Raw genomic sequence first — 56184 nt, 5'->3', positions numbered from 1 at the left:
CGCAGTTGACCGCGAGCCCGGCGCCCGAATGCACCTTTCCCGAGGCGGCGAGGCGGATTTCTTCCTTGAGGCCGCAGCCGACGAGCGCGTTGCGCACGAAGATCAGCCCTTCGCGCAAAGGCATGCCGACGCGGTTAGAAAATTCGACCGGAGCCGCGCCGGTGCCGCCTTCGGCGCCGTCGACGACGATATAGTCGAGCCGGATGCCGGTCTCGATCATCGCCTTCATGATGGCGTAAATCTCGTGCGGCTGGCCGACGCAGAGCTTGATCCCGACGGGCTTGCCGCCCGACATCTCGCGCAATTTCGCCGCCCATTCGATCATCTCGACCGGGGTAGCAAAGGCCGAATGTCCGGCAGGGGAGATGCAGTCCTCGCCTTCGGGAATGCCGCGCGTCGCAGCAATTTCCGCGCTGACCTTGGGGCCGGGGAGCACGCCGCCATGCCCCGGCTTGGCGCCCTGGCTGAGCTTGATCTCGATCATCTTGATCTGCTCGTCCTGCGCGCGATCGCGGAAGCGTTCGGGGTCGAAGCGGCCGCCGGCATCGCGGCAGCCGAAATAGCCGCTGCCCAGTTCCCACACGATGTCGCCGCCGTGGGTGCGATGATAGGGGCTGAAGCCGCCTTCGCCGGTGTCGTGGTAGAAATTGCCCAGCCGCGCACCGAGATTGAGCGCCTCGATCGCCCGCGCGCCGAGCGAGCCGAAGCTCATCGCCGAGATATTGAGCAGCGCGGCCTCATAGGGACGCGCGCATTGCGCGGTGCCGACCTTGACCCGCTGCGTCCGGTCGTGGCCGATCTCCGGCGCGATGCTGTGGCTCATCCATTCATATTCGTCCGAATAGACGTCAAGTTCGGTTCCGAACGGGTGCGCGTCGAGATCGCCCTTGGCGCGGGCATAGACGATATCGCGCTCGGCACGGGTGAAGGGGCGGCCGTCGAACGGGCTTTCGACGACATAGGAATAGAGGAAAGGCCGCAGATCCTCGAACAGCCAGCGGATGCGGGCGATCAGCGGATAGTTGCGGCGAAGCGTGTGGCGCCGCTGGAGCGCGTCATGGAGCGCGATGAGCAGCAACGGCACCCACAGCAGCAGCGTCCAGCGCGCCGGCGTCCACCAGGCCGCGAACGCCGCGAGCAGCAGCAGAACCGGAAAGACGAGCCAGCGGCGCATCAGCCGCGCCTAGCCCGCTTGCGCCGCGAGCATCGCCGCCATCTTCTCCCACACCTTGTTGATCGCTTTGAGCGGGCGGACCATCACCTTGAAATCCTGTATCTTTCCTTCGTTGTTCCAGCGGATGATGTCGACCCCGTTGATCTGGATGCCGTCGAGGCTGCTCTGGAATTCGAGCACCGCCTGATCGCCGTCGACGATTTCGCGCAGATAGCGGAAATCGTCGCCGCCGAGCACGTGGCTCGCGGCGTGGAGGTAAGCGAAGACCTTGTCGGCGCCCTCTTGCGGCGTGTGGACCACTGGCGAGTGGAACACCGCATCCGCGGCGAGCAGGTCTCTGAGCGCCTGCGGGTCGCCGCCGCCCGCCATATAGGCGTGCCAGGCGGCGAGACCGGGGTGCGCGCTCATCCGAGATTCTCGGCGAAGAAAGCGCGGGTGCGGCCGTCGGCGAGCTGCGCGCCTTCCTCGTTGCGACGGTTGCCCATCGTCGCGGCGAAACCATGGTCGAGCCCGGGATAGTCGTGGAGCGTGACCTTCGGATGCGGATCGAGCCCTTCGTGAATCCGCTTTTGCGCATCGTGATCGACGAGATGATCCTCGGTCGGGATGTGGAGCATCAGCGGATGCGCGATCGCATGGCTCTCGTTCAGCATCTGGTCGATCATCACGCCATAATAGCCCACCGACGCGTCGATATCGGTGCGCGCCGCCGTCATATAGGCGAGGCGGCCGCCGAGGCAGAAACCGACTGCGCCGACCTTCGCCGCGCCCTGGCCGCGAAGCCAGCGGATCGCCGCTTCGATATCCTTGACCCCGTCGTCGGCGTCATATTGGCCGAAATATCCGAAGGCTTCCTGCAGTTCGGCCTCGATATCGGGGTTAAGCTCGACACCGGGAGCGAAGCGCCAGAAGATGTCGGGCGCGATCGCCAGATAGCCCTCGGCGGCCCAGTCGTCGCATTTCTTGCGAATGCCCTCGTTGACCCCGAAGATTTCGGGGATGACGATGATCGCGCGCGCGCCGTCGGCGTCGGGACGCGCGACATAGGCGGGGATGTCGCCCTCGCCATCGAGGGCGGGGATCGTGGTGTTCGTTGCGGCCATGCGGGGAGCTCTCCTGTCTCTTGCTTCTTTGCTGTGAAAGCGCGAAGCTAGCCGGGCCGCGGGCACGGCTCAAGCGGCTAACCGGCATTTTCGGGGCGGAGACAGGCGATGAAGTTCAATATCGAGATCGATTGCACCCCCGAGGAGGCGCGCCGCCTGTTCGGCCTTCCCGATCTCGAGCCGCTCCACGACATCTACCTCGATCGCGTCAAGGAATTGATGGCGAAGGGGATCACGCCCGACATGGTGCAGGCGATGGTCAAGACCTGGGTGCCGATGGGCGAGAGCGGGCTGGGGCTGGTCCAATCGTTGCTCGGCCAGTTCGGCGGCGGATTGATGGGCGGGGCGAAATCGGCCGACGCGGGCGACGACGACAAGCCCGCCAAGGGGCGCAAGAGCTGAGCCAAAGTCCGGCAAGCGATACGATCTTCGCGCTGTCGAGTGGGATGCCGCCGGCGGCGATCGGTGTCGTGCGCGTGAGCGGGCCGGCGGCGGGCGCGGCGCCATTGCCGTGGACGGCAAGCTGGTCGTACAGGCCGTGGCCGGCGGCGGGCGCGGCGTTGAAGGCGCTCGCCGGGCACCTGCCGCCGCCGCGAAGGGCGGCGCTGGCGGCGTTGAAAGATGCCGATGGCGCGGCGCTCGATCGCGCGTTGGTCCTGTGGTTTCCAGGACCGGCGACGGCGACGGGCGAAGATCTGGCCGAACTGCATCTGCACGGCGGCCGCGCGGTGGTCGCGGCGGTCGAGGCGGCGCTTGCGGCGATGCCGGGGCTGCGGCGCGCCGAGGCGGGCGAGTTTACGCGGCGCGCGTTCGAGAATGGACGGATCGATCTGGCAGAGGCCGAGGGGCTTGCCGATCTGTTGGCGGCGGAGACCGAAAGCCAGCGGGTGCAGGCGCTCGGCATGGCGAGCGGGCATGTGTCGCGCGCCGTCGCCGCGTGGCAGGAGCGGTTGCTCGGGCTGATGGCGGGGGCGGAGGCCGAGCTCAATTTCGCCGACGAAGATGATGTGGAAGTTGGCGAAGGTGTCGCGCAGCGTCTGATTGCGGGGATGGGCGATCTGGCGGGCGAGCTGGGCGAGTGGCTGGCGCGGCCGGCGGCGGAGGTGATCGCCGAGGGGGTGTCGGTGGTGATCGCCGGGCCGCCAAATGCCGGAAAATCTACTTTAATCAATGCCTTGGCTCAACGCGAGCTGGCGATCGTGTCGCCAATCGAAGGAACGACGCGCGATGTGATCGAAACCCCGCTGGCGCTCGACGGGATCGCGATGCGTTTTTCGGACACCGCGGGGATCCGCGGGGAAGGTGCCGATGCGATCGAGGCGATCGGGATCGACCGCGCGAAGGCGGCGGTCGAGGGCGCCGATATATTGCTGTGGCTCGGGCCGGCGAAGGACGCACCGGGCCATCCGCGCTGCATCACGATCGCGGCGCAGGTCGATCGCTGGCGCGGCGATGCGGCGGCGGAGGCCGAAGCGGCGCACGCGGACCTGACCCTGTCGGCGGCGACCGGTGAGGGGATGGACAGGCTCCACAAATATATCGTCGAGATGGCGCGGACCTTGCTGCCGCGCGAGGGCGAGGCGGCGCTGCGCCAGCGGCAGCGCGTGGCACTCGCGGAGGCGAAGGGCTGGCTGACGATCGAACCGGAGTCGCGCGAGGCGAACGATTTAATCCTGTTGGCAGAACGGCTTAGGCTCGCCGCGACGGCGCTCGATCGCGTCACCGGGCGCGCGGGGGTCGAGGAGATGCTCGACGCCTTGTTCGGGCGCTTCTGCATCGGAAAATGATGTTCCACGTGAAACAGCCCGCCGGCGCGGAGCGGCCGGGGAGCCCATTTTTGACTCACCCAAAGACACAAAGATGGCGTGAACGGTCGCGGCGATGCGCGCCATCTTTGCGTCTTTGGGTGAGGTGGGGGGGCTGACGTTGGCTTGAAGAGATTATCTCACGCAAAGGCGCAAAGGCGCAAAGAAGGGGTTCGGGGTCGATAGGGGTGTTTCTGCTTTCGCTGTCGCCTCAACGGGCCGCCGGGGGGCGGGCGCCTCCTTGTGCCTTTGCGTGAGATTTTCCGTGGCGTACGCGCCGGATGGATTTCGGGGCGGCTTTGGGCTATGCGCCGCCGCAACCATGCAGGATCACGCAACTTTCGATGTCATCGTCGTCGGCGGCGGACACGCGGGGACCGAGGCCGCAGCCGCGGCGGCTCGGCTCGGCGCGCGCGTCGCGCTTGTCAGCTTCGACCCCGCGCTGATCGGGACGATGTCGTGCAATCCCGCGATCGGCGGGCTCGGCAAGGGCCATCTGATGCGCGAGGTCGATGCGCTCGACGGGTGGATGGCGCGTGCCGCCGACCGCGCGGCGATCCATTACCGGATGCTCAATGCGTCGAAGGGCGCGGCGGTGCAGGGGCCGCGCATCCAGGCCGACCGCAAATTATATCGCGACGCGATCCAGAATTTTCTCGCCGCCGAGGATGGCATCGCCGTCGTCGCGGGCGAGGCGGCGGCGCTGCGGCTGTCCGAAGAGGGACGCGTCGAGGGCCTCGAACTCGCCGACGGCGCGGTGCTGACGGCGGGCGCGGTCGTGCTCGCGACAGGGACCTTTCTTGGCGGGCGGCTGTTCCGCGGCGAGGAGCGGATGGAAGGCGGGCGGATCGGCGAGGCCGGGGCGCATCGGCTCGCGCAGCAATTGCGCGCCGCCGACCTGCCGATGGCGCGACTCAAGACGGGGACGCCGCCGCGGCTTGACGGGCGCACGATCGACTGGGCGCGGCTTGCCGAGCAGCCTTCGGACAGCGCCGAGGGGGCAAGCTGGACCTGTTCCACGTGGAACAGTGAGCGAACGGTGCCGCAGATTTTCTGCGCGATTACGCGCACGAATAGCGAAAGCCACGCGATCATCGCGGCGAATCTCGACCGCTCGCCCTTGTTCACCGGGGCGATCGGCGCGGCGGGGCCGCGTTACTGCCCGTCGATCGAGGACAAGATTTACCGCTTCGCCGACCGCGACGGACATCAGGTGTTTCTCGAACCCGAGGGGCTCGATAGTTTCCTCGTCTATCCGAACGGCATTTCGACCTCGCTGCCTTCCGACGTCCAGCTCGCGATGTTGCGCACGATGGAGGGGCTCGAGACGGTCGAGATGGTCGTGCCGGGCTATGCGGTCGAATATGACCATATCGATCCGCGCGCGCTCGATCGGACGTTGCAGGTCCGTGCGATAGCGGGGCTCTGGTGCGCGGGGCAGATCAACGGCACGACGGGATATGAGGAAGCGGCGGCGCAGGGGCTGGTCGCGGGGGCCAACGCGGCGCTCAGCGTTCAGGGGCGCGATCCGCTGATCCTCGAACGGAGTGAATCCTATATCGGGGTGATGGTCGACGATCTGGTGCTGCAGGGGGTGAGCGAACCCTATCGGATGCTCACCGCGCGCGCCGAATATCGGCTGCGGCTGCGCGCCGACAATGCCGCGACGCGGTTGACGCCGAAGGGGATCGCGCTCGACCTGGTGCGTCCGGCGACGGCCGAATTGTTCGCGGCACGGATGGCCGAGCGGGCGAGGGCCGAAGCCTTGCTAGACGTGCCGGTGGCGACCGCCGATTATGCCGCGGTCGGGCTGGCTTTGCCGGGCGACGGGATCGCGCGCAAGCGGATCGACCTGCTGCGCTATCCCGAGATGACGATGGCGCGGCTCGCGCTCCTCGCGCCCGAACTCGACGCGATCGACCCGGTGATTCTGTCGGAGGTCGCTGAGGATGCGCATTATGCGCCTTATATCGCGCGGCAAGATGCCGAACTGCGGTCGCTCGCGGCGAATGAGGCGATCCTGCTCGATCCGGCGCTCGACTATGAGGCGATCGGCGGTCTGTCGCGCGAGATGGTCGAACGGCTGACCAAGGCACGCCCCGAAACGCTGGGGCAGGCGGGCCGGATCGACGGGGTGACACCGGCGGCGCTGACCGCGATCATGGTGCATAGCCGGCGACGGGCGGCTTGAGCTTTCGGGCACGTCCGTATGGGGTGGAGAACTGCCATATCCTATTCCGTCATCCCGGCGAAGGCCGGGTTCTCATCCTATCGGAATGAAGCACCGACGAGATCCCCCGGCCTTCGCCGGGATGACAATGAAGGGAATGTCGGCTCTTTGGTGTCCCCGGCGAGTATCGGCGCGGCAACTGGGCTCCGGCTTCTGCCGGGATGCACAGTTAGCTTTCTTTGTTGTTTCCCTTTGTCATTTCCGGACTCGATCCGGGATCTATTGCAGCACTGAAGTCATGGACCTCGGATCGAGTCCGGGGTGACGATGTGCTAGCGCGAGAATGTCGGTCTTCGTCGCTCGCTGCTTCATTGTGTCCTTGCGTGAGGCTTTTATAATCTCACGCAAAGGCGCAAAGGCGCGAAGAGAAAGCTGGATGCCCGCCTTCGCGGGAATGACGATATTGGGATGGACGGCCGGTGAGTTCTGACAACGGGGTTTTGGCGAGCCAAGATGAGGCGCGTAGCTGGCTTGAACGGACTTTCGCGCCGACCGCCGGTCAATGGGCTCGGTTCGACCGCTTCGCCCAGATGCTTATCGCCGAGAATGATCAGCAGAATCTGATCGCGGCGTCGACGATCCCGACGATCTGGGTGCGGCATATCGCCGACAGCGCGCAGCTTCTGGCGCTCGATAGGGGGGGCGAGGGACTCTGGGTCGATCTGGGGAGCGGGCCGGGGCTGCCGGGGCTGGTCGTCGCGATCCTGTCGGAGCGGCCGATGCTGCTTGTCGAATCGCGGAAAAGGCGGTGCGAGTTCTTGCGTGCGGTCGCGGACGAGTTGGGGCTGGGGCATGTCGAGGTCGCCGAGGCGCCGCTTGAGCGGGTCGAAACGCGTCCCGCGGCGACGATCAGCGCGCGGGCTTTTGCGCCACTCGACCGGCTCATCGACTTATCCGCGCGTTTTTCCACCGAATCGACGCGCTGGCTGCTGCCAAAGGGGCGAAACGCGGTTAAGGAACTGGCATTGCTGCCCGAGGCGTGGCAGAGAATGTTCCACGTGGAACAAAGCCGCACCGATACCGAAAGCCGGATTCTGGTCGGCGAAGGCCGTATCGGCGCAAAGCAGCGAGGAAAGCGATGATTCGCATTGCCGTGGCGAACCAGAAGGGCGGAGTCGGCAAGACGACGACCGCGATCAATCTGGCGACCGCGCTCGCGGCGACCGGCTGGCGCACGCTGATCATCGACCTCGATCCGCAGGGCAATGCCTCGACCGGGCTCGGAATCAAGCAGGCGCAGCGCGAATATTCGAGTTATGAGTTGCTGCGCGGCGACGCGGGCGTCGCCGAATGCGCGATTCCGACCGCAGTGCCGCGGCTCGACATCGTCAGCGCGACGGTCGACCTGTCGGGTGCCGAGATCGAGCTGATCGAATTTCAGGACCGGCTGCACCGGCTGCAACAGGCGCTATCGGGCGCCGAGGCGGGACAGTGGGACATCTGCCTGATCGATTGTCCGCCGTCGCTGGGGATGCTGACGCTGAATGCGCTGATCGCCGCCGAATCGCTGATCGTGCCGCTGCAGTGCGAATTTTTCGCGCTTGAGGGGCTGAGCCAGCTGCTCACCACGGTTGAGCGCGTGCGCGAGCGGTTCAACCAGAAATTGTCGATCCTCGGCGTCGCGCTGACGATGTTCGACCGGCGCAACCGGCTGACCGACCAGGTGTCGGACGATGTGCGCGAAGTGCTGGGGCCGGTGGTGTTCGAGACGGTGATCCCCCGCAACGTCCGCCTGTCCGAAGCGCCGAGCCACGGCCTGCCGGCGCTTATCTACGATCATCGCTGCGCCGGGTCGGCCGCCTATATCGCACTCGCGCGCGAGCTGATCGACCGGCTCCCTGAGATCCGGAAGGCAGCTTAAATGACTGATAAAGATAAGGAAAGTGGAGTAACGCCGATCCGCAAGCGCCCGTCGGGGCTCGGCCGCGGGCTCAACGCGCTGTTCGGCGACGCTGCGGTCGAGACGCCGGTGCTTGCGACGGCGGGGAGCGCGGTGCGCGCGGCGCCGGTGGCGGGCGACGCGGTGCAGCATGTCCCCGTCGGCGCGATTCGCCCGCTGCCCGGGCAGCCGCGCCGCCATTTCGATGAGACGGCGATCGCCGAGCTCGCCGATTCGATCGCGCTGCGCGGGCTTCTGCAGCCGATCATCGTGCGGCGCGCGCCGGACGGAGACGGCTATCAGCTCGTCGCGGGCGAACGGCGCTGGCGCGCGGCGCAGCGCGCGGGGCTGCACCAGATTCCGGCGCTCGTGCGCGAGCTCGACGATGCCGCGACCTACGAGATCGCGCTCGTCGAGAATATCCAGCGCCAGGATCTCAATGCGATCGAAGAAGCGAGCGCCTATCGCCGGCTGATCGAGGATTTCGGCCATAATCAGGAGGCGCTCGCGAAGCTGGTCGGCAAGTCGCGCAGCCATGTCGCGAACCTGATGCGCCTGCTCGACCTGCCCGAAAGCGTGCAGGCGCTGGTCGGCGACGGCGCGCTCGCGATGGGCCATGCGCGCGCGTTGATCGGCGCCGACGATGCCGAGGCGATCGCGCGTAAGGTGGTGAAGGACGGCCTGTCGGTGCGCGCGGTCGAGGCACTGGTGCGCGAGGGGCGCGGCGGCGGGCGCAAGCCGCCGCTCGAATATAAGAGCATGGATGGTGTCGGGCGCGATCCCGACATCGTCGCGGTCGAGCGCCATCTGTCCGAGCTGCTGGGGATTGGCGTCGCGATCCAATATGCGGGCGAGGGCAAGGGCGCGCTGACGCTGAAATTCGCGTCGCTCGACCAGCTCGACATGATCTGCCAGCGTTTGTCGGGCGAAGGGATCTGATTCGCGCCTGAATGTGCCAGTCCGGGCCGCCAAGGCAGAAAAGCGCGTTCCGAGCGCCCTTTAAAAATCGATCTAAATATTTGATTATTAAAGAATATGTCGCCTTGTGTGCGCGAACCCTTGTCGCGCCGTTAACCAAGCTTGCTGGCAAAAGCTGAACAGGTCGCGGCCTAAACGGGTCGGCGAATGGGGTGGGATTTCCATTCGAATATCGACCGAATTCAAGGGACCAAATCATATGCGATACCATGGAATGAAGCGCGCCCTCCTGGGCGCCGCGATTGCTGCCCTCGCCATCAACGCTTCGGCGGCGCAGGCGGCGACGGCCACCGGGACGGCCACGGCCAAGATCCTGCGCCAGATCACGCTCACCAAGACCAGCGACCTGCAATATGCGACGATCATCAGCGGTGCGACCGCATCGACCGTCGCGGTGTCGACCGCGGGCGGCGTCACCTGCGGCGCGGGGCTGACCTGCACCGGGACGACGGCCGCGGGCAGCTTCGACGTCGCGGGCAGCAGCGGCGCGGTCGTCCTCGTCGGCGGCGATTCGAGTGTGACGCTCAACGGCTCACTCGGCGGCACCATGACGTCGACGCTGACCTATTCGGCGCCGAATATCACGCTCGGCGCGACGGGCGGCAGCTTTCAGGTCGGCGGCACGCTAAGCGTCGGCGCCAATCAGGCGTCGGGCGATTATTCGGGGACATTCAACGTCACCGCCAATTATCAGTAAATTTGGGGGGCCTGGCGGGCCGAGACCCGCCAGCCGTGTAAATGGGGTCGCCGGGCGCGCGCCGGGCGGCCCCTTTTTTGCGCCCATGGCAGCGATGGTTAGCGAAATATCAACCATGTAAGCGCAAGCAGGATGCGACCATCGGGACGGTGTGGGGCCGGCTCCCGGACGATTGTGGGGATCGTGACCAATGTTTCGCTTTCTGAAGGCCCTTGGCCTGCTCACCGCGGCCGCGCTCGGCGCCGCGGCCGTTCCCGTCCATGCGGCGGGCGATCTGCTCGTCGCGCCGACGCGCCTCATCCTCGACGGTTCGCGCGGGACCGAGGTGGTGCTCAACAATATCGGCAGCGAACCCGCGACCTACCGCATCAGCCTCGAGATCAAGCGGATGACCACCGCGGGCGGGCTCGACGAAATCGCCGAGGAGAATGTCACGCCCGCCGAGCGGGCGGCGCTCGATATGATCGTCTTCAGCCCGCGCCGCGTCACGCTGCCGCCGAACCAGCCGCAGGTGGTGCGCGTCGGGGTGCGCGTGCCTGCGGGGCTGCCGGCGGGCGAATATCGCGCGCATATGCTGTTTCGCGCGGTGCCCGATGCGGTACCGGTGGCTGAGGCAAAGCCGGCGAGCACTAGCGTGTCGATCGCGTTGACGCCGATCTACGGGATCACGATCCCGGTGATCGTGCGCGTCGGCGATCTGGGCGCGGAAGCGTCGATCGGCGAGGCGTGGGTGAGCGAGGGGGCCGGCGGGCCCGCGTTCAACTTCGACCTCGCGCGCACGGGCAACCGCTCGGTCTATGGCGACATCGAGGTGACGCGGCCGGGCGTCGCCGAGCCTTTGCTCGTCGCGCGCGGCATCGCGGTCTATCCCGAGGTCGCCGCGCGCACGGTGTCGCTGCGCGTGCCCGAGGAGGTGGCGGCGAAGCTGCAGGGGCCGGTGCGCATCCGCTACTCGGAGGATCGCGAGATCGGCGGCGGCACGATCGACGAGGCCGAGCGGGTGGTCAAGTAGACAGCGGAGGGACAGTCCAGGTGCGGCCGTGATGCGGTGGGGGCGCTTCATCATCGCCGCGCTGGCGCTGGCGGGACTCGCGCCCGCCAGCGCCGAAGCCGTCGACCGAGCGCCGGTTTCTCCCTCCGCGGCGGCGTGGGCGCCGAATGCCGACGACAGCTGGCTGTTCGACGTGCGCTCGGGGCCATATCGGCTCGGCGACGGGGTGCGCGGATACCAGACGCCGCAGGGGATTTGCGTCGACCTCGCCGACGTCGTGCTCGCGCTCGACCTTGCGGTGCGCGTCGATAAGAAGTTGCGCCGCGCAACCGGCTGGGTGTTCGACGAGCGGCGCAGCCTGACGATCGACCGCGACGCGGGCGAGGTGCGCGCGGGGAGCCGGAGCTTTCGCCTGACCGCGACGACGATCCGCGACACGGCGGCGGGCTGGTGCGTCGACCTCGATAGCCTCAACCAGTGGCTGGGCGTGCCGCTGGCCGCCGATCTGTCGAACGCGGTGCTGCGCGTCGATGCCAAGGAAAAACTGCCGTTCCAGCTCGCCGCCGAGCGGCGCGCCCGTGCGGCGTCGATCCGCCGTCAAGGCCAGTTCGACTTGGCGAGCCTGCCGCAGGCGGCGCGGCCTTATGCGGCGTGGGCGACGCCCTCGGTCGATGTCGTCGCCTCGGTCGGCGCGGTGTCGGACAAGCGCGGCGGATCCTATGTGCAGGGGCGCTACGAGATTTTCGCGGCGGGCGAGCTGTTGGCGCAGAGCTTCGACGCGCGGCTGTCGTCGGACAACGAGGGGGTGCCCGACAGTTTGCGGATGCGGCTCTATCGCACCGATGCGCAAGGGCAATTGCTCGGACCGCTGAAGGCAACGCATTATGGCGTCGGCGACGTCAGCCTGCTCTCGACCGGCATCGTCGCGGCATCGGCGCCAGGGCGCGGCGCCGTGCTGACCAACCGCCCGGTCGAGCGCCCCGACGCGTTCGACAAGACCGATTTCCGCGGCGACCTGCCCGCCGGCTGGGACGCCGAGCTTTATCGAAACGGCCAGCTGCTCGCCTTCGCGAGTCCGAACGGCGCCGGGCGCTATGAGTTCATCGACGTGCCGCTGCAATATGGCGCGAACCGCTTCGAGATCATATTATACGGCCCGCAGGGGCAAATACGCCGCGAGATCAAGCAGGTGCAGGTGGGGCTCGATTCGATCCCGCCGCAGCAGAGCTGGTATTGGGCGGGCGTCGCGCAGGAAAATGCCGACCTGATCGAGTTCGGCGGCCGGCGCACCGGCGCGTTTCGGCGCGGTTGGCGCGGGACCGCGGGAGTCGAACGCGGGCTCGATACGCGCACCTCCGTAGCGGCCTATCTGCACAGCCTGCTGATCGAGAATGTCCGCTACAATTATGGCGAGGTCGCGCTGCGACGGTCGATCGGGCCGACTTTGCTCGAAGTGGGGGGCAGCTATGCCGACGCTTCAGGAAAAGATGGGGGCGGCCTTGCCGCGCGCGCGAGCTGGCTCGCGGCGTTCGGCGAGACTTATGTGCGCGCCGATGCGTTGCGCGGCTGGGGCGGGTTCGTGTCGGACCGTTTATTGTCTAATATCAATGCCATATATTCGGTGTCGGTCGACCAGTCGGTGAAGATCGGGCGGACGATATTGCCGCTCCATTTCGACGTGCGGCAGGTCGAGCGATGGTCGGGAAGCGACAGGTTCGAGGCGAGCGCGCGCGCGTCGGCGAGTTTCCGCGCGATGACTTTCACCGGCCAGCTCGACTGGAGCCGGACCAAGGCGCCCGCCGGCGGCCCCGGCCCGCCCGACAATCTGATCGCCACGCTGCTTGCCAACGCCCGCGTCGGGCGCGTGCGCGTGCGCGGCGAGGCGCGTTTTGCGCTGTTGGGCGGCAAGAGCGACACGCGGATGGCCTTGATCGGCGAATGGGCCGGGAAGGGTGAAGCCGAATGGCGCGCCGAACTCGGTTATGACCGCGGGCTCGACCGCGCGCGCGGGGGGCTTGGTTATACACGCCGTTTCAACAAGTTGCAGCTCAGCGGCTTCGGCGAGGTCGCGAGCGACGGATCGGTCGCGGCATCGCTTGCGCTCGCGTTCAGTTTCGGGCCGAAATCCGCCGGCGGCTGGCGCGTATCGGCCGAGAAGCTCGCGAGCCGCGGGCAGGTGATCGCCGATGTCTGGATGGACGAGAATGGTGACGGAGTGCGCCAGCCGGGCGAAGCGGCGATGCCCGGGGTGCCGCTGACCGCGGGCAACGCCTTTGTCGATGCGGCGACCGACAAGGCGGGGCGAGGGACGATCGACGGGCTCGAGCCGTTCCGTGCGGTGATGATCGGCATCGATGCGGGGAGCCTGCCCGACCCCTATGTCCAGCCCGCGCTGCCGGGGGTGGTGGTCGCGCCCCGACCGGGCGTCGCGACGCGCGCCCTGCTGCCGATGGTCGCGGCGGGCGAGATCGAAGGGATTTTCCGGCGCGATGGCGGCAATGTGGTCGAGGGGCTGCGCGTCGAACTCGTCGACGCCGAAGGGCGCGTGCGCGCGGCGACGGTCACCGAATTCGACGGCTATTTCCTGTTCGAGGGCGTCGCTTACGGGCGCTACACGGTGCGGCTGGGCAAGGCGTCGTCGGCGGCGCTGCGGCTTGATGGCGATTTTTCGATCGGTGCCGCGCCGGGCAAGACGCTGCCTCGCGTGCGGCTGGGACCGCTGGTGCTGAAGTCGTCGCGGCGCGAGGTTGCTGCGGGTGATGTCATGTCGGAGGCCAGCGGCGCGCCGGGACCGCCGGGCGTAGAGGATGGGGGCGTGTAGAAGCGGCGGCTTTGGAGTGGGGAGCGGGCGTTGCCTATACCCGTCGCCCCCGCGAAGGCGGGAGCCGCCAGCGGCCTTAATCAGCGGTGCCCACGTAAACCGACAGCGGCCCCCGCCTTCGCGGGGGCGACGGCTAGTTTCGGTCGTTTCAGGACACCAGACTCGCCTCAGCTCAGCAAAGGCTCCAGCGCGTCCCATTCGCGGTCGACGGCGCGGCGGCCGGCGTCGATCGCGGCGCGGATTCTGGCGGGGTTGAATTCGAGCGTTTCGGCGACTTCCTCTTCGGGCTCGATGATGCGGATCGGCGCGAAGCGGTAGCGCGCGATCTGGACGTCGAGCGGGCGGAGGATGCGCGCGGCCTGCGCGCCGCCGATGCCCTCGGTCTGAAGCGCGCGGAGCTGCGCTTCGCGCGCGGCGATGAGGTCGTTGATCAGCGCGGCGCCGGCAAGGTCGTTCGCCGAGACTTCGGATTGCAATATGTCGACCGCGCGCAGCCCGATCTTGATGAGATTGGGGAAGGTGCGCACCGCGCCGGGCTGCGGCGCGGGCGAGGCGCGGACCGCGATCACCCCGCGCGGGTTCATTTCGAGCGCCGAGCTCAGCGGCGTCACGTCGCGCACGCCGCCGTCGACCCATTGTTCTTCGGTCCCGTCGCTGGCACGTGTTTTGAGCGGATCGAAGAAGAGCGGCATCGCGCAGCTCGCATAGACCCAATTGTGGATGCCGGGCACGCTTTCGTCGATCGTGCGATAGGTGCCGGTGCCGAGATTGACGACGCCGAGCAGGAGCTTGCGCCCGCTTGCGCGCAGCTTCGCCTCGTTCGCGAAACCCTTGAGCAGGCGCTTCAAAGGTCCGGTGTCATAGAGCGCGTCCTCGCCGAGCAGCCCGCCGACGACGCCGAGCGGGCGCGATTTGTAGATCGAGCTGTTGCCGCGGATGCCGAGCCAGGCGTCGAGCAGCGCGGGCACATCGTCCTGCGCGACGCCCAAGGCCTGGATCGCGCCGGTCGAGACGCCAGCGACGATGTCGAGCCGGACGCCGCGATTGACGACGAGTTCGTGGACGACGCCGACTTGGAAGGCGCCCTTGGCGCCGCCGCCGCTCAATACGATTGCCAGTCCGCCTGCCATATCGTGCGCCTCCTTGGCTGGCGTCAGTTTACAGCAAGATGGCGGGCTTCCCAAGGGTGCGACGCTGCGTTTCCGGGAGAATCCCGGCCTCGTGTTAACCAGTTTTTATCCATGATTAGCCACAGGGGTAGCGAGCAATGAATTTGCCTGTGGGGAATAATCAGCATGTCCGAAGCTTCTGGTTCGAACAATCGTCCGACGAGCGCCGACGTCGCCATCATCGGCGCGGGGCCGGCCGGGCTGACCGCCGCCTATCTGCTGACGCAGCAGGGCTATAAAGTGACGGTGATCGAGAGGGACCCGGTTTACGTCGGCGGGATCAGCCGCACGGTCGAGCATGAGGGCTTTCGCTTTGACATCGGCGGGCACCGCTTCTTTTCGAAGAGCCGCGAAGTCGTCGATCTGTGGAACGAGATTTTGCCCGACGATTTCATCGAGCGCCCGCGGATGAGCCGCATCTATTATGAGGGCAAATATTATTCCTATCCGCTGCGCGCTTTCGAGGCGCTGTGGAACCTCGGTGTCGTGCGGTCGACGCTGTGCATGGTGAGCTATGCCAAGGCAAAGCTGCTGCCGAAGAAGACGGTGCGCAGTTTCGAGGACTGGACGGTCAACCAGTTCGGGCAGAAGCTTTATTCGATCTTTTTCAAGACCTATACCGAGAAGGTGTGGGGCATGCCGTGCGACGAGATGTCGGCCGACTGGGCGGCGCAGCGCATCAAGGGGCTTTCGCTCGGCGGCGCGGTGATCGACGGGCTGAAGCGCAGCCTCGGGCTCAACAGGAAGCCCAATGACGGCATGGCGACCAAGACATTGCTCGAAACCTTCCGCTATCCGCGGCTCGGCCCCGGCATGATGTGGGAAGCGGCGCGCGACAAGGTGGTCGCTGGCGGCAATCATGTGCTGATGGGGCACAGCTTCAAGCAGCTGACGCAGGATCAGAAGACCGGGCGCTGGCGGATGACCGCGAGCGGACCCGACGGAGATGTCGTGATCGACGCCGCTCATGTGATCAGCTCGGCGCCGATGCGCGAGCTTGCGGCGCGCATCCATCCGCTGCCGGCGTGCGCGCTCACCGCGGCGCCCAAGCTCAATTATCGCGACTTTCTGACCGTCGCGCTCAAGATTCGTTCGGAGGATCTGTTCCCCGACAATTGGATCTATATCCACGACGGCAAGGTGCAGGTCGGCCGGGTGCAGAATTTCCGCAGCTGGTCGCCCGAGATGGTGCCAGATCCGGCGATCGCGTGCGTCGGCCTTGAATATTTCTGCTTCGAGGGCGACGGGCTCTGGTCGTCGAGCGACGAGCGTCTGATCGCGCTGGCGACGAAGGAGATGGAAATTCTGGGGCTTTGCGATCCCGAAGACGTCGTCGGCGGCGCGGTGGTGCGGCAGGAAAAAGCCTATCCCGTCTATGACGATGAATATGCCGCGCATGTCGAGACGATGCGGAGCGAGCTCGAGGCGCGTTACCCGACGCTGCACATGGTCGGGCGCAACGGCATGCACCGTTACAACAATCAGGATCATGCGATGATGACCGCGATGCTGACGGTGCGCAACATCGCGGCGGGCGAAAAGCTCTATGACATCTGGGGCGTCAACGAGGACGCCGAATATCATGAGAGCGGCACCGAGGGCGAACAGGCGGCGCTGGCGTCGGTCCGCGAGGTGCCCGCGCGCGTCGCGAAGGCCGCGTAAGGCCCGTCCGGGGGATCGGCGATGCGGCCCATCACCAGATTGATCGCGTCGGTGCGGCGCGGCGAGATCCGCTGGCTGAACTATCTGCTCGCGAGCGCGCTCGCGCTCGGCAGCGATGCTGGGCTGTTCCTGCTGCTGCTCGACGCCGGGCTGGCGCCGGTGCCGGCGTCGGCGACCGGCTATTGCGCCGGGATTCTCGTCCACTGGATGATTTCGAGCCGGCTCGTCTTTGCCGACGGCGCCGCGGCGCGCGGCACGGGCGAGCGGCATCGCCAGAAGCTGCTTTTCGTCGGGTCGGCGCTGGTCGGCCTGGCGGTCACGACGGCGATCGTCGGCGGCGGCAGCGCGCTGGGGCTCGATCCGCGGCTTGCGAAGCTCGCGGCGATCGTCGTGAGTTTCCAGACCACCTATCTGTTGCGCCGCCATATCGTATTCCGGGCCGCCGCGGCGTGAGCGACGCGCCGTCCGATCCGGATTCGGGCGGCATCGCGCTCGGCCCCTGGTTCACCCCGGCGCGCATCGCGCTGATCGTCTGGGGATTGATGAGCCTGATCGCGATCGCCGCCAAATGGCGGGCGATCGGGGCGCTCTACCTCGCCGATACCGACGATGCGATGCGCATGGCCCAGGTGCGCGATTTGCTCGGGGGGCAGGGCTGGTGGGATCTGGCGCAATATCGCGTCAATCCGGCGGGCGGCGGGGTGCTGATGCACTGGTCGCGGATCGTCGATGCGCCGCTTGCGGCGGGAATCCTGCTTCTGAAGCCATTTTTCGGGCAGGCGATGGCCGAGCGGATCGTGATGGCGCTGTGGCCGCCGCTGCTCGGCGCGGCCTTAAGCGTCGCGTGTGCGCTCGGCTATCGTAATCTGTCCGAGCGCCGGATCGCCTATGTCGTGCCGCTGTTCCTGATCATGTCGGGCTATATTCTCGTCCAGTTCCGGCCGCTGCGCGTCGATCATCACGGCTGGCAGATCTTCCTCGCGATGCTGGTGATGGCGCAGGCGCTGAGCCCGCCAAGCTGGCGGGCGGGGCTGCTCGGCGGGCTGTTCGCGGCGGCGCTGCTCGCGGTGTCGATCGAGGGGCTGCCGGTCGTGGCGCTGTTCGCGGGGCTCGCCGCCTTGCGCTGGGCGCTGCACGGAAGGGCCGAGGATCGCGCGCGGCTGTGCGGTTATATGGGTGCGCTCGCGGGCGGGGCGATCCTGCTCCAGTTTGCGACGCGCGGCTCTGCCGGACTCGTCGGCGGCTGGTGCGATTCCTTGTCCGCGCCCTATATCGCGGCGTTCGTCGCGGCGGCGGCGATCGTGTTCGCGGCGACGCGGGCGAACCCGGGCGCGGCCTGGGCTCGCTTCGCCCTCCTCGCGCTGGCGGGCGCGACGGCGGCGGGGGCGCTGGTCTGGACCGAGCCGCAATGCGCGAAGGGTCCTTTCGCGACGCTCGACCCGATCGTCGTGCAATATTGGTATCGGGGCGTCCTCGAAGGCCAGCCTTTGTGGACGGCGAAGCTGCACGATATGATCCATGTGCTCGTGCCGTCGCTTGTCGGCCTCACGGGCGCGATCCTCGCCTGGCGCGATTGCACCGACGCCGCGGATCGGCGGAACTGGGCGACGGTGATCGTCGCGCTGGCGGGCGCGGTGGTGCTGTCGCTGCTCGTGTTCCGCAGCGTGTCGACCGCGCATCTCTTCGCCTTGCCCGGCTGCGCGTGGCTCGGGCTGCGCGTATGGACATGGGCGCGGACGATTTCGTCGATGGTGCCGCGCATCCTCGCGTCGGCGGTGACGGCGCTCACGCTGCCTTTGCTCGGCAGCATGGCGGTCGCGGCGCTACTGACGCCGATGGTTCCGGCGCTCAGGGACGAGGAGGAGAGTGCGGCGGCGGAGAAGGCTGAGGCCAATCCCTATCGGGCGAACTGCCTCGACTCCGCGGCGATCGCCGACCTCAACCATCTGCCGGTGACGACGCTGCTGACCCCGATCGACCTCGGCGCGCCGCTCGTCTTCTGGACGCGGCACAACCTCGTCGCGACGCCGCACCATCGCAACAAGGAAGCAATGGCCGATACGATTCGCGTCTTCGCTGGCGATCCATCGAAAGCCGAAACACTGGTGCGGCGGCAGCAGGCGACGCTGATCGTCTTTTGCCGCACCGCCAACGACTTCACCAAATATCGCCGCGCGCGCAAGGATGGGCTGGCGGCGCAGCTTGACGCAGGGGCGCCGCCGGCGTGGCTCGAAGCGGTGCCGATCAACTCGCGCGCGGGGCTGTCGGTGTGGCGGGTGAAGCCCTGAAGCTGATCATCCTTGAATAAGCCTTGTGCTCCCGCGAAGGCGGGAGCCCATCTCCGGTCGGCGCCGTTTTGGACCGGCAGGAGATGGGTCCCCGCCTTCGCGGGGACACACGCCTCAAAGTCGATTGAGATTACACCGCGCGAAAGCGGAGCGCGGCGCCGTTCATGCAATAACGTTTTCCCGTCGGCTTCGGCCCGTCGTTGAAGACATGGCCGAGATGGCCGCCGCAGCGGCGGCAATGCACTTCGGTGCGTGCATAGCCGAGGTCGTAGTCGGTCGCGGTGCCGACCGCGCCCTTGAGCGGCGCCCAGAAGCTCGGCCAGCCGGTGCCGCTGTCGAACTTGGTCTGCGACGAGAACAGCGGTTGCGCGCAGCCGCTGTCGAACTTGGTCTTGCTCGAATAGAGCGGCAGCGCGCAGCCGGCGCAGACGAAGGTGCCGGCGCGCTTTTCCTTGTCGAGCGGGCTGGTGAAGGCGCGCTCGGTCGCCGCTTCGCGCAGCACGCGATATTGGAGCGGCGACAGACGCTTTTTCCATTCGGCGTCGCTCAGTTGCCAACCGGGCTGCGCCTTCGGCCGCGCCGATTTGGCGAAGAGCATCGGCGCGCCGATGACGGCGCCGCCGAGCGCGAGTCCGCCGAGAAGATAACGACGTTCGATCATATCCTCGATACGCGGGCCCAAGCCCGAGGGTTACAGAGTCGCGTCAATATTTCGCGATTTGCACCGGCAGCGCGCGGAAGCCGTGGACGAAGCAGGCGTGGACGCGTTCGGGCTCGCCCGCAACCGTCACGCGCATCCGCCGCGCCGCCATTTCCTCGAGCAGGATGCGCAACTGCAGTTCGGCGAGTCGCGCGCCGACGCAGCGGTGGACGCCATAGCCGAAGGAGAGGTGCCGCCGCGCATTCTCGCGGTCGAGTTTGAGCGCATCGCCGTCGTCGAACACGCTCTCGTCGCGGTTCGCCGAGATATACCAGAGGATGAGTTTGTCGCCCTTCTTGATCTGGTGCCCGAAGAGGTCGGCGTCGGCGAGCGCGGTGCGGCGCATGTGCGCGAGCGGGGTCTGCCAGCGGATGATCTCGCTCACCGCATTGGGGATGAGCGACGGGTCGGCTTCGAGCTTCGCGCGCTGGTCGGGAAATTTGTCGAGGCCATAGGCGAGCCCCGACATGGTGTTGCGGGTCGTGTCGTTGCCGCCGACGATCAGCAGCACGAGATTGCCGATGAACTCATATTTGTCCATGTGGCTCATCGCTTCGCTGTGCAGCATCATCGACAGGAGGTCGGGGGTCGGCGGCTGGTCGAGCCTTTCCATCCACAGGCGCTGGAAATAGACGAAGGCTTCCTCGAGCACCGCGCGGCGCTGTTCCTTGAGTTCGACCTTTTGCGCGAGCTCGACATCGCCCATCCAGTCGGACCATTCGGTGAGCTTGCGCCGGTCCTCCCACGGGAAATCGAAGAGCAGGGCGAGCATCTGCGTCGTCAGTTCCATCGACACGCGGTCGACCCAGTCGAACGTCTCGCCCCACGGCAGGCCGTCGAGCACCTCGCCGGTGCGGCGGCGGATATCCTCGGACAGCCGCGTCATTTCGGCGGGAGTGAAGGCGGGGGCGACGGTGCGGCGCTGGTCGGTGTGCTGCGGCCGGTCCATCGCGATGAACATCGGCAGCCGGAAATCCTCATCCTCGTCGCGTTCGAGGATCGTGATCCCGCCATATTCCCACGAGGAGCTGTAGATGTCGGGCAGCGCCTCGACATGCTGGATCGCCTGATGGCTGGCGATATTCCAATAGGGGCCGTGGACGCTGTCCTCGCATTTAACGATGCCGCCCGCCTTGCGGATTTCGGCGAAGGGTTCCTGCCAGCGATCTTCGGAGTAGATCGCCGCGGGGCTCATGTCATAGCGGTCGGTGACGGGCTGGGGCACGGCTGCAGTCGCCATCGGGCATCCTCCTCCTCAAAAGAGACTCGCCGCGGCGTTTGCCGCCGCCGGCCAGATCAGTTGCAGGATGCCACTGTTTACAGCTTTGTCAACGAGGCTGGGACGAACATGCTCCTCCCTGTGGCGAAGCCATGGGGAGGTGGCAGCCCGTAGGGCTGACGGAGGGGCTGATGGCGCGAGGTCGCGGCCCCTCCACCACTCGCTTCGCGAGCGGTCCCCCTCCCCATCGCTGTGCGACAGGGAGGATCGGCTAGGCCGTCTTCTTCCGCTGCCAGAATTTCCAGCCGCTGCCGCCGCTGAGCACCCCCGCGCGGAACAGGCGCACCGAGATCCAGACGACGAGCGCGACCCAGAGCGCCTGCCAGCCGAGCGCGAGCAGGTGGACGGCTTTCGCATCGTCGGTCGCGGCGCGCGCGGCCATCGCGAGCGGCGAGGAGAAGGGGAAGATTTGCGCGAAGCGGGCGAGGCCGCTGTCGGGTGCGCTCGCGGCGGCTGCGCAGAGGCTGAACATGCCGACCTGGAAGATGGTGATCGGCAGGCTGAGCATCTGGATCTCGCGCACCGTCGCCGCCTGCGCCCCGACGCCGAGGAAGACGGCGCCGAGCAGCAGGAAGGACATGACGAAATAGACGAAGCCGATGCCGAGGAAGAAGGGCCAGCCCGTCGCGGGCATCGCGGCGAGCGCAGTCGCGGCCTTGCCCGCCTTGCCCGCGGCGGCGATGGCCGCCGGATCCATCTGCGTCGCGGCGATCAGCCCGCCGCCGAACGCGAGTGCCATCCAGAAGGCGATGAACAGCACCGCGACGCCGAGGAAGCCGAGCAGCTTGCCGAGGAAGACGCTTTCGAGCGGCACCGCGGCGGCGAGAATCTCGATGACCTTGTTGCCCTTTTCCTCGGCGAGCGAGCTGACCGTCTGGCCCGCGAGGAGCAGGGTCAAAAGGAAGATGACGAACACCGCGCCGAATCCGAGCGACTGCTGCACCGCGATGCTGGTCCCGCCGCTCGCCAGGCTTTCGAAGCGCGGCGTGACGGGCGGCAGGTCGCCCGCGGCCTCGGCGCGGCGCACTTCGCCCGCCAGCAGCGCGAGATAGCGGCCCGAGCCGCTGTCTTCCTCGCGCTCGACGATGCGCGGCGCCGCGAGGTTCCCGCTCATCACCGCATAGGTGTCGCTGCCCTTTTCGCGCGCGATCGCGACGGGGTCGGCGGCGGGGCCGGCGACGCGCAATTCGAGCAGCGCGGGCTCGCGCGGCATCGCGGCGCGCAGCCGGGCGTCGGCGGCGCGCAGCGCCTCGATCTCGGCGCGCACCGAGGCGCTGCGCTCCAGCACCGCCTACGTGCAAGACCTGGAAACCTCGACGGTGCTGGAGCGCAGCGCCTCGATCTCGGCGGGGCCGGCGACCGCGACGATGCGCCCCTTGCCACGTGCGCTGTCGGCGAGCTGCGACGCGCCCATGCCGCCCGCAAGCCCCATGCCGACCATGAACAGCGGCGCGAGCAGGAAGAGGAGGAAGGTCGGTGTCGCGACGATCGCGAGAAAGTCGCGCCGCGCAACAACGAACATGTTCCGGATGAAGGGGGTCATGCGCTCGCCTCCTCGATGGCGTCTTCGGCGGCGTCGGCGACGAAACCCGCGTCGACCTGGCGGACGATATGAACGAAGGCGTCGTGGAGTGCCGGGCGGCTGATCGACAGGCCGGTGACGCCATGGCCGCTCGCGGTGATTCGCGCGAGCAAGGGTTCGACGCCGTCGTCTTGAATCGCGAAATGCCAGGCGTCGCCGCGCCGTTCGGCGCCGACGGGCAGGGTGGCGGCGACCGCGGCCGGATCGCCGGCGTCGCGCGGCGTGTAGCGCACCTGCATCGGTAGCAGCGCGCGCGCCTCGTCCACCGTCCCTTCGAAGCGCCGCGCCGAGCGCGCGATGATCGCGATCCGGTCGCAGAGGCGCTCGGCGTGCGCCATCACATGCGTCGAGAAGAGGATCGTCGCGCCGCGCGCCTGTTCGCGCCGGACGAGCGTTTCGAGCCGTTCCTGGTTGACCGGATCGAGCCCCGAAAAAGGCTCGTCGAGCACGATCAGGTCGGGGGCGTGGACGATCGAGCCGATCAGCTGGACCATCTGCGCCATGCCCTTCGACATCTTGCGGATCTTGGCGTCGATCACGCGTTCGAGGCCGAGTTCGGTCATGAAGGTCGCGGCGCGGCGGCGGCCTTCCGACCAGTCGAGCCCGCGCAGCGCCCCCATGAAGGCGATCGCCTCGCGCGCCTTCATGCCCGGGTAGAGCCCGCGTTCCTCGGGCAGATAGCCGATGCGGTGGCGCACCGATTGCGGCCGGTGCCCGCCGAGCAGCCGGCTCGTGCCTTCGTCGGGATCGATGATGCCGAGCATCATGCGCAGGCTCGTCGTCTTGCCCGCGCCATTGGGGCCGATCACGCCGTAAATGCTCCCCGCGGGCACGGCGAGGCTGACATGGTCGACCGCCTTGTAATCGCCGAAATATTTGGTGAGGCCCTCCGCCTCGACGCTGAAATCGTTCAAATGCCGGTCCCCAATCATTCCCATACCAGGCTATGGCACGGCGAGGCGGCTCGCGTATAGAGCGCCAATGGTTGCCGAAGCCTTGCCTCCCCCCGACGACCGGCTCGAAGACCGCCTCGAGGCGGTCGCGCGCGCGCATGGCTTCGCGGCGTTCGGAATCGCGCGCGCCGACGCGGCGCCTGAGACCGCCGAGCGGCTGAACCAGTGGCTCGCCGAGGGGCGCCACGGCGACATGATCTGGATGGAAAGCCGCGCCGAGCAGCGCGGATCGCCCCAAGGGCTGTGGCCCGAGGTCCGCTCGGTGATCGCGCTGGGCATGAGCTATGCGCCCGCGCTCGATCCGCTCGCGCTGGCGGCGCATCGGACACGCGGCCGCATTTCGGTCTATGCGCAGGGCGGCGACTATCATGACGTCGTCAAGAAAGCGCTGAAGGGTGTCGCGCGCTGGCTGATCGGCGAGGCGGAGGACGCCGAGGTCAAGGTGTTCGTCGACACCGCGCCGGTGATGGAAAAGCCGCTGTCGGCGGCGGCGGGGCTCGGCTGGCAGGGCAAGCACACCAATCTCGTCAGCCGCGAGCATGGCAGCTGGCTGTTTCTGGGCGCGATCTATACCACGCTCGATCTGACGCCGTCGAAGGCGGGGCGCGACACGTGCGGCAGCTGTGCGGCGTGCCAGGATGCGTGCCCGACCGACGCCTTTCCTGCGCCGTACAGGCTCGATGCGCGGCGCTGCATCTCCTACCTGACCATCGAGCATAATGGCCCGATCCCGGTCGCGCTGCGGCGCGGGATCGGCAACCGCATCTATGGCTGCGACGATTGCCTTGCCGTCTGCCCGTGGAACAAATTCGCCGACACCGCGCATAGGCACCGCGCTTTCCTACCGCGCGCTGAACTGGCGGCGCCGTCGCTCGGCGACCTGCTCGACCTCGACGATGCGGCGTTCCGCGAAGTGTTCGCGGGATCGCCGATCAAGCGCATCGGGCGCGGGCGGATGGTGCGCAATGCCGCGATCGCGGCGGGGAACAGCGGCGATCGGGGTTTCGTGCCGGTGCTCGAGCGGCTGGCGAAGGACGAATCGCCGATGGTCGCGGATGCGGCTTTATGGGCGCTCGACGAACTGGCGTCGTGACGTCGATTCTATCCTCCCTGTCGCGCAGCGATGGGGAGGGGGACCGCCGCCGTAGGCGGCGGTGGAGGGGCAATGACGTAGTGCAATCAGCCCCTCCGTCAGCGGCTGCGCCGCTGCCACCTCCCCATGGCTTCGCCACAGGGAGGAGATTGTCAGCGCCGCAGCGCCCGCGCGCAGCTGTCGACCTCGGCGTTGCGGCCGTCGGGAGTGCGCGCGTCGACATGCGTCGCGACCGGATCGGCACCCGCGCGCGGGGCGTAGAAATAGACGTCGAGGATGCAGGTCGATCCGGCATATTGCAGCTTGCGGCCGGCGCCTTCGGTGACGTCGAGGCGCGGCTTGCCGAACATGCGGCCGATCGCGTCGGCGCTGTTGCCGATCAGCGCGTTATTCTGCACCGGCCGCACCACCGTCGATGGCGGCGGCGGGGCGGCCCGCGGGGGGGTAGCGCGCGGAATCGCTGGGCCGGCGCAGGCACCGAGCATCAGGCCGAGCAGGATGGCGGCGCCGAGGCGGCGGTTGTCGATCATGTGTTGAGGTTCCCCTTGCCCAAATGCAGCATGTGAACCGCCATAGCCGCGCCGAGAATCGGCGCCAACAGATTGACGACGGGCACCACGAAGCTTGCGGCGGACAGCAGCCCGAGCGACCAGCGCGCCGGCCGGTCGAAGCGCGGACGGTCCGGGTGGCGCGCGAGTATCATCGCTTCGAGATCGCGGCCGAGCAGCAACGCGTTGACGAGCAGCGCGAAGACCGGCGTGCCGATCCCGGTGACGAGCAGCAGAATATAAACGGGCAGCGCGAGCAGATTGCCGCCGATCAGCCGGACGAGCGAGGCGAGCGCAAGGCGGATATTCTGCCGCCAGCCGACATCGACGGCGTGTGCCGCGGCGGCGGGATAATGGCGCCCCTCGACCTCGGCGACGATGCCGTCGGCGAAAAGGCCGATGACGACGATCGCGACGGCGCGGAAGAGCAGCCAGCTTCCCGCGATGATCAGGAGGATGATCAGCACGCCCGCCATGTCGAGCCGCGCCCCTTCGAGCCATTTCCAGTGGGCGAGCGCCCAGCGCGCGCCAAAGAAGATCGCGGCGCCGGAGGCGGCAAGAAGCAGGAGCGTGAGCGCGAGGCTTTGCGCGAGGACGCGGAGCACGCGCGGATGCGGCAGGTCGCCGAGCGCGAGCAGGAAGGCGTGGGCGGCGCGGGCCATGGTGCTGGGATGTGCGGCCTCGCGCCTCGCGTCAAGCGCCCGCGCTTGCCTTGGCGCGCCGCCGTCCCTAAAGCGCGCGCAGCTTTTTCCACCCAGCACAGGATTTTCCATGGCCTCCACCGCCCGTTTCGACGTCGTCGCCATCGGCAATGCGATCGTCGACGTTCTTGCCCGCGCCGACGATGCGCTGATCGAGGCCGAGGGCCTGACCAAGGGGTCGATGCGGCTGATCGACGCCGGAGAGGCCGAGCGGCTCTATGCGGCGATGGGCCCGGCGGTCGAAGTGTCGGGCGGCTCGGCGGCGAACACGCTCGCGGGCATGGCGGCGCTCGGCGAACGCTGCGCCTTCATCGGCCAGGTCGCCGACGACCAGCTCGGCCACGTTTTTACCCACGACCTGCGCGCATTGGGCGTCGCCTATGAGACCCCGGCGCTGAAGGAAGGCGCGCCGACCGCGCGCTGCCTGATCCTCGTCACCCCCGACGGGCAGCGCACGATGAACACCTTCCTCGGCGCGAGCCACTTGCTCGAGCAGGCGATGATCGACGAGGCGTGGATCGCCGACGCCGAGATACTCTATCTCGAAGGCTATCTGTGGGATCCCGAACTGTCGCGCGCGGCGATGCGGCGCGCGATCGACGTGTCGCGTGCGGCGGGACGCAAGGTCGCCTTCACGCTTTCGGACGCCTTCATCATCGACCGCCACGGCGCCGATTTCCGCGCGCTGATCGCCGAAGGGCTGTTCGACATCCTCTTCGCCAACGAAGTCGAGATCCGGGCATTGGCCGAGACCGACGATTTCGAGGCGGCGGTCGCGAAGATCGCGCCGCAGGTGCCGCTGCTCGTCGTCACACGCGGCGCGCACGGCGCGATCGCGCTGCAGGGCGGTGAGCGCACCGAGGTCGGCGCCGAGCCGATCGAGCAGGTCGTCGACACCACCGGCGCGGGCGACCTGTTCGCCGCCGGATTCCTCGCGGGCCTCGCCGAAGGCCGGTCGATGCACGACTGCCTGACGATGGGCGCGGTGTGCGCGCGCGAGATCATCGCGCAGGTCGGTCCGCGCGCGCAGACCGACCTCAAGGCGAAGGTTACGGCGCGGCTGGGGTAGGGCGGCCGCAATCCGATAAAGATCGTCGCCCCCGCGAAGGCGGGGGCCGCATGCCTTGCGCCACCTCTCCAGCGGCCCCCGCCTTCGCGGGGGCGACGGCTTGTCATTGGCGATGGCTCTACCGTTACGTCGCCGTCGCCGGATCGGGATGCTTGCGGAACAATTCGCGGTCGGCGGGGCCGAAACCGCGGGTCCAGATCAGCCAGCCGTAGATGCCGAGGATGAAGGGCACGCCGATCAGCAGTTCGGCCCATTCGGGCAGCTGCGTCGCGCCCCAGCCGAGCACTGCGGCGCCCGCCATTGCCCAGACGAGCGCCCAACGCAGGCTGTTCACCGGCGCGCCGAGGATATGCGCGAGCAGCCGCGCCTTGACCAGCGAGGCGAAACCGAGCGCGAGCATCAGCGCGAGCGCGACCGCCGCGGCATAATAGATGGGCGGCCACCCCATCGACTGCGCGACGAGGATGAATGCGACGCTGAGGATCGCCTGGAGCGCCAGCGTCGCCATGCTGATGAGCAGGTTGCGGTGGCGCGCGACATAGACGAGCGCGGCTTCGCTGACGACGGCGGTCGCGGCGACGACTTCGGCGGCGAGCAGGAAGGCGAGCGCGGCGGTGCCGCTGACGAATTCGGGGCCGACGAGGCCCATCACGGCTTCGCCCGGAATGCCGAGCGCGAGCGCGACCCCGGCCTGCGCGGCGATGATCCAGAAGCCGACCTGGCTGACCTGCGCCGCCACGGCGCCGAGCCGCTTTTCGGCGAGGTTGCGCGTGATCACCGGCCCGAGGATCGGCTCGAAGCTCGTCTTCAGCTTTTGCGGCAGCGAGGCGACCTGCTGCGCCATATAATAGATGCCGTAAATCGTCGGCGACGTGAACTGGCCGAGGATGAAGAGGTCGAGGCGGCGCGTCCCCCATTCGATCGCATCGGCGGCGGCGAGCGGGGCGTTGCGCCGCGCGAGCAGGATCAGATGCGCCGGATGCGGGCGCCATACGCCAGGGCCGCCATAATGGCGGATCATCGGGATCAATGCGGTGAGGAAGGCGCCGACCATCGCGGCGGCGTAGGAGAGCATCAGCCCGTCGCGCACCGAAACGAACCAGAAACCCGCCGCGGCGGCGCTGATCACCCAGGGTTCGACGATCGCGCGCGCACGCACCGTCGCGCCGACGTCGAACTTATAGGCGCAGGCGGCAAGCGCGATGTCGGTGCCCGCGATCACGAAGACGAGCAGCGCCATCCAGCGATCGGCGCTGTCGATGTCGCCCGCCGGATACATCAGTTGCGGGAACAGGAAGAGCAGCGCCGATCCCGCCGCCGAGACGATGAAGGCGACGAACATGCCGTCCCAAACGGTGATGCGCTGGTCGGCGCCCTCCGCGCTCAATTGCTCGGCAAGGCCGCGTTTCAGGCCCAGCGTCGCGAGCTGCGCGACGAGTTCGATGACGAGCACGGCAAAGGCGAAGCGGCCGACCGCCTCGGGCCCGTACCAGCGGCCCGCCACATAGAGGAAGGGCAGGCGCGCGACGAGGCGGAGGATGAAGCCGAAGAAATTGGTGCGCCCGCCCTTGGCGAGCGCCGCCGTGTCGGCATCGCGCGAGGGTTCGTCGGGCGAAGAATTGGGTGATGGAGGCGCAGCCGCGCTGTCGGTTTGGCTCAAGCCTGGCGCCCCTTCTGCTTTACCCCGATGCGCAGTCTAGCGCGGCCCGAGGGAGCAGGCAATTGTGTGCGGTCGTTCATCGCCCTTCGGGCCGCAGCGGGCGGCTGAGCAGGGCCTGAATGGCGTCGGCGACGCGCACCTCGCCGGCGACGAGGCGCGCGACCGTCTCGGTGATCGGCATGTCGATGCCGTCGGCGCGCGCGGCGGCGGCGACGACCGGCGCGCTGAACGCGCCCTCCGCGACGGTGCGGCGGTCGGCCATCAGCGTCTCCGCCGCTTCGCCGCGGCCGAGTCCCTGACCGAGCGCGAAATTGCGCGAATTGGACGAGGTGCAGGTGAGGACGAGGTCGCCGAGCCCCGCGAGGCCCGCGAGCGTTTCGGCCTGCGCGCCGCGCGCGAGACCGAAGCGCGCCATTTCGGCGAAGCCGCGGCTGATCAGCGCGGCGCGCGCGTTGAGCCCGAGCCCGGCGCCGTCGACGATGCCGCACGCGATCGCGAGGATATTCTTGACCGCGCCGCCGATCTCCGCCCCGATCATGTCGGTCGAGACATAGGGGCGGAAATGCGGGCGCGCGAGTGCTTGCGCGAGTCCCGCGGCGACGTCCGCGTCGGCGGCGGCGAGCGTGATCGCGGTGGGGAGCCCCGCGGCAACCTCGTGCGCGAAGGTCGGGCCCGAGAGCACCGCATGCGGGCGCTGCGGCGCGAGATCCTGCGCCATATCGATCGGGAAGGCGAAGCTGCCCGCCTCCATGCCCTTGCTGCAGAAGATCAGCGGGGCGTCGCCGGGCGGCAGGTCGGCGAGCACGGCGCGCAGGAAGGGGACCGGGACGACGATCAGCAGCGCGTCGAGATCGGCCATGTCGGCGAGGTCGCCGGTCGCGGTCAGCGAAGGCGAAAGGGCCGCGCCGGGGAGGAAGGCCGGATTGCGGTGTTCGGCGTTGATCGCGGTAACCACATCGTCTTCGCGCGCCCACAGGCGTACCGGCGCGCCGTCGGCGGCGAGCAGCTGCGCGAGCGCGGTGCCCCAGGCGCCGCCGCCGACGACGCCGAATCGCTTGTATGACGTCATGCTTTCACGAGTCATGCTTTTACTCCGGCGCCGCGCACCGCCTCGGCATCGGGATCGAGCGGCCAGCGCGGGCGCGCAGGCGCGTCGAGCGGGTCGGTGAGGCCGGCGGCGAAGCGTTCGGCGCCCGCCCATGCGATCATCGCGCCATTGTCGGTGCAGAGCCAGAGCGGCGGCGCGACGAAACCCTTGTCGAAGCGGTCGGCGAGATCGGTGAGCGCGGTGCGGATCGTGCCGTTCGCCGCGACGCCGCCGGCGACGACGAAAGCGGTCGCCTCGGGACAGGCGGCGAGCGCGATGCGGCTGCGGTCGACGAGGCAGTCGACGACGGCCTGCTGGAACGACGCTGCGAGATCGGGGACGCTGTGCTCTCCGCTCGCCGCGGCGCGCGCGACGGCGCTCTTGAGCCCGGCGAAGGAGAAATGAGGCTCGGCGCTGCCCACGAGCGGACGGGGGAGCGGCACCGCGCGCGGGTCGCCGTTCTGCGCGACGCGCTCGACCGCGGGGCCGCCGGGATAGCCGAGCCCGAGCAGCTTCGCGGTCTTGTCGAACGCCTCGCCCGCGGCATCGTCGATCGTGGTGGCGAGGCGGCGGTAGTCGCCGACGCCGCGCACGAGCAGCAGCTGGCAATGGCCGCCCGAGACGAGCAGCAGCAGATAGGGGAATTCGAGGGTTTCATCGGCGAGGCGTGGGCTCAGCGCATGGCCTTCGAGATGGTTGACCGCGATCAGCGGCTTGCCCGCGGCGTGCGCGAGCGCCTTGCCGGTGACGAGCCCGACCATCACCCCGCCGATGAGCCCGGGACCGGCAGTCGCGGCGATCGCATCGACGTCGGCGAGCGAAACTCCGGCATCGGCGAACACGCCCTCGACGATCGGCGCGAGCCGGTCGACATGCGCGCGCGCCGCGATCTCGGGCACGACGCCGCCATAGGGGCCATGCTCGGCCTCCTGCCCCGCGACGCGCTGCGCGAGGATGCGCCGCTCGCTGTCGACGAGCGCCGCCGCGGTTTCGTCGCAGCTCGATTCAAGGCCAAGGATGAGTGTCATATGTTGCGCGTTCCTTTACCCGCCCCTTTATCGACAGGGCAAGCCGCGCTAGCAGGCGGCTGATGAATGGACTTCCCACCCCCGAAAACCCGCTGCGCATCGGGACGCGCGCCTCGCCGCTTGCGATGGCGCAGGCGCATATGGCGATGGCGGCGCTGATCGCCAGCCATGGCGTGCCCGCCGAGGCGCTCGAAATCGTGCCGATGACCGCGACCGGCGACCGGATCCAGGACCGCGCGCTCGCCGAGGTCGGCGGCAAGGCGCTGTGGACGCGCGAACTCGACGCGGCGCTCGACGCCGGGACGATCGACATCGCGGTGCATTCGCTGAAGGATGTCGAAACGCTGCGCGACGCGCGCTTTTTCCTCGGCGCGATGCTCGAGCGTGCCGATCCGCGCGACCGGCTGGTTGTGCGCGAGGGGATCGGCGCCGCGACGATCGCCGAGCTGCCGCCGGGCGCGCGGCTCGGCACGAGCAGCCCGCGCCGCGCGGCGCAGGTGAAGCGAATTCGCCCCGATCTCGAAACCCCGTTGCTGCGCGGCAATGTCGCGACGCGGCTCGCGAAGCTCGCGGCGGGCGAGGCCGATGCGACGCTGCTCGCCGCGGCGGGGCTGACGCGGCTGGGGATGCACGACGTCGGAACGGTGCAGGAGGCGGGGCTGCTGCTTCCGGCGGCGTCGCAGGGCGCCATCGGGATCGAATGCCGCGCCGATGATGCTGGGGCGGTCGCGCTGCTCGCCGCGGTCGACCATGCGCCGACGCATCGCGCCGTCGCGGCCGAGCGCGCCTTTCTCGCGGCGCTCGGCGGCGATTGCCGTTCACCGGTCGCGGCGCATGGCTCCTGGCAGGCGGATGGCGCGCTGCGCCTCGATGCCGAGATTTTTTCCGAGGACGGCGCCGACCATGCCGCCGGGCATATCCTCGTGGCCGGGCCCGGAGCGCCCGCGGCGCTCGCGCGCCGCCTGCTCGCCGAGGCGCCGGAGAGCGTCCGGGCGCTGTTCGCGGTATGACGGCCGGGCCGCCGCTGATCGTCACGCGGCCCGAGCCGGGCAATGCGGCGACGGTCCGGCGGGCGCGGGCGATGGGGTTCGCGGTTCACGCGATGCCGCTGTTCGCGGCGCATCCGGTCGAGTGGCGCGCGCCCGCGGCCGAAGATTTCGACGCGCTGCTGCTCACGAGCGCCTTTGCCGCGCGGCTCGGCGGGGCGGAGTTTGCCGGTCTCGCCTCCCTGCCCGTCCATGCCGTGGGCGCGGCGACCGCGCGCGCCGCCGAGGCGGCGGGCCTGACCGTGGCGCGGATCGGCACGGCCGACGCGCAACAGCTTCTTGATGCCATGGCGTCACAGGATATTCGCGCGATATTATGGCTTTGCGGTCGCGACCGGTCCGAATTCGACGCGCGCGGCGCGGCGATCACGCCGCTGCCCTGCTACGCCGTCGATCCCGTGCCCCCGCCCGCGGCATGGGCCGATCTGACCGCGGCGCCTGCCGTCCTGCTCGTCCATTCGTCGCGCGCGGCAAAGCGCATTTCCGACCTCGTCGGGGCGGCGCGCGCGCATCTGTCGCTCGCGGCGATCAGCCCCAAGGCCGCCGCGGCGGCGGGCGAGGGATGGCGCGATGTCGCGGTGGCGGATCGGCCCGACGATGTCGCAATATTGGCACAGGCGCGCGCTTTGTGGCACAAGGGTGCGAAATAGGGTCGTTCGAAAGAGAAACATGGCAATCGACAGCTTCGAAACCTCCCCGCCTGCCGACGGGGCGGTCCCGGCGAAGGGCCTATCGTTCCGCGCCATCGCCATCGGGGCCTTCCTGCTGCTGCTGATCGGCATCGTCGCCGGCGGATGGGCGGTGAATCGCTGGCTGGCCGGCATCGATGCGCCGCCCGCGGCGCGGACGGTCGCGGCGCCGGCGGGAGCGGCCAATCCGCTGCTGACAGGCGCGGGGGCGAAAGGCGACGCGGAGGCGCCGCCGCTGATGGTGGCGCCGGTCGACGGCGCCAATGCGCTCGCGGCGCGCGTCGCCGAGCTCGAACAACGGCTGTCGCGCATCACGCTCCAGGCCGAATCGGCTTCGGGCAATGCTTCGCGCGCCGAGGGGTTGCTCGTCGCCTTCGCGGTGCGGCGCGCGCTCGATCGCGGGCTGTCGCTGGGCTATCTCGACGCGCAGCTGCGGCTGCGTTTCGGCGACGATCAGCCCAATGCGGTCAAGACGATCATCGACACGTCGCGCGACCCGGTGACGCTCGAAAGGCTGCGCACCGAACTCGACGCGCTGGCGCCGCAGCTCGTCGGACGCAACGGCGACGGAAGCGGGAGCCTGTGGACCGGGCTGCGCCGCGAACTGAGCGAGCTGTTCGTCGTGCGCGCGGCGGGAACCAAGTCGCCGCGTGCGTCCGAACGGCTCGACCGCGCGCGGCGCTATCTGGCGGCGGGGCAGGCCGACCAGGCGATTGCCGAGGTCGAGGCGATGCCCGGCGCGGAGGTCGCGGGCGAATGGCTGATGGATGCGCGGCGCTACCACGAGGCGCGGCGCGCGCTTGACCTGATCGAGACGGCGGCGATATTGGAACCGCGCGACAGCCCGGCTGCCGCCCTGGCCCGCAAAACGGCCGCAGAGACCCCATAGCGCGCATTCCGCAAGGGCTGCCCGCCCTTTTAAGGAAGCCCGTTTCATGGCCCTCGCCGACCCGCAGCGCATCGAGGCGCTCGACCCGCTCGATCCCCTCCAGCTCGACGCCGAACTGAGCGAAGAAGAGCGGATGGTGCGCGACACGGCGCGCGCCTATGCGAGCGATGCGCTGTTGCCGCGCGTGACCTCGGCCTTTCTCGACGAGCGGTTCGACCGCGAGATCATGTCCGAAATGGGCGCGCTCGGCCTGCTCGGCGCGACGATTGACCCCGAATATGGCGGCGCGGGACTCAACTACGTCTCTTACGGGTTGATCGCGCGCGAGGTCGAGCGCATCGATTCGGGGTACCGGTCGGCCTGTTCGGTGCAGAGCAGCCTCGTGATCCACCCGATCAACGCCTATGGCAGCGAGGAGCAGAAGCGCAAATATCTGCCCGGGCTCACCGCGGGCGAGCTCGTCGGCTGTTTCGGCCTCACCGAACCCGATGCCGGCAGCGATCCCGGCGGGATGCGCACGCGCGCCGAAAAGGTCGCGGGCGGATACCGGCTCAAGGGCGCGAAGATGTGGATCACCAATTCGCCGATCGCCGACGTCTTCGTCGTGTGGGCGAAGTCGGAAGCGCACGATGGCGCAATCCGCGGCTTCCTGCTCGAAAAGGGGATGAAGGGGCTGTCGGCGCCGAAGATCGAGGGCAAGGTCAGCCTGCGCGCCTCGGTCACCGGCGAGATCGTGATGGACGGGGTCGAGGTCGGCGAGGATGCGCTGCTTCCCCATGTCTCGGGGCTCAAGGGGCCGTTCGGCTGCCTCAACCGCGCGCGCTACGGAATCGGCTGGGGCGCGATGGGCGCGGCCGAATTCTGTTACGAGGCGGCGCGGAACTACACGCTCGAGCGCCAGCAGTTCGGGCGGCCGCTCGCGGCGAACCAGATCGTCCAGTTGAAGCTCGCCAACATGCTCACCGAAATCGCGCTGGGGACGCAGGCGGCGCTGCGTGTCGGCCGGCTCATCGACGAGGGGCGCCTGATTCCCGACGCGATCAGCCTGCTCAAGCGCAACAATTGTGGCAAGGCGCTCGACATCGCGCGCGTCGCGCGCGACATGCACGGCGGCAACGGCATTTCGGCCGATTATCATGTGATCCGCCACGCGGTGAATCTCGAAACGGTGAATACCTATGAGGGCACGCACGACGTCCATGCGCTGATCCTGGGCCGCGCGATCACGGGCATTTCGGCCTTTGCCTAAGCCGCTCGAAGGCATCCGCGTCGTCGAACTGGCGCGGGTGCTCGCGGGGCCGTGGTGCGGGCAATTGCTCGCCGACCTCGGCGCAGAGGTGGTCAAGGTCGAGCGGCCGGGCGCGGGCGACGACACGCGCAGCTGGGGGCCGCCCTTCATCCGGGGCGCGGACGGCGAGAATCTGGGCGCGGCTTATTATCACAGCACCAACCGCGGCAAGGCGGGGGTGGCGATCGATATCGCGCGCGCCGAGGGGCAGGCCGCGGCACGCGAGTTGATCGCCGGCGCCGATGTCGTGATCGAGAATTACAAGGTCGGCGGCCTCGCCAAATACGGCCTCGACCCGGCGAAGCTCCGCGCCGACTTTCCGCGGCTGGTCGTCTGTTCGATCACCGGTTTCGGCCAGACCGGGCCCTATGCGCACCGCGCGGGCTATGACTTCATCATTCAGGCGATGGGCGGCGCGATGTCGCTGACCGGCGAGCCCGACGGCGCGCCGCAAAAGGCCGGAATCGCCTATGCCGACATCTTCACGGGCATGTATTCGGCCGTCGCGATTCTCGCCGCGCTGCGACGTCGTGACGTCACCGGAACGGGCGCGCATATCGACATGGCCTTGCTCGATTGCCAGGTCGGGGTGCTCGCCAACCAGGCCGCCAATTATCTCGCGAGCGGCGTGCCGCCGCGCCGGATGGGCAACGGCCACGCCAATGTCGTGCCCTATCAGGCGTTCGCGACCGCCGACGGCCAGCTGGTGATCGCGGTCGGCAACGATGGGCAGTTCGGCAGATTGTGCGCGGTGCTCGGCGCGCCGGGCTGGGCCGGTGATCGGCGCTTTGCGACCAATGCCGCACGGCTGGCGAACCGCGCCGAGCTGATCCCGCTGCTCGCGGCAAAGATCGCGGGCTGGGAAGCGCAGCCGCTGTCGGTGGCGCTCGAGGCCGAGGGTGTGCCGGCGGGGCCGATCAACGATCTGGCGGGCGTGTTCGCCGATCCGCAGGTGCTCGCGCGCGGGATGCGCTTCCGGCCCGCGGGGGCCTTCGTCGATGGCGTCGCGAGCCCGATCGTGATCGACGACGAGCGGATGGCGGCTGAAAAAGGTGCGCCGCCGCTGGGTGGTTGAGGGCGGGTTGGCGGCCGGTAGCTGTCGTTTCTTACATCGTCATCCCCACGAAAGCGGGGACCCAGAGCGCACGTAGGTTGATCCCACACTGGGTTCCCGCTTTCGCGGGAATGACGAATCTTTGGTGTGTTCGCTCTCCACGCCAAAACGGTCATGTGCGCCGCGGCTTGCTGGCCGACTTGCCTCAAAAGAAAAAGAGGCGCCGCAACGGACGCCCCCTTCTCCCCCATATTGTCCGAAAAATCAGAATTTGACCGTGCCGGTCACGAAGAGCTGGCGCGGGTTGCCGTAGAAGGCGGTGAGCGTTCCTTCGGTGCCAAGCGCCGAGAGCGGCAGGCCATTGGCGCCGGTCGGGATGGCGCCGGTTTCCGGGTCGGCGACGACGAAAGTATAGCCCGATGTCTTGTATTTCTTGTTGGTCAGATTCTTGCCGAACAGGCCGATGCTCCAGCGGTCGCCCGGCGCGGTATAGACGAGGCTGGCGTCGAGCAGCGCGAAGCCCTTCTGGTCGATATAGGGGTTCGGAATCTCGAACTGATAGGTCTTGCTGCGATAGGACAGCGTCGTCGCGAAATTGATGTCGCCATCGCCGACCGGCGCCGAATAGGCGAGGGTGCCGCTCGCGGTCCATTTCGGCGTGTTCTGCACTTCGCGATAATCGGCGACGTCGGTCGGCACATTCTCTCCCGTGTCGGGATCGAGGATGTTGGTGATATATTCCTTGTACTGCGCGTCGATGAAGCCGAGCGCGGTCGACAGCGTCAGCCGGTCGCCCACCGCCGCGAGATCCTCGCCGAGCCGCGCACGGCCTTCGAATTCGAGGCCCTTGAACGTTGCCTTGCCGGCGTTCGACACGACGCCGCAGAAGCTGGGCAGGCCGTCGACGGTGCAGGCGACCGAGCCCGGAATCTGGACGTCGGTATAGTCGGCGTAGAAGGCCGCGAGCGCGACGTTCAGCGCGCCGTCCAGCAGGCTGCCCTTATAGCCGACCTCGTAGCTGTCGACCTGTTCGGGAAGGAAGCTGAGGAAGGCCGCGACCTCCGCGTCGCTCGGGACGCCGTTCGCATTGTCGGTCGGCGCGTTGACGCCGACCCCGCGCGGGTCGAAGCCGCCGCCCTTGAAGCCCTGCGAATAGCTTGCATAGAGCGTGTGGTCGGGGGTCGGCTTGAACGACAGCGAGGCGCGCGGGGTGAATTTGTTGAAGTTGCGGCTGCCCTCGAAATCGGTGCCCGGCGCACCGAAGGGCACCCCGGCGCCGCCGAAGACGGGCGATCCGCCGCCGAGATAATTCTGCCGCAGGATCGAAGCGCTGCGCTTGTCCCAGGTATAGCGGCCGCCGATCGAGAGGCTGAGCCGGTCGGTGAAATCGAAGGTCGCGTCGCCGAAGACGGCAAAGGTCGTGGTGTCGACGTCGGCCTCGGTAAAGGCCGTCAGCCCGGCGAAGGTGTTGAAGATGCGCACGTCGAACAGCGTGTCGGCGGTCGCGTCGAGATAATAGAAGCCGAGCAGGCCCTTCAGCCGGTCGCCCTCGTAGAGCAGCTGGAATTCCTGGCTGATCTGTTCGTTGAAATAGAAGCCGGGGACGTCGACGTCGACCGCGGGCAGCGCGTCGAAGTCGATCGGGGTCGCCGACCGGTCCTTGCGCCACGCGCTGATCGAGCGCAGCGTGAGCGTATCGCTGAGCTCGGCGGTGACGTTCATCGCGAGACCATAGGCTTCGATGTCCTGCGTCGGGTCGTTGAGCCCGCCGCGACTGTCGAACACGTCGTCGAGCACCGGCTGGTCGGTCGCGAGGCTGGGGATCAGGCGGTGGCCGCCGCGCGGATTGCTTTTGTCCTTCGAATAATCGCCCGAGATGCGGATCAGCACCGGCTCGCCATAGCCGCCGAGCTCGACGGTGCCGCGCGCCGCCCAGACGTCCTTGTTGTAATTTTCGAGGCCGGTGGTGAGATTGTCGCCGAAACCGCCGCGCGACAGCCGCGCCCCCGACGCGCCGATACGGACGATGTCGCTCAGCGGCGCGCTCGCTGTGACGATGAGGTCGGCCTGATCATAGGTGCCGAGCGTGCCCTTGATCTTGAGCGAGAATTCCTGCGGCAACGGCTTCGTCACATATTTGACCGCGCCGCCGATCGTGTTGCGGCCATAGAGCGTGCCCTGCGGCCCGCGCAGCACCTCGATCCGCTCGACGTCGTAGATGTCGAGCACCGCGGCCTGCGGGCGGTTGAGATAGACGTCGTCGAGATAGATGCCGACGCCCTGCTCGAAGCCCGACACCGGGTCCTGCTGGCCGACGCCGCGGATAAAGGCGCTGAGCGTCGAATTGGCGCCGCGCGAGACTTCGAGCGTCGTGTTCGGCGTCGTCGCGCCGATGTCGGTGATGTCGATCGCGCCCGCCTTTGCGAGCGTCTCGCCCGAGTAAGCGGTGATCGCGACGGGGACGTCGATCAGCCGTTCGTCGCGGCGGCGCGCGGTGACGATGATCTCGCCGTCGCCGGCGCCGGCGGCGCCCTCCTCCTGCGCGAGCGCGGGCGGGGCGAAGGCGATCATCGAAAGCGCGCTGGTGGCGAGGACGGCACGGTGCAGCGGGCGGACGAAAGGACGCATGAAAACTCTCCCATGTGATGGGCGACCCCTCGCCGCCCTTCCTGCTTTTCTTGGGCCGGTGCTTGCCAAGCCGCGCCGCTTCCAATAATGAAACATGAACCAAGTTTCAATTTGGAAACGGACTTCGTCGTTTTTTGCTTGCCAGTGGTGCGGAAATGCCACGATGCAGGCGGAGCCGGACGGAGGGGGAGACGGAAAGGCAGCCATGGATCAGCCGCGGACCGAAACAGGAGAAGGCGCGGGCGATGCGCGCGACAAGACGCCGCGCACCGAACGCGGGCGGCGGACGCTGCGCAAGCTGCTCGATGCGGCGGCGGTCGAATTCGGCGAGCGCGGTTTTCACGAGGCGTCGATCAGCGCAATCACGCGCCGCGCGGGCACGGCGCTCGGCAGCTTCTACACCTATTTCGATTCGAAAGAGGAAATCTTTCAGGCGCTCGTCCGCTATATGAGCGAGCAATTGCGCGATCATGTGACGCCGCTCGTGCAGGCGGCGCCCGACGAGATCAGCGCCGAGCGCATCGGGCTCGAATCCTATCTCGGCTTCGTGCGCGAGCATAAGGAGATCTACCGCATCATCGACGAGGCCGAGTTCGTCGATTACGCAAGCTATCGCCGCCACTATGAAACGACCGTCGCGCGCGTGCGCCAGCGGCTGGAGACGGGCGCGGCGCGTGGCGAGATCCGCGGCGACGTCAGCGAGATTCACGCCTGGGCGATCGGCGGGATGAACGTGTTCCTGGGGATGCGTTACGGGCTCTGGGACACTGACAGCGACATTTCGGAGATCGCGGCGATCGCGAATGATCTGCTCGCGAACGGGCTGAAGAAGCGGGATTGATGGATCTTCCCTGTCGCGGAGCGATGGGGAGGTGGCGGCGCGAAGCGCCGACGGAGGGGCAAATAGCGCGACGTCGCGGCCCCTCCACCACGCCCTTCGGGCGCGGTCCCCCTCCCCACGGCTTCGCCGCAGGGAGGATTAACTGCGCGCGATCAGGAAGATCGCGTGCTCGGCGCGCCAGCTGGCGGCGGCGTCGCTCGCCGGCTTGTCGCCCGAGAGGTGCCAGACGCGCTCGACCTTGATGCCCTTGGCGCGCACGAGCTCGCGGAAGTCGCTGACCGTGACATGGTGGATGTTCGGCGTTTCGTACCAGGCGACGGGCAGCAGTCGCGTCACCGGCATCCGGCCGTTCCACAGCAGCGCGAGCCGGACGCGCCAGTGCGCGAAATTGGGAAAGCTGACGAAGGCGCGCGGCGCGATGCGCAATAGTTCGTCGACGACGCGGTCGGGACGCTCGGTGGTCTGGAGCGTCTGCGACAGGATCGCATAGTCGAAGGCGTCGTCGGGATAGTCGGCGAGGTCGTGGTTGGCGTCGCCCTGCACGACCGACTGGCCGCGCGCGATCGCCGCGGTGACGTTCGCCGGATCGATTTCGAGCCCGCGCGCGTCGACCCCCTTGCCCTGCAGAGCAACCATCAGCTCGCCGTCGCCGCAGCCGACATCGAGCACACGCGCCGATGACGGCACGGCGTCGGCGATGATCGCGAGGTCGGGGCGCAGCGCCATCAGAAACCCGATCCGAGCGCGCCGGCGACGAGCCGGTCGAGCGCGGGCACGTCGAGGAGGAAGCTGTCGTGGCCGAAGGGCGCCGACAGCTCGACGAAGCTCGCCGCCGCGCCGACGCTTTGCAGCGCCTGCACGACGCGGCGCGATTCGGACGTCGGATAGAGCCAGTCGGTGTCGAAGCTCACGAGCGTGAAGCGCACCTCCTTGGCATTGGCGAAGGCGCCCGCGAGGCGACCGTCGTGCGGATCGGCGAGGTCGAAATAGTCCATCGCGCGCGTGATATAGAGATAGGCGTTGGCGTCGAAGCGGTCGGTGAAGGCGAGACCCTGATGCCGCAAATAGGATTCGACCTGGAAATCGGCGTCGAAGCCGAAGCTCTTGATGTCGCGCGCCTGCAGACGGCGGCCAAATTTCTCGGTCAGCCCTTCCTCGGAGAGATAGGTGATGTGCGCCGCCATGCGCGCGACCGCGAGGCCTTTGGTGGGCGCGCGCTCGCTGCTGTAATATTGGCCGCCTTGCCAGTCGGGATCGGCCATGATCGCCTGCCGCCCGACCTCGTGGAACGCGATATTCTGCGCCGAATGGCGCGCCGCGGCCGCCTGGGCGGCGCAGCGGCTGGCCGAGCAGCCCGAAGGGCGATTCGGCCTGCAGTTGCGCCGACACGATGGGCGCCGAATGGCGCGCCGCGCTCGCGATGACGAGCGCCGAGGCGAGCCGCTCGGGATAGGTCGCCGCCCAGGCGAGCGTCTGCATCCCGCCCATCGACCCGCCGACAACCGCATGGAGGCGCGAAATGCCGAGATGATCGAGCAGCATCGCCTGCGCGCGCACCATGTCGGTGATCGTGATGACGGGGAATTGCATGCCCAGCGGCGCGCCGGTCGCGGTGTCGGGGGTCGCGGGGCCGCTGGTGCCCATGCAGCTGCCGAGCACATTGGCGCAGATGACGTGGAAACGGTCGGTGTCGATCGGCTTGCCGGGGCCGACCATGCGCGCCCACCAGCCGGGTTTGCCCGTCGCCGGATGGTCGCTCGCGACATATTGGTCGCCGGTGAGCGCGTGGCAGATCAGCACCGCGTTCGATTTGTCGGCGTTCAGCGCGCCATAGCTCTGCCAGGCGATCGTCACCGACGGCAGCGCCTGCCCGCTGTCGAGCGGCAGCGGCTTCGCGATCGTCACGCTCTGATGCTGAATCTGGTGGAGCAGGCTCGCCATCGTGCGGTGGGGCTAAGCGGGCGCGGGCGCACTGTCAACGTGCTGGACTTGGGGCGCACAGCCGCTAAACCGCGCGGCATGACCGACGCGACCGAAACCCTTGTGCCCAAGCCGTGGATCAGCGGCATTGCTCCCTATGTTCCCGGCAAGTCGGCCGGCGCCGACGGGCGTCCGCTGATCAAGCTCTCCGCGAACGAAAATCCGCTCGGAACCGGCGAGAAAGCGCGCGCGGCCTTCGCGGCGGCGCAGGGCGCGGCCGACGCGCTGTCGCGCTATCCCGATCCGGGCTCGGTGGAGCTGCGCGAGGCGATCGCGGCGAAGTTCGGGCTCGATCCGGCGCGCATCATCTGCGGCAACGGGTCGGACGAGCTCATCCACCTGATCGTGCAGGCCCCCGGAGGGTAGCGGTTGAGGTCCGGCAGGCCTTCGGCATTCCGCCGCAGGCCGGCCTGCTGTTCGGCAACGGGTCGGACGAGCTGCTCCACCTCGCCGCGGGAACCTATGCCGGGGTGGGCGACGAAATCCTCTATGTGCGCTATGGCTTCGCCGTCTACGAGATCGCGGCGCGTCGCGTCGGCGCGGTGCCGGTCGAGGCCGACGACCGCGACTATGCGACCGACGTCGACGCATTGCTCGCCGCGGTGACCGACAGGACGCGCGTCGTCTATCTCGCCAATCCGAACAATCCGACCGGCACGCTCGCGACGCGCGAGGAAGTCGCGCGGCTCTATGCCGGGCTGCCGAAAAATGTCCTGTTTGTGATCGATCAAGCCTATAGCGAATATCTGTCGGAGGCCGAGGATGACGGCGGGCTCGAACTCGCGAAAACGCAGCCGAACGTGTTCATCACGCGCACCTTCTCGAAGATTCACGGGCTGGCCGCCGAGCGCATCGGCTGGGGCTATGCCGCCGCCGAGGTGATTTCGGCGCTGCACCGCATCCGCCTGCCGTTCAACGTCACGCGCGCGGGGCAGGCGGCGGCGGTCGCGGCGCTCGGCGACGAGGAATTCGTGACGCACAGCCGCGAGCATAATGCCGAATGGCGCGCGTGGCTGGCGGGCGAGCTCGAAAGCCTCGGCAATCATGGCGTGCGCGTCGTGCCGTCGGCGACCAATTTCCTGCTCGTGCTGTTCGAGGGCGATGTCAGCGCCGAGACCGTCTATAACCGGTTGATGGAGGCGGGCTATATCGTCCGCTGGCTGCCGGGGCAGGGGCTGCCCCACGCGCTGCGCATGACGATCGGCACCGCGGAGGAGACGCGCGGGCTCGCGGCGGCGATCCGCGCGGCGCTGAACGGCTGATGGCGATAAAGCGCGTCGCCATCGTCGGGCTGGGGCTGATCGGCTCGTCGATCGCGCGCGCGGTGGCGGAACGGTTGCCGCAGGTGGCGGTGACCGGCCACGACGCCAGCGACAATGTGCGCGAAAAGGCGCGCGCGCTGAGCCTCTGCGACACGATCGCCGACGATCCGGCCGCGGCGGTGGCCGATGCCGACTTCGTCATCCTCGCGGTTCCGGTCGGGCGCATGGCCGATGCGGCGGCGGCGATCGCGCCGGGGCTGAAGACAGGCGCGATCGTTTCGGACGTCGGCTCGTCGAAGGCGGGGGTCGCCGAGGCGCTTGCGAAGGCGCTGCCCGGTCACGCCGTCATTCCGGCGCATCCGGTCGCGGGGACCGAGAACAGCGGCCCCGCGGCGGGCTTCGCGACCTTGTTCGAGGGCCGCTGGTGCATCGTCACCCCGGGCGCCGATGCGTCTGAAGAGGCGGTCGCGGCGGTGACGGGCTTCTGGCAGGCGCTCGGCGCGCGGGTCGAGACGATGGACGCCGCGCATCACGACATGGTGCTCGCGGTAACGAGCCATTTGCCGCACCTCATCGCCTATACGATCGTCGGCACCGCGAGCGAGCTCGAAGAAGTCACCGAGAGCGAGGTGATCAAATATTCGGCGGGCGGTTTCCGCGATTTCACGCGCATCGCGGCGAGCGATCCGGTGATGTGGCGCGACGTGTTCCTCGCCAACAAGGATGCGGTGCTCGCGACCCTGCAGCGATTCAACGAGGATCTGACCGTGCTCCAGCAGGCGATCCGCCGCGGCGACGGTGCGAAGCTCGAAGACTGGTTCACGCGCACGCGCGCGATCCGGCGATCGATCATCGAACAGGGGCAGGATGATGCCGCGCCCGACTTTGGGCGGAAGCATTGAATAGACCGTCGCCCCCGCGAAGGCGGGGGCCGCTCGAAAGGTGGCGCAAGGCCGATAGCGGCCCCCGCCTTCGCGGGGGCGACGGTCAGTTTTGCAGCAACGCTTCGGGCGGGTTCAGCGCGTTGATCGCGCGCCAGACGCGCTCCTCGGCCTCGTCGCGCGGCAGGCCGGGGGGGATGGTCTCGCCGACCTTGTAGGTGATCGTGCCCGGCCATTTGACCCATTTGCGCGGCGGATAGGCGATGCCGCTGTTCACCGCGACCGGGATCACCGGCACGCCGAGCAGGCGATAGATGCCGGCAAAGCCCGAGCGCAGCGGCGGCGCCAGCCCATGGGGAATGCGCGTTCCTTCGGCGAACAGGACGAGCGGGCGCTCCTTGGCGAGCGCGGCCTTGGCGGCGCCGAGCATCGCGCGCATCGCCTTGCCGCCGCCGTCGCGGTCGACGGGGATCAGACCGTAGAAATGCGCCGCCTGGCCCCAGACGGGGATCGAGAAAAGCTGTTCCTTGGCGAAGACGGCGGGATGTTTGAACAGCATCGGCTGTTCGATCGTCTCGAAGGCCCCTTCGTGCTTGAAGACATAAAGCACGGGAATGTCGGGCATCTCGCCCTCGACGACGATGCGCTGGCCGAGCACAAAGCGGCAGATCAGCCGGTGGAACTGCGCCCAGATGCGCACGAACCAGATCGTCGCATGGTGCGAGACGGGGAGCGAGATCACCGCGCCGATCGAGCTGATGCTGCTCATCAGCACGAACAGCAGCCAGAAGAGGATCGAGCGAAAGAGGGCGATGGTGTAGCGCATCGGCGCCCGCTTTAGAGGCCCAGCAGCCCGCCCGCCAGCCCCGCGAGATATTTATGATATTCGCGGAACAGCGTCGCGAAACTGGGCCGGCTGCGCACCGCGTCGGGCAGGATCGTCACCGTGTCGCCGACGGCGCGGCCGATTTCATATTCGGCGCGGCGCATGTGCCAGTCGGTGGTGACCAGTCGGATGCTCTTGTACTTGCGTCGCTGCGCCCAGGTCGCGACCTCGGTCGCGTTCGAGCGCGTATCCTCGGCCTCGAACCCCAGCGCGATGCAGCAGTCGAACAGCGAAACCGGGCGCTTATATTCGGCGGCCAGCTCGCGCGGCTTCACCTCGCGCGCGACGCCGCTGATGAGAAGGCGCTTGGCGTCGCCCGCCTCGAGTCGTTCGAGCGCGCGGTCGATACGGCCGGGGCCGCCGGTCAGCACGACGATTCCGTCGGTCTTCTGCGCACCGGCGGGCAGCGGCAACAGCAGCGCGAACCATGCGAAGCCGAGCACCCAGGCCAGAAACAACAGCGAGATCAGGCGCTTGATCATAGAATCTTCTTGAGCGCCGCGAGCAGGGTCTGGCGGGCGGTGAGAGCTGCCAGCGCGATAGCCAATAGCGGCAGCGCCAGCAAGAGCGCCCAGCCCGCGGGGCCGAGCGACGCGGTCGCGGCGAGGCCCGCGGTGACCCCCGACCATTGCCAGCCGATGAGCAGCAGGATCGCCGCGGCGACGGTGCTGCCGAGCGCGATGCCGTAAGCGGTGTCGATCGCGATGCGGCGCTGGAACAGCCGGGTGATCTGGCGGTCGGTCGCGCCGATCAGGTGGAGCATCTCGATCGTCGCATAATGGGTGCCGAGCGCGGCGCGCGCGGTCATGATCACCACCGCGGCGCTCGCCGCGGTCATCAGCAGCACCATGGCGCCGGCGATCCACGCGAGCGAACGGATCAGCCGCGCGACCGGCCCCAGCCATTCGGCGTGCGGGATGATCCGTGCGCCCGGCGCCTCGCGCGCGACGAGCGTGCGGAGCGCTTCCATATGGCCGGCGCGATCCTCGCCGACGAAATCGACATCGACAAGGGCGGGCAGCGGCAGCGACTTCAGCACCGGGTCGTCGCTGTCTGCGCTGCCGAACCATTGGCCGAGCATCGCTTGCAGCTCCTCGCGCTCGACCGAGCGCGCCGACCGCACGAAGGGCTGCGCCGCGGCGGCGCGGCGGAGCGCGGCGGCCTGCTCGGCGCGCGTCACCGGGTTGGCGGTGACGATCTGGACGGTGACGCGCCCGGCGATCGCGTCGCCGATCGCGTTCGCAGAGCGGGCAAGGCCCACCCCGGCGGCGGCGGCGAGCAGGGTCAGCATCATCAGGATCGCGACGACCCACGGCGTCGGCCCCGACAGCCGACGATCGGGGAGCAGGCGGCGATGCTGGACGGGGACGCGCGGGATGATCATGGGCGCGCCGTCACGCTCGGTTCGCCGGCGGATAGCGCAGCGCGCCGGTGGGGTCGGAAAGGCGGCCCTTTTCGAGCCGCATCATCTGCGCATTTTCGATCCGGCTGATCAGGTGGATGTCGTGCGTCGCGACGACGACGGTGGTGCCGAGGCGATTGAGCGCCTCGAACAGCCCCAAAAGGCGCATCGCCATCTCGGGGTCGACGTTGCCCGTCGGCTCGTCGGCGACGAGCAATTGCGGGCGCGCGATCACCGCGCGCGCGATCGCGACGCGCTGCTGCTCGCCGCCAGACAGCGTCGCGGGGCGCGCGTCGGCGCGGTCGCCGAGTCCGATCCAGCTCAGCATCTCGCCCACGGGGCCCGAGAGATCCTCTTCGCTGACCCCCGCGATGCGCAGCGGCAGCGCGATATTGTCGCGCGCGCTCAGATGCGGGATCAGGCGGAAATCCTGAAACACGACGCCGATGCGGCGACGGAAGCCGGGCAGGCGGTGGCGCGGCATCGCGACCAGATCCTCACCGAACAGGCGGACGATGCCGCGGCTCGGCCGCTGCGCGAGGTAGAGCATCTTGAGCAGCGACGTCTTGCCCGCGCCCGATGCGCCGGTGAGGAAATAGAAGCTGCCCGGCTGGAGATTGAAGCTGATGTCGGAGAGAATTTCGGCATCGGGACCGTAGCGGAGGCCAACGCCGTCGAATTCGACCATCGCGCCGCCGGGGCGCACCGGGGATGCGTCGGTCATGACGTCACGCGCGCGCGATCATGCGCCGGCACGGGGCCAAGGAACAGGGGCGCTGGTCCGCTCATCCGCCTGCCTGTCGCACGGCTGTCCACCAAGGACAAGGCGCGAGTGAACGCGGCGCTTGCAACGCCGCGAATCAGCGTGTTTAGAAGGACCCATGATCCTCGCCTGCCCGTCCTGCCACACCCGCTATGTCGTGCCCGATACGGCGATCGGACCGACGGGGCGCACGGTGCGCTGCGCCAATTGCCGCCATAGCTGGTTCCAGGAACCCGCGGTGGCGCCCGCTCCGGCGGCTGAAACGCCGGCCACTCCAGCGGTCGAGACGCCCGCGCCGGCGGCCGAGCCCGCCGTGCCGCCGGTTCCCGCAGCGACCTATTCCGACATTCCCGAGGCTTCGCCGAAGCCTGCTCCGCCGCCGCCGGCCTTCGCCGCCGCGGCCGAGCCGATGCCGCGCGCGACGCCCGCTGCCGCCGACGCGCCGCTGCCCTTCCGCCGCCCGCGACGCAATCCCGCGAAACGCTGGACGGCGATCGCCGCCAGCGCCGCCGTGCTGATGATCGCCGCGACCGCGGGGCTGATGTATTTCGGCCTGCCGGGCTGGGCGCAGGGGCTCGGCCTGCCGGGCGGCGTCGACGAGCCCGACCTGGTGATCGAGCTGCCGCCGAACCAGGATCATCGCGAACTCGCCGACGGGACGATCTATTTCGCGGCGTCGGGGGTGATCATCAACCCGACCGATCGCGAACAGCGCGTGCCGCCGATCCTCGCCGAGCTGCGCGACGCACAGGGAACGATCGTCTACAGCTGGACGATCAAGCCGCCGGTGCGGATGCTGCCGCCCAATGAAAAGGTCAATTTCAGCGAGGCGAAGCTCGACATTCCGCGCCGCGCGACGCAGCTGACGGTGAGCTGGGCGCTACCGAAAGGTTGACACGACCAAAACCCCCTCCTCTTCAGAGGAGGGGCTTACAGTCGTGACGTCACGGCCTCACAGGCTGATCGCGGCGCCCATGGACAGCAGGAAGCTGGTCAGCGTCGCGACGATGATCGGCGCGAAGCTGCGCCATCCCTGATCGAGGAGCAGGTGCAGTCGCGCCTTCATCGCGGTGGCGACGATCGCGAGGAGGAGCAGCGCCTGCGCGGCGGTCGCGGCGGCATCCTGCGCGGGCGCGGGGATCAGGGCCAGCGAATTGATCGTGGCAAGGCCGAGGAAGCCGAGGATGAACCAGGGCAGGCGGAGCGGAATGCGCTGCTTGGCTTCCGCTTCGCCGCCGCGGCCGAGCCAGAGCGCGACGAGCATCAGCATCGGCGCGAGCAACGCGACGCGCGTCAGCTTGACGATCGTCGCGACCTCGCCCGCTGGCTGCGAGAAGGAGAAGCCGCCGCCGATCGCCTGCGCGACGTCGTGGATCGATGCGCCGATCAGGAAGCCCGCCTGCGCGTCGCTGAGGCCGAGCTGCGCCGCGAGCACCGGATAGAGCGTCATCGCGAGCGCGCTCGCGACGGTGATGCCGACGAGGGTGAGCGTGAAACGCGCCTGGTCGATCCGCCGGTCGCCGATCAGCGACCAGAGCGCGAGCGCCGCCGACGCGCCGCAGATCGCGGTCGCGCCGCCCGCGAGCAGAGCGGCGTGGCGGTCCTGTCGGAACAGCGGGGCGGTCGCGACGGTCACGACGATCACCGCGAGCATGATGACGAGGAGCATCGCGAAGGGCAGCGGTCCCAATTCGGCGAGCTGCCCGGCGGTGATCCGTGCGCCCACGAGCACGATGCCGATGCGCAGCGCGGTCTGCGACATCAGGTCGAGCCCGGCGTGGGTGCGCCGGTCCTGCGACAGGAAGGAGAGGGCGAGGCCGATGAGCAGTCCCATCAGTACGATCGGCGCGGCATAATGGTCGGCAAGCCACGCGGCGGCGAGCGCGGCGATGGCGGTGACGAGGCTGCCCGGCAGATAATCGCGCCAGCGATGCCGCGCGGGCGGATTCGCCTCGAGCTGCATCTCGCCATAAAGATCGGCCGCCATCGGCCAGCTCTGTTCGGATAGTTTCACCAACGCTCCCGTCCTCTTTGCGGGGACCGCTTCGCATATCCGGGCGCAACGGTCGATAGGCCATTGCTGGCGCGGCGCTCCCTTGCTAGAGGCCGCGCTCTATCAGCACCCGTAGCTCAGCTGGATAGAGCGCTGCCCTCCGAAGGCAGAGGCCAGGGGTTCGAATCCCTTCGGGTGCGCCATTTCCTTTATATTTCAATTAGCTGCTGTTTCGGTCCGTCGGGCATGGCTTGATTGCGGGCGGAGACGGCGGCGTCTGCTCCATCGTGAATGGGATCGGGCTGAGAATCGAATGGTCCGCGCGTCGTGCAAACGGGCGCGCCGGTCGCCGGCATTGACCGGCGCCGCGTGGCATCTATCAAGACTTTCCCGAGTGGAGACCCGATATGATCCGAATGCCCTCGCTTTCCTTCGTCGCGATTGCCTCGCTGCTCGCGCTTACCGCGTGCGGAGACGATGCCGCCGAACCGGACGAGGCGGCGGCGGGCGCGAAGGTCGCGCGTGTCTGCCCGGGCATCGCCGATACGCCGGTGAAGCTTGCGGGCGGCACGTTCGATATGGGCGAGGACGACGTCTATGACGAAGAGGGGCCGGTGCGAAAGACGACGGTCGCCGGTTTCTGGATCGATCCGCACGAGGTGACCAACCGCCAGTTCGCGACGTTCGTCGATGCGACCGGCTATGTCACCGTCGCCGAAAAGCCGGTCGATCCGAAGCAGTTCCAGGTGCCCGTCGAGCAGATCCCGCCCGACATGCTCAAAGCCGGCTCGGCGGTGTTCACCCCGCCCGATTTCCCGTCCAACAATTATGCCGACTGGTGGAAATATGTCCCCGGCGCGAACTGGAAGAAGCCCTATGGCCCGACCGGTCCCGACAGCATCGCGAACGAGCCCGTCGTCCACCTCGCATGGGACGATATGGTCGCTTATGCCAAATGGGCGGGCGGGCGCATTCCGACCGAGGCCGAATGGGAATATGCCGCGAGCGCGGGCGAGCGGTCGAAGAATGTCCAGCCGGTGGAGGCGAACAGCTGGCAGGGCGCCTTTCCCAATTACAATGAAGAAAGCGACGGGTTCAAAGGCGTGGCGCCGGTCGGCTGTTACAAGCCCAATGCGAACGGCCTCTACGACATGGTCGGCAATGTCTGGGAAGTGACCGCCGACTTCTTCAGGCCCGGCCACGATCCCGACGACAAGGACAATCCGAAGGGCCCCAGCGAAAACAACGCCTATGATCCATTCAACCCGGGGATGCCGTCGCGCACGGTGAAGGGCGGCAGCTACCTCTGCGCTCCCAATTATTGCCAGCGCTATCGCCCCGCCTCGCGGCAGGGGCGCGACCCGGGGCTCGGCACGAGCAATGTCGGTTTCCGCCTTGTTTATGACGAGGCGCCGAAGGTTTGACATGCCAACGCGCCGTTGCTTGATCGGCGGCACCCGCGGGGCAGCCCCAGGATTGACATAGTCCCGATTTTATATTGCAAAAATAAAGACTTATATCGTAAGAAAGCAAGCTCTGGCGTAGAATGGCGCGGGCTGTTAACACCGGCTCCGAAGGCGGCGGCCGGGGGTTTGTGTCCCGTGGGGTGTGCCGGATAGCGTAGAACGGCCGTTCGGGCCGGGGACCTTGGGGAGACAGGCGCCGGATGTACGACTTGCTGGCCGGCCTGTCGGTGATCGAGGCCTCTTCCTTCGTCGCTTCTCCGACCGCCGGGCTTTATTGCGCGCAAATGGGCGCCGAAGTGATTCGCGTCGACCAGATCGGCGGCGGCCCCGATTTCCGGCGCTGGCCGGTGACCGCGGCCAATGACTCGCTCTATTGGGAAAATCTCAACCGCGCGAAAAAGTCGGTCGCGCTCGATCTCGGGCGGCCTGAGGGGCGCGAGATCTTGCAGGCCCTGGTGCGCGCGACGGGGCAGTTCGTCACCAATTTCCCCGTCGGCGGTTTCCTGTCGCACGACATGCTCGCCGAAGGGCGCGCCGACCTGATCACCGTGCGCGTGATGGGCTGGGCCGACGGTTCGCCCGCGCTCGACTATACGGTGAACAACAGCGTCGGTTATCCGATGCTCACCGGTGTGGGCCCCGAACCCGTCAATCATGTGCTGCCCGCGTGGGATCTGCTCACCGGCGCCTATGCCGCCTTCGCGCTGCTCGCGGCGATCCAGCGACGGAGCGCGAGTGGTGAAGGCGGCGAGGTGCGGATCCCGCTGTCCGACGTCGCGATCGGCACCGTCGCCAATTTGGGCGGGGTCGCCGAGATGCTCTATACGGGCGAAAACCGGCCGCGGCTCGGCAATGCCGTCTATGGCCTGTTCGGGCGCGATTTCGTGACGCGCGACGGACGGCGCACGATGATCGTGGTCGTGACGCCGCGCCAGTGGGCGAATCTGATCGCCGCGCTGAACCTGAGCGAAGGGATTGCGCGAATCGAGGCGGAACGCGGGGTGTCCTTCGCGGCCGACGACGGGCTGCGCTTCGCGCATCGCGACGCGCTTTATCCGATGTTCGAGGCGGCGATCGCGGCGCGCGACCATGATGATCTCGCGGCGGCGTTCGATGCCGGCGGGATCGTCCATTCGCCCTATCGCACCATGTACGAGGCGGTGCAGGACCCCGCGCTCGTCGCGGACAATCCGATCTTTGGCACGGCGGAAAATCCCAGCGGTTTCGCCTATCCCGCCGCGGGCGCCTTTGCGACCCTGCCGCATCGGGAGCGCCAGCCGCCGCGCGCCGCGCCCCGCAACGGCGAGCATAGCGAGGAAATATTGGCCGAGCGGCTGTCGCTTTCGAGCGGCGAGCTTGCCCGCCTGATCGATGCCGGTATCGTCGGCGTCGCCAAGAATGGAGATTGACCATATGACCCTGCGCCGCGCCGCCATCGTCGCCCCGATCCGCACCGCCGTCGGCAAGTTCGGGGGCGCGCTTTCGTCGATGACCGCGGGCGAACTCGGCGCGGTGATCCTGAAGGCGCTGGTCGAGCGGACGCAGATCGATCCGGCGCGCGTCGACGACGTCGTCTTTTCCCAGGGCTATGGCAATGGCGAGGCGCCGAGCATCGGCCACTGGTCGTGGCTCGCCGCGGGGCTGCCGATCGAGGTGCCGGGCTATCAGCTCGACCGCCGCTGCGGTTCGGGCTTGCAGGCGGTGATCAACGCCGCGATGATGGTGCAGACGGGCATGTCCGACGTCGTCGTCGCGGGCGGCGTCGAATCGATGTCGAACGTCGAACATTACAGCACGGACATTCGCAAGGGCGTGCGCGCGGGCAACCTCACGCTCCACGACCGGCTGACGCGCGGGCGGGTGATGTCGCAGCCGGTCGAGCGTTTCGGGGTGATCACCGGCATGATCGAGACCGCCGAAAATCTCGCCAAGGATTATGGCATCTCGCGCGAAGCGGCCGATGCCTATGCGGTGCGGAGCCATCAGCGCGCGGCGGCGGCGTGGGCGAAGGGGCTGTTCGACGACGAGCTGGTGCCGGTCGCGGTGCCGCAGAAGAAGGGCGATCCGGTCGTCTTCGCGCACGACGAGGGCTATCGCGCCGATGCGAGCATGGAGACGCTCGGCAAGCTGCGTCCGCTCGAAGGCGGGGTGGTGACGGCGGGCAATGCGAGCCAGCAGAATGATGCGGCGGCGGCGTGCCTCGTCGTCGCCGAGGACAAGCTCGATGAACTCGGATTGGAACCGATCGCCTGGTATCACAGCTCGGCGGCGGCGGGCTGCGACCCGAGCCGGATGGGCATCGGGCCGGTGCCCGCGGTCGAGCGGCTGTTCGCGCGCAGCGGCCTCGGCTGGGGCGACATCGATCTGGTCGAGCTCAACGAAGCCTTCGCGCCGCAGGTGCTCGCGGTCTTGAAGGGCTGGGGCTGGTCGGACGACGACAGCCGGAACGCGATTTTGAATGCCAACGGCTCGGGCATCTCGCTCGGCCACCCGATCGGCGCGACCGGCGGGCGCATCCTCGCCAATCTGACGCGCGAACTGGTGCGCCGCGACGGACGGTACGGGCTCGAGACGATGTGCATCGGCGGCGGGCAGGGCATCGCCGCGATCTTCGAGCGCGCTGCATAGGGGGCATAGGATCGACGAAGATGAAGCCGCCATCTCAACAAAAAGCCGTTTGTGCTGAGCTTGTCGAAGCACCGTCCTTCTTCGCGAGGCCCGAAAAGAAGAACGGCCTTTCGACAAGCTCAGGGCGAACGGATTGTTGGTAATGCAAGCCGATCTGAACAACGCACTGAACGCAGCGCAGGCTTATCGTGACGCCGTGCGGAGGGCGCTGGCCGACCGGCTGGCGGCGCGGCCGATCGACCGCGAGCAACGCGCGGCGCATGGTTTCGCATGGGTCGCGACGACGGTAGCGGCGCTCGAAGCGACGCTGGCGTGGTGTGAGTCCGGGCCGGACTCGAACCCGCTCGACGCGAAGATCGCCACCCTAGCCTTTGTCGAAAGCATCGGCCAGCTCGCTGGAGGGTTGCCGATGGGGCAGAATGAGATGTTCCGCCCGGCCGATCTGGGGCTGAGCGTCCAAGCGCGCTCGCTCGCCGAGGCTTGCGCCGGCTTGCTCGACGCCGACCATGCCGCGACGCGCGCCGAGGTCGCCGCCGCGCTCGCCGCGGGGCATTGGCCGAGCGAGACGCTGCACGACGCCGATCTTGACGCGATCCGCGAGCAGTATCGCCGCTTCACCGACGCGGCGATCCTGCCGCATGCCCACGGCTGGCACCTTGCCAACGACCTGATTCCCGATGCCACGGTGCAGGCGATGGCCGACCTCGGCACCTTCGGCGTCTGCATTCCCGAAGAATATGGTGGGCTCGGGCTCGGCAAGCTCGTCATGTGCATCGTCACCGAAGAGTTGTCGCGCGGCTGGATCGGCGCGGGATCGCTCGGCACGCGGTCGGAGATCGCCGGCGAATTGATCGCGACGGGCGGCACCGACGCGCAAAAGGCCGCATGGCTGCCCAAGATCGCGAGCGGTGAGATTTTGCCGACTGCGGTGTTCACCGAGCCCGACGTGGGATCGGACCTCGGATCGCTCCAGACCCGCGCGCGGCGCGAGGGCGATCATTGGGTGATCGACGGCGCGAAAAACTGGATCACCCACGCCGCGCGCTCGGACCTGATGACGCTGCTCGCGCGCACCGTTCCGCAAGCGAAGGGCTATGCGGGGCTGTCGATGCTGCTTGTGCCGAAGCCGCGCGGGACCGAGGCCGATCCCTTCCCCGCCGAGGGGATGAGCGGCAGCGAGATCGAGGTGCTCGGCTATCGCGGGATGCGCGAATATGCGTTGCAGTTCGACGCGTTGCGCGCGCCCGCCGACGCGCTGCTCGGCGGCGAAGAGGGGCAGGGATTCAAGCAGCTCATGCGCACCTTCGAAGGCGCGCGGATCCAGACCGCCGCGCGCGCGGTCGGGGTGGCGCGGCGCGCGCTCGAACTCGGGCTCGACTATGCGCAGAGCCGCAAGCAGTTCGGCCAGGCGATCATCGCTTTCCCGCGCGTGTCGGACAAGCTGGCGATGAGCCTCGTCGATTTCGTGATGGCGCGCGAATTGAGTTATGCCGCCGCGCGCGCGAAGGACGGCGGCAAGCGCTGCGATATCGAAGCGGGAATGGCGAAGCTGCTCGCCGCGCGCGCCGCCTGGTCGAACGCCGACGCGAGCCTGCAGATCCATGGCGGCAACGGCTATGCGCTCGAATATGAGATCAGCCGTGTGCTGTGCGATGCGCGCATCCTCAATATCTTCGAGGGCGCGGCGGAAATTCAGGCGCAGGTGATCGCGCGCGGGCTGATCGAAGGGCGCAATTAGAGCCAGAGCAAAGGCTGGCGAACGGGGAAGTTGCGCACGACCTCGCCGATTGCGGGGTCGGGATTCAGCCGCTGCCAGAGCGCCAACCAGTCTTCGTGTGTCTGCGCGAGGCCGCCGAAGAGCAGGCTCGGCTGGCGCACCGGGAAACCGTCCCAATATTCCACGTCGGGGGGCAGCGGCCATTTTGCCTTGTCGGCGATGAAGGGCGCCATCCATGCGATCGCGCCGCCGATCGAGCGACCGTTGGGGGTCTGCCAGCCGATCAGCTCGCGACCGCCGAGCAGCCACGCCGACGCGGCGAGGACGTCGAGGTTGAAGAGCGAATAGGCATAGGGCTTGGTGCGCGCGAGTTCGAGCGGTTGGCGGCCATCAGGCTCAATCTGGGTCGGGATGATGATTGACTTGAGCCGGGCGCGCGCATCGGCGAGGATGTCGTCGCGGCCGAGCAGCGCGGCGAAGCTGGTGGCCTGCAAGAGCCAGCAGGTGCCGTGGTTGTTCTTCTCGTCGCGCTCTTCGATACCGAAGGGCGAGGTGGTAAGCCAGGCGAGATAGTCGGCGAACCAGCCTTCGACTCCCGCGCGGATCGCGGCATAGCCCGGCGCGCTCTTTCGCGCGAACAGCGCCGCGGCGCGCGCGACCTCGACGATCTGCAGCGTGTCGATCACCCCGATCGCGCGGCCCGTATTGACGCCGATGATCGCCTGCGCGTGGTCGAGATTCGGGTTCATGCGCGTGGCCGGGGCGACGAACCATGCGTGGAGGTGGCGCATCGCGGCGTCGGCGAAGCGGGCCTCGCCGGTGAGATCCCACAGCGCCGCGAGCGCGGGGACGGTGCGTCCGAAAGCGATCAGCGCGTCGCGGTGGCCGTCGAACTTGTCGGGGTTCGAGCGGCCGTCGCGGCGGATATAGGCGCCGCCAGGGTTCGCCGGGTCGGGCCACCAATAGTCGCCCTCCGAATAATAATCCTGCGGTCCGGCGGGGCTGCGCGGCGCGGAGATCGCGGCAATGGTGCGCGGCTCGGCGGCGAGCAGGGCTTCGGCTTGCGGCAGCAGGCGGCGGCGCTCGACCCCGCGAATATCGAGCGCGCCGGGCCGCGGGCGCGCCCATGCCGCGGGTGCGGCAAGCAACGCGGTGAGGAGCAGGGTGCGGCGTGCGATCATTGGAGGCTCTTTGGAGCGATGCGACGGCGAAGCAACAGATCGCCATCGACTGCGCGCGGATAGGCGCCCGGTCCCCAGGCGTCGTCGGCGCGCACGAGCAGCCGGTCCAGCGTCGCGGCGGGCCAGCTCTGCTCCTTGTACGGCCAGTCGGATGCGCGGCCGCGATATGCGGCGACATAGTCGGTCGCCTGGCGCAGCGAGCGGCCGCGTTCCTCGGCGCGATAGAGATCGATGCCAAGGCACGCCGCGCTGTCGGCCAGCGCGTAGGCGGCATCGAGCGCATAGAGCGAATAGTGGAAGCTGCGCGTTCGCGTCAGCTCCTTGGGCAAGGCGCCAGAGGGATCGACTTGCCGTGCAAGGCGCTTCGCCGGAAAGGCGACGACGATTCGACGTGCGACATCGGGCCGCCGCGCGAACAGCGCGAAGCGCGCGACCTGCGCGTCATACCAAAGGCCATGGTTATTGGCGGCCTTGCCCTCCGCTCTGCCGTTCGGACTCATCAGCATCCAGTCGACATAGCGCGAAAACCAGCCTTCGAGCGCCGAGGTTTCGTCCGCGGTCAGCGCGCCCGACGGTGCGATCAGCCCGGCGGCGTCGATCACCGCGATGAAGCCCGCGCCGTCGAGCACGCCTTCGGCGCGGCCGTTCGACACGCCGGGCACGGCCTGCGCGAAATTCATGTTCGGGTTCATACGCCTCGCGGGATCGAGGAACCAGGCGCGGATGACGCGCGCGGCGCCCTCGGCATATTTTCGCTCGCCGCTGTAATAATGAGCGAGCGCGAGCGTGTCGGCGTCGCGCACCATGCGCGCAAGCGCGGCGCGGTCGAAGCGATCGCTTTCGATTTCGGGATTGGTGTCGCCGTCGCGGCGGACATAGGCGCCCTTCGGATTGGCGGGGTCGGGCCACCAATAGCGCGCGAGGCTGACATAATCATGGCGGTCGCCCGACACGGGGATGCTGCGCTTGTCGATCACCGACGCGGGTTTCGCCGCCAGCGCCTTGTCGGCGCGCGCGATCAGGTCGCGGTAAGCGGCGCCGATCGCCGGATCGTCCGGCAGTGCCGCCTTGATCGCTTCGAGATCGGCGGGGC

The 56184-nt window shown here is 68.2% G+C and carries 49 protein-coding genes, 1 tRNA gene and 2 pseudogenes (2 of these 52 only partly in view); 28 read left to right on the top strand and 24 right to left on the bottom strand.

Annotated elements, in window-relative coordinates; translation table 11 throughout:
* The 3 genes in view from QZL87_RS17675 to QZL87_RS17665 are tightly spaced (at most 9 nt apart) and all read right to left on the bottom strand, a layout consistent with a single transcriptional unit that may run on beyond the window.
* Positions 1-1174, bottom strand: the 5' portion of a protein-coding gene (locus tag QZL87_RS17675; protein WP_295321701.1) for an FMN-binding glutamate synthase family protein. 410 nt of this gene lie to the left of the window's left edge; 1174 of the gene's 1584 nt are visible here — the first part of the coding sequence; the start codon lies at positions 1172-1174; its stop codon lies beyond the left edge, outside the window.
* 9 nt (positions 1175-1183) lie between these two features.
* On the bottom strand, positions 1184-1582 hold the full coding sequence (locus QZL87_RS17670) for a nuclear transport factor 2 family protein (protein WP_295321700.1): 399 nt from the start codon (positions 1580-1582) through the stop codon (positions 1184-1186).
* Positions 1579-2277 (bottom strand): dienelactone hydrolase family protein, encoded by a 699-nt coding sequence (locus QZL87_RS17665; protein WP_295321699.1) that lies wholly within the window; start codon positions 2275-2277, stop codon positions 1579-1581. Before QZL87_RS17665 ends, QZL87_RS17670 begins: the two co-directional genes overlap by 4 nt.
* Before the next feature lie 108 nt (positions 2278-2385).
* Between QZL87_RS17665 and QZL87_RS17660 the strand changes: the two genes are divergently transcribed.
* The 9 genes from QZL87_RS17660 (at position 2386) to QZL87_RS17620 (ending at position 13678) form a co-directional block, all read left to right on the top strand.
* On the top strand, positions 2386-2679 hold the full coding sequence (locus QZL87_RS17660; protein WP_295321698.1) for a DUF6489 family protein: 294 nt from the start codon (positions 2386-2388) through the stop codon (positions 2677-2679).
* Entirely contained in the window at positions 2676-4064 is a 1389-nt protein-coding gene (mnmE, locus tag QZL87_RS17655; RefSeq protein WP_295327029.1) for a tRNA uridine-5-carboxymethylaminomethyl(34) synthesis GTPase MnmE, read from the top strand. The genes QZL87_RS17660 and mnmE overlap by 4 nt, the downstream gene beginning before the upstream one ends.
* A 283-nt stretch (positions 4065-4347) precedes the next feature.
* A complete protein-coding gene (mnmG, locus tag QZL87_RS17650) occupies positions 4348-6273 on the top strand; it encodes a tRNA uridine-5-carboxymethylaminomethyl(34) synthesis enzyme MnmG (RefSeq protein WP_295321697.1) in 1926 nt (641 codons plus the stop codon).
* Positions 6274-6731: 458 nt separating this feature from the next.
* A complete protein-coding gene (gene rsmG, locus QZL87_RS17645; RefSeq protein WP_295321696.1) occupies positions 6732-7394 on the top strand; it encodes a 16S rRNA (guanine(527)-N(7))-methyltransferase RsmG in 663 nt (220 codons plus the stop codon).
* Positions 7391-8173 (top strand): ParA family protein, encoded by a 783-nt coding sequence (locus QZL87_RS17640; RefSeq protein WP_295321695.1) that lies wholly within the window; start codon positions 7391-7393, stop codon positions 8171-8173. Before rsmG ends, QZL87_RS17640 begins: the two co-directional genes overlap by 4 nt.
* Positions 8174-9130, top strand: coding sequence for a ParB/RepB/Spo0J family partition protein (locus QZL87_RS17635; protein WP_295321694.1), 957 nt, complete (start codon positions 8174-8176; stop codon positions 9128-9130).
* Positions 9131-9383: 253 nt separating this feature from the next.
* Positions 9384-9866 carry a DUF4402 domain-containing protein gene (locus tag QZL87_RS17630; protein WP_295321693.1) on the top strand — a complete coding sequence of 161 codons (483 nt, stop codon included), beginning with the start codon at positions 9384-9386 and terminating at the stop codon, positions 9864-9866.
* Between the two features lie 190 nt (positions 9867-10056).
* Complete coding sequence (locus tag QZL87_RS17625) at positions 10057-10878, top strand: molecular chaperone (protein WP_295321692.1); 822 nt, start codon at positions 10057-10059, stop codon at positions 10876-10878.
* Between the two features lie 31 nt (positions 10879-10909).
* A complete protein-coding gene (locus tag QZL87_RS17620) occupies positions 10910-13678 on the top strand; it encodes a carboxypeptidase regulatory-like domain-containing protein (protein ID WP_295321691.1) in 2769 nt (922 codons plus the stop codon).
* A 167-nt stretch (positions 13679-13845) separates the two neighbouring features.
* Here the strand turns inward: QZL87_RS17620 and QZL87_RS17615 are convergent, their stop codons facing one another.
* Positions 13846-14808 carry a patatin-like phospholipase family protein gene (locus QZL87_RS17615; RefSeq protein WP_295321690.1) on the bottom strand — a complete coding sequence of 321 codons (963 nt, stop codon included), beginning with the start codon at positions 14806-14808 and terminating at the stop codon, positions 13846-13848.
* Positions 14809-14973: 165 nt separating this feature from the next.
* Here QZL87_RS17615 and QZL87_RS17610 point away from each other — a divergent pair, with 165 nt between their 5' ends.
* From QZL87_RS17610 to QZL87_RS17600, 3 genes are read left to right on the top strand one after another with little or no spacing between them, the layout of a single operon-like run.
* Complete coding sequence (locus QZL87_RS17610) at positions 14974-16509, top strand: NAD(P)/FAD-dependent oxidoreductase (protein WP_295321689.1); 1536 nt, start codon at positions 14974-14976, stop codon at positions 16507-16509.
* Positions 16510-16530: 21 nt separating this feature from the next.
* Positions 16531-16962, top strand: a complete 432-nt coding sequence (locus QZL87_RS17605; RefSeq protein WP_295321688.1) for a GtrA family protein — start codon at positions 16531-16533, stop codon at positions 16960-16962.
* A complete protein-coding gene (locus QZL87_RS17600; protein ID WP_295321687.1) occupies positions 16959-18797 on the top strand; it encodes a hypothetical protein in 1839 nt (612 codons plus the stop codon). The genes QZL87_RS17605 and QZL87_RS17600 overlap by 4 nt, the downstream gene beginning before the upstream one ends.
* A gap of 130 nt (positions 18798-18927) precedes the next feature.
* On the opposite strand, the gene msrB is transcribed toward QZL87_RS17600, so the two are convergent.
* From msrB to QZL87_RS17580, 5 genes are all read right to left on the bottom strand, one after another.
* On the bottom strand, positions 18928-19458 hold the full coding sequence (gene msrB / locus QZL87_RS17595) for a peptide-methionine (R)-S-oxide reductase MsrB (protein ID WP_295321686.1): 531 nt from the start codon (positions 19456-19458) through the stop codon (positions 18928-18930).
* Positions 19459-19501: 43 nt separating this feature from the next.
* Complete coding sequence (locus QZL87_RS17590; RefSeq protein WP_295321685.1) at positions 19502-20737, bottom strand: cytochrome P450; 1236 nt, start codon at positions 20735-20737, stop codon at positions 19502-19504.
* Positions 20738-20987: 250 nt separating this feature from the next.
* A complete protein-coding gene (locus tag QZL87_RS17585) occupies positions 20988-22064 on the bottom strand; it encodes an ABC transporter permease (RefSeq protein WP_362987912.1) in 1077 nt (358 codons plus the stop codon).
* Between the two features lie 3 nt (positions 22065-22067).
* Positions 22068-22319 carry a hypothetical protein gene (locus QZL87_RS19275; protein WP_362987910.1) on the bottom strand — a complete coding sequence of 84 codons (252 nt, stop codon included), beginning with the start codon at positions 22317-22319 and terminating at the stop codon, positions 22068-22070.
* Positions 22316-23290 carry an ATP-binding cassette domain-containing protein gene (locus QZL87_RS17580; protein ID WP_295327026.1) on the bottom strand — a complete coding sequence of 325 codons (975 nt, stop codon included), beginning with the start codon at positions 23288-23290 and terminating at the stop codon, positions 22316-22318. Before QZL87_RS17580 ends, QZL87_RS19275 begins: the two co-directional genes overlap by 4 nt.
* Positions 23291-23339: 49 nt before the next feature.
* On the opposite strand from QZL87_RS17580, the gene queG reads away from it, so the two are divergent.
* The gene (queG, locus tag QZL87_RS17575; RefSeq protein WP_295321684.1) at positions 23340-24404 is read left to right on the top strand and encodes a tRNA epoxyqueuosine(34) reductase QueG; all 1065 of its coding nucleotides are present in this window, start codon (positions 23340-23342) and stop codon (positions 24402-24404) included.
* A 152-nt stretch (positions 24405-24556) separates the two neighbouring features.
* Here the strand turns inward: queG and QZL87_RS17570 are convergent, their stop codons facing one another.
* Together QZL87_RS17570 and QZL87_RS17565 are read right to left on the bottom strand one after the other, a co-directional pair.
* A complete protein-coding gene (locus tag QZL87_RS17570; RefSeq protein WP_295321683.1) occupies positions 24557-24934 on the bottom strand; it encodes a hypothetical protein in 378 nt (125 codons plus the stop codon).
* Positions 24931-25614 (bottom strand): EI24 domain-containing protein, encoded by a 684-nt coding sequence (locus QZL87_RS17565; protein WP_295321682.1) that lies wholly within the window; start codon positions 25612-25614, stop codon positions 24931-24933. Before QZL87_RS17565 ends, QZL87_RS17570 begins: the two co-directional genes overlap by 4 nt.
* A gap of 109 nt (positions 25615-25723) precedes the next feature.
* Here QZL87_RS17565 and QZL87_RS17560 point away from each other — a divergent pair, with 109 nt between their 5' ends.
* On the top strand, positions 25724-26722 hold the full coding sequence (locus tag QZL87_RS17560) for an adenosine kinase (RefSeq protein ID WP_295321681.1): 999 nt from the start codon (positions 25724-25726) through the stop codon (positions 26720-26722).
* 124 nt (positions 26723-26846) lie between these two features.
* On the opposite strand, the gene QZL87_RS17555 is transcribed toward QZL87_RS17560, so the two are convergent.
* The 3 genes from QZL87_RS17555 to tsaD form a co-directional block, all read right to left on the bottom strand.
* Positions 26847-28382 carry a lipopolysaccharide biosynthesis protein gene (locus tag QZL87_RS17555; protein WP_295321680.1) on the bottom strand — a complete coding sequence of 512 codons (1536 nt, stop codon included), beginning with the start codon at positions 28380-28382 and terminating at the stop codon, positions 26847-26849.
* A 76-nt stretch (positions 28383-28458) separates the two neighbouring features.
* Positions 28459-29451, bottom strand: a complete 993-nt coding sequence (locus QZL87_RS17550) for an NAD(P)H-dependent glycerol-3-phosphate dehydrogenase (RefSeq protein ID WP_295327021.1) — start codon at positions 29449-29451, stop codon at positions 28459-28461.
* Positions 29452-29462: 11 nt separating this feature from the next.
* Complete coding sequence (gene tsaD, locus QZL87_RS17545; RefSeq protein WP_295321679.1) at positions 29463-30497, bottom strand: tRNA (adenosine(37)-N6)-threonylcarbamoyltransferase complex transferase subunit TsaD; 1035 nt, start codon at positions 30495-30497, stop codon at positions 29463-29465.
* Positions 30498-30559: 62 nt separating this feature from the next.
* On the opposite strand from tsaD, the gene hemC reads away from it, so the two are divergent.
* From hemC to QZL87_RS17520, 5 genes are read left to right on the top strand one after another with little or no spacing between them, the layout of a single operon-like run.
* Positions 30560-31507, top strand: a complete 948-nt coding sequence (gene hemC, locus QZL87_RS17540; protein WP_295321678.1) for a hydroxymethylbilane synthase — start codon at positions 30560-30562, stop codon at positions 31505-31507.
* Positions 31504-32193 (top strand): uroporphyrinogen-III synthase, encoded by a 690-nt coding sequence (locus QZL87_RS17535; protein ID WP_295321677.1) that lies wholly within the window; start codon positions 31504-31506, stop codon positions 32191-32193. Before hemC ends, QZL87_RS17535 begins: the two co-directional genes overlap by 4 nt.
* Before the next feature lie 19 nt (positions 32194-32212).
* Positions 32213-33121, top strand: a complete 909-nt coding sequence (locus QZL87_RS17530; RefSeq protein ID WP_295321676.1) for a mitofilin family membrane protein — start codon at positions 32213-32215, stop codon at positions 33119-33121.
* Between the two features lie 46 nt (positions 33122-33167).
* On the top strand, positions 33168-34370 hold the full coding sequence (locus tag QZL87_RS17525; protein WP_295321675.1) for an acyl-CoA dehydrogenase: 1203 nt from the start codon (positions 33168-33170) through the stop codon (positions 34368-34370).
* Positions 34363-35484 carry a CaiB/BaiF CoA-transferase family protein gene (locus QZL87_RS17520; protein ID WP_295321674.1) on the top strand — a complete coding sequence of 374 codons (1122 nt, stop codon included), beginning with the start codon at positions 34363-34365 and terminating at the stop codon, positions 35482-35484. Before QZL87_RS17525 ends, QZL87_RS17520 begins: the two co-directional genes overlap by 8 nt.
* Positions 35485-35727: 243 nt before the next feature.
* On the opposite strand, the gene QZL87_RS17515 is transcribed toward QZL87_RS17520, so the two are convergent.
* Positions 35728-38091 carry a TonB-dependent receptor gene (locus QZL87_RS17515; RefSeq protein WP_295321673.1) on the bottom strand — a complete coding sequence of 788 codons (2364 nt, stop codon included), beginning with the start codon at positions 38089-38091 and terminating at the stop codon, positions 35728-35730.
* 205 nt (positions 38092-38296) lie between these two features.
* Here QZL87_RS17515 and QZL87_RS17510 point away from each other — a divergent pair, with 205 nt between their 5' ends.
* Positions 38297-38932, top strand: a complete 636-nt coding sequence (locus tag QZL87_RS17510) for a TetR/AcrR family transcriptional regulator (protein ID WP_295321672.1) — start codon at positions 38297-38299, stop codon at positions 38930-38932.
* A gap of 138 nt (positions 38933-39070) precedes the next feature.
* Here the strand turns inward: QZL87_RS17510 and metW are convergent, their stop codons facing one another.
* Both metW and QZL87_RS17500 read right to left on the bottom strand, forming a co-directional pair.
* Positions 39071-39658: a methionine biosynthesis protein MetW gene (gene metW / locus QZL87_RS17505; protein ID WP_295321671.1), complete on the bottom strand. Its 588-nt coding sequence runs from the start codon at positions 39656-39658 to the stop codon at positions 39071-39073.
* Positions 39658-40873: pseudogene (locus QZL87_RS17500) on the bottom strand (homoserine O-acetyltransferase). The gene metW and the pseudogene QZL87_RS17500 overlap by 1 nt, the downstream one beginning before the upstream one ends.
* A gap of 78 nt (positions 40874-40951) precedes the next feature.
* Here QZL87_RS17500 and QZL87_RS17495 point away from each other — a divergent pair.
* Together QZL87_RS17495 and QZL87_RS17490 are read left to right on the top strand one after the other, a co-directional pair.
* Positions 40952-42174, top strand: a pseudogene (locus QZL87_RS17495) (histidinol-phosphate transaminase).
* Positions 42171-43076: a prephenate/arogenate dehydrogenase family protein gene (locus QZL87_RS17490; protein ID WP_295327013.1), complete on the top strand. Its 906-nt coding sequence runs from the start codon at positions 42171-42173 to the stop codon at positions 43074-43076. The pseudogene QZL87_RS17495 and the gene QZL87_RS17490 overlap by 4 nt, the downstream one beginning before the upstream one ends.
* Before the next feature lie 85 nt (positions 43077-43161).
* Here the strand turns inward: QZL87_RS17490 and QZL87_RS17485 are convergent, their stop codons facing one another.
* Genes QZL87_RS17485 through ftsE form a run of 4 tightly spaced genes read right to left on the bottom strand, consistent with a single transcriptional unit; the run spans position 43162 to position 46067 of the window.
* Entirely contained in the window at positions 43162-43881 is a 720-nt protein-coding gene (locus QZL87_RS17485; protein WP_295321670.1) for a 1-acyl-sn-glycerol-3-phosphate acyltransferase, read from the bottom strand.
* Between the two features lie 11 nt (positions 43882-43892).
* The gene (locus QZL87_RS17480) at positions 43893-44423 is read right to left on the bottom strand and encodes a YdcF family protein (protein WP_295321669.1); all 531 of its coding nucleotides are present in this window, start codon (positions 44421-44423) and stop codon (positions 43893-43895) included.
* Positions 44420-45325 carry a cell division protein gene (locus QZL87_RS17475; protein ID WP_295321668.1) on the bottom strand — a complete coding sequence of 302 codons (906 nt, stop codon included), beginning with the start codon at positions 45323-45325 and terminating at the stop codon, positions 44420-44422. Before QZL87_RS17475 ends, QZL87_RS17480 begins: the two co-directional genes overlap by 4 nt.
* Before the next feature lie 10 nt (positions 45326-45335).
* Complete coding sequence (ftsE, locus tag QZL87_RS17470) at positions 45336-46067, bottom strand: cell division ATP-binding protein FtsE (protein ID WP_295321667.1); 732 nt, start codon at positions 46065-46067, stop codon at positions 45336-45338.
* A 157-nt stretch (positions 46068-46224) separates the two neighbouring features.
* Between ftsE and QZL87_RS17465 the strand changes: the two genes are divergently transcribed.
* Complete coding sequence (locus QZL87_RS17465) at positions 46225-47001, top strand: zinc-ribbon domain-containing protein (protein WP_295321666.1); 777 nt, start codon at positions 46225-46227, stop codon at positions 46999-47001.
* 57 nt (positions 47002-47058) lie between these two features.
* On the opposite strand, the gene QZL87_RS17460 is transcribed toward QZL87_RS17465, so the two are convergent.
* Entirely contained in the window at positions 47059-48120 is a 1062-nt protein-coding gene (locus QZL87_RS17460; RefSeq protein WP_295321665.1) for a putative sulfate exporter family transporter, read from the bottom strand.
* Between the two features lie 105 nt (positions 48121-48225).
* Between QZL87_RS17460 and QZL87_RS17455 the strand changes: the two genes are divergently transcribed.
* The 5 genes from QZL87_RS17455 to QZL87_RS17435 all read left to right on the top strand — a co-directional run bounded on the left by QZL87_RS17455 (position 48226) and on the right by QZL87_RS17435 (position 53931).
* A tRNA-Arg gene (locus QZL87_RS17455) sits at positions 48226-48302 on the top strand.
* Positions 48303-48506: 204 nt separating this feature from the next.
* Positions 48507-49523, top strand: a complete 1017-nt coding sequence (locus QZL87_RS17450; protein WP_295321664.1) for a formylglycine-generating enzyme family protein — start codon at positions 48507-48509, stop codon at positions 49521-49523.
* Between the two features lie 242 nt (positions 49524-49765).
* Positions 49766-50974 (top strand): CoA transferase, encoded by a 1209-nt coding sequence (locus QZL87_RS17445; RefSeq protein ID WP_295321663.1) that lies wholly within the window; start codon positions 49766-49768, stop codon positions 50972-50974.
* A 4-nt stretch (positions 50975-50978) separates the two neighbouring features.
* Entirely contained in the window at positions 50979-52193 is a 1215-nt protein-coding gene (locus QZL87_RS17440) for an acetyl-CoA C-acetyltransferase (protein ID WP_295321662.1), read from the top strand.
* A gap of 142 nt (positions 52194-52335) precedes the next feature.
* Entirely contained in the window at positions 52336-53931 is a 1596-nt protein-coding gene (locus QZL87_RS17435) for an acyl-CoA dehydrogenase family protein (RefSeq protein ID WP_295321661.1), read from the top strand.
* Here the strand turns inward: QZL87_RS17435 and QZL87_RS17430 are convergent.
* Both QZL87_RS17430 and QZL87_RS17425 read right to left on the bottom strand, forming a co-directional pair.
* Positions 53928-55091: an alginate lyase family protein gene (locus QZL87_RS17430; RefSeq protein ID WP_295321660.1), complete on the bottom strand. Its 1164-nt coding sequence runs from the start codon at positions 55089-55091 to the stop codon at positions 53928-53930. The genes QZL87_RS17435 and QZL87_RS17430 overlap by 4 nt on opposite strands.
* On the bottom strand, positions 55088-56184 hold the 3' portion of the coding sequence (locus tag QZL87_RS17425) for an alginate lyase family protein (RefSeq protein ID WP_295321659.1). 79 nt of this gene lie beyond the right edge of the window; 1097 of the gene's 1176 nt are visible here — the last part of the coding sequence; its start codon lies off the right edge, out of view; its stop codon occupies positions 55088-55090. The genes QZL87_RS17430 and QZL87_RS17425 overlap by 4 nt, the downstream gene beginning before the upstream one ends.

It is taken from the genome of uncultured Sphingopyxis sp. (assembly GCF_900078365.1).
Classification (GTDB): Bacteria; Pseudomonadota; Alphaproteobacteria; order Sphingomonadales; family Sphingomonadaceae; genus Sphingopyxis.
This window is presented reverse-complemented; position numbering and strand designations above follow the sequence as displayed.

Bases quoted from the DNA above. Each gene is read 5' to 3' on its own strand.
- QZL87_RS17660 (WP_295321698.1), top strand. From the start codon at position 2,386: ATGAAGTTCAATATCGAGATCGATTGCACCCCCGAGGAGGCGCGCCGC.
- QZL87_RS17560 (WP_295321681.1), top strand. From the start codon at position 25,724: ATGGCCTCCACCGCCCGTTTCGACGTCGTCGCCATCGGCAATGCGATC.
- QZL87_RS17620 (WP_295321691.1), top strand. From the start codon at position 10,910: ATGCGGTGGGGGCGCTTCATCATCGCCGCGCTGGCGCTGGCGGGACTC.
- QZL87_RS17615 (WP_295321690.1), bottom strand. From the start codon at position 14,808: ATGGCAGGCGGACTGGCAATCGTATTGAGCGGCGGCGGCGCCAAGGGC.
- tsaD (WP_295321679.1), bottom strand. From the start codon at position 30,497: ATGACACTCATCCTTGGCCTTGAATCGAGCTGCGACGAAACCGCGGCG.
- QZL87_RS17450 (WP_295321664.1), top strand. From the start codon at position 48,507: ATGATCCGAATGCCCTCGCTTTCCTTCGTCGCGATTGCCTCGCTGCTC.
- QZL87_RS17515 (WP_295321673.1), bottom strand. From the start codon at position 38,091: ATGCGTCCTTTCGTCCGCCCGCTGCACCGTGCCGTCCTCGCCACCAGC.
- QZL87_RS17610 (WP_295321689.1), top strand. From the start codon at position 14,974: ATGTCCGAAGCTTCTGGTTCGAACAATCGTCCGACGAGCGCCGACGTC.
- queG (WP_295321684.1), top strand. From the start codon at position 23,340: ATGGTTGCCGAAGCCTTGCCTCCCCCCGACGACCGGCTCGAAGACCGC.
- QZL87_RS17465 (WP_295321666.1), top strand. From the start codon at position 46,225: ATGATCCTCGCCTGCCCGTCCTGCCACACCCGCTATGTCGTGCCCGAT.
- QZL87_RS17440 (WP_295321662.1), top strand. From the start codon at position 50,979: ATGACCCTGCGCCGCGCCGCCATCGTCGCCCCGATCCGCACCGCCGTC.
- QZL87_RS17570 (WP_295321683.1), bottom strand. From the start codon at position 24,934: ATGATCGACAACCGCCGCCTCGGCGCCGCCATCCTGCTCGGCCTGATG.
- QZL87_RS17445 (WP_295321663.1), top strand. From the start codon at position 49,766: ATGTACGACTTGCTGGCCGGCCTGTCGGTGATCGAGGCCTCTTCCTTC.
- QZL87_RS17630 (WP_295321693.1), top strand. From the start codon at position 9,384: ATGAAGCGCGCCCTCCTGGGCGCCGCGATTGCTGCCCTCGCCATCAAC.
- msrB (WP_295321686.1), bottom strand. From the start codon at position 19,458: ATGATCGAACGTCGTTATCTTCTCGGCGGACTCGCGCTCGGCGGCGCC.
- QZL87_RS17565 (WP_295321682.1), bottom strand. From the start codon at position 25,614: ATGGCCCGCGCCGCCCACGCCTTCCTGCTCGCGCTCGGCGACCTGCCG.
- metW (WP_295321671.1), bottom strand. From the start codon at position 39,658: ATGGCGCTGCGCCCCGACCTCGCGATCATCGCCGACGCCGTGCCGTCA.
- QZL87_RS17590 (WP_295321685.1), bottom strand. From the start codon at position 20,737: ATGGCGACTGCAGCCGTGCCCCAGCCCGTCACCGACCGCTATGACATG.
- QZL87_RS19275 (WP_362987910.1), bottom strand. From the start codon at position 22,319: ATGACCCCCTTCATCCGGAACATGTTCGTTGTTGCGCGGCGCGACTTT.
- QZL87_RS17665 (WP_295321699.1), bottom strand. From the start codon at position 2,277: ATGGCCGCAACGAACACCACGATCCCCGCCCTCGATGGCGAGGGCGAC.
- QZL87_RS17625 (WP_295321692.1), top strand. From the start codon at position 10,057: ATGTTTCGCTTTCTGAAGGCCCTTGGCCTGCTCACCGCGGCCGCGCTC.
- QZL87_RS17550 (WP_295327021.1), bottom strand. From the start codon at position 29,451: ATGACGTCATACAAGCGATTCGGCGTCGTCGGCGGCGGCGCCTGGGGC.
- QZL87_RS17670 (WP_295321700.1), bottom strand. From the start codon at position 1,582: ATGAGCGCGCACCCCGGTCTCGCCGCCTGGCACGCCTATATGGCGGGC.
- ftsE (WP_295321667.1), bottom strand. From the start codon at position 46,067: ATGACCGACGCATCCCCGGTGCGCCCCGGCGGCGCGATGGTCGAATTC.
- QZL87_RS17485 (WP_295321670.1), bottom strand. From the start codon at position 43,881: ATGCGCTACACCATCGCCCTCTTTCGCTCGATCCTCTTCTGGCTGCTG.
- hemC (WP_295321678.1), top strand. From the start codon at position 30,560: ATGAATGGACTTCCCACCCCCGAAAACCCGCTGCGCATCGGGACGCGC.
- QZL87_RS17435 (WP_295321661.1), top strand. From the start codon at position 52,336: ATGCAAGCCGATCTGAACAACGCACTGAACGCAGCGCAGGCTTATCGT.
- QZL87_RS17525 (WP_295321675.1), top strand. From the start codon at position 33,168: ATGGCCCTCGCCGACCCGCAGCGCATCGAGGCGCTCGACCCGCTCGAT.
- QZL87_RS17640 (WP_295321695.1), top strand. From the start codon at position 7,391: ATGATTCGCATTGCCGTGGCGAACCAGAAGGGCGGAGTCGGCAAGACG.
- QZL87_RS17580 (WP_295327026.1), bottom strand. From the start codon at position 23,290: ATGATTGGGGACCGGCATTTGAACGATTTCAGCGTCGAGGCGGAGGGC.
- QZL87_RS17530 (WP_295321676.1), top strand. From the start codon at position 32,213: ATGGCAATCGACAGCTTCGAAACCTCCCCGCCTGCCGACGGGGCGGTC.
- QZL87_RS17430 (WP_295321660.1), bottom strand. From the start codon at position 55,091: ATGATCGCACGCCGCACCCTGCTCCTCACCGCGTTGCTTGCCGCACCC.
- QZL87_RS17535 (WP_295321677.1), top strand. From the start codon at position 31,504: ATGACGGCCGGGCCGCCGCTGATCGTCACGCGGCCCGAGCCGGGCAAT.
- QZL87_RS17510 (WP_295321672.1), top strand. From the start codon at position 38,297: ATGGATCAGCCGCGGACCGAAACAGGAGAAGGCGCGGGCGATGCGCGC.
- QZL87_RS17635 (WP_295321694.1), top strand. From the start codon at position 8,174: ATGACTGATAAAGATAAGGAAAGTGGAGTAACGCCGATCCGCAAGCGC.
- QZL87_RS17480 (WP_295321669.1), bottom strand. From the start codon at position 44,423: ATGATCAAGCGCCTGATCTCGCTGTTGTTTCTGGCCTGGGTGCTCGGC.
- QZL87_RS17475 (WP_295321668.1), bottom strand. From the start codon at position 45,325: ATGATCATCCCGCGCGTCCCCGTCCAGCATCGCCGCCTGCTCCCCGAT.
- QZL87_RS17605 (WP_295321688.1), top strand. From the start codon at position 16,531: ATGCGGCCCATCACCAGATTGATCGCGTCGGTGCGGCGCGGCGAGATC.